We start from the raw sequence: 57,671 nt of genomic DNA on the forward strand, positions 1-57,671 counted from the left end.
ATCGATGACTGGGAGCGGCTCCGCGAGGCGGGCTCGCACATCAAACGCGACGTCATGGCACGCATGCCGGAACTGCTCGAACAGTTCGAACAGGCGGTGACCGCCCGCGGCGGACAGGTGCACTGGGCCCGGGACGCCAACGAGGCCGGCGCCATCGTCACCGAGCTGGTCAAGCGGACCGGCGAAACCAACGTGGTCAAGATCAAGTCGATGGCGACCATGGAGATCGGGCTGAACGACCAGCTCCGCGAGGCCGGGATCTCCGCGCGGGAGACGGACCTCGCCGAGTTGATCGTGCAGCTCGGCCATGACACGCCGAGCCACATCCTCGTTCCGGCGATCCACCGGAACCGTGCCGAGATCCGGGACATCTTCGTCCGGGAGATGCCCACCACCGACGAGACCCTGTCCACGGAACCCGCCGAACTGGCGGAGGCTTCGCGGCTCTTCCTGAGGGAACAGTTCATGCGCGCCAAGGTCGCGATCTCCGGGGCGAACTTCGGTGTCGCGGAGACCGGCACCGTCGCCATCGTCGAGTCCGAGGGCAACGGCCGGATGTGTCTCACCCTCCCCGAGACGCTCATCAGCGTCATGGGCATCGAGAAGCTCCTGCCGACCTTCCGCGACTTCGAGGTGTTCCTGCAGCTGCTCCCCCGGTCGTCCACCGGCGAGCGGATGAACCCCTACACCTCCCTGTGGTCCGGTGTCACCGAAGGCGACGGGCCGCAGGAGTACCACATCGTGCTCATCGACAACGGCCGCACCGCGGCGCTGGCCAACGAGATCGGTCGCGAGGCACTGAAGTGCATCCGCTGCTCGGCCTGCCTCAACGTCTGCCCGGTCTACGAGCGCGCCGGCGGGCACGCCTACGGCTCGACGTACCCGGGGCCGATCGGCGCGATCCTGACCCCGCAGCTCACCGGGATCGACTCCGCGGACGACCCCAACGCCTCCCTGCCCTACGCCTCCTCACTGTGCGGCGCCTGCTACGAGGCCTGCCCGGTGAAGATCGACATTCCGTCCGCGCTGCTGGAACTGCGGCACCAGAAGATCGAGGGGCACAAGCCGAAGATCGAGGGCGTCATCATGGGCGCGATGGGGCTGGCGTTCGGGAACCGACGCATCTGGAACGCCGCCACACACCTGGTGTTCCTCGGCAGGATCCTCGGCGGCTTCGACGGGCGGATCACCCACCTGCCGAGCTTCCTCGCAGGCTGGACCGACGTGCGCGACACCTGCGTACCACCGAAGAAGTCGTTCCGCCAGTGGTTCGACACCGACGAAGCCCGGGAGCTGCTCGCCGAAGCGCGGCGCACCGGTATCCCCGGCTCTGAGAACGCCGCCTCCGGCGACGAGAACGGGAAGGAGAACTGATGGCCACCGACACCCGCGGCGCGCTGGATCACTCGACGAATGCCGCCGCGAAGAAGGAGATCCTGAATCGGATCAGGAACGCCCACAAGCTCGCGAACACCGCACCCGGCCCGGTGGAGGTCCCGCGCGAATACAACTTCGAGCCCGACATGGACTGGCCCGAGCTCAAGGAGATCCTGATCGACCGTCTCCTGGACTACAAGGCGATCGTCGAGGAGACCACGGCGGACAAGATCGGCGACACGGTCACCTCGATACTGAAGGACCGGGAGGCCCGCACGGTCCGGTACGCCGAAGGACTCGACGCGGAACTGTTCTCCGGCTTCGACGGCGACGCCGGACCGGATGACTGGGACACAGATCCGCGCCTGCTCAACGACGTCGACGTCGTCGTCACCGACAGCAGGGTCACCTCGGCGCAGACCGGAACGATCTGCCTCGAGACCGGCCCCGACTGCGGTCGACGCGCCCTGACGCTCGTTCCGGACTGCCACATCTGCATCGTGCGCCGCGACAGTGTCGTCTACGGGATTCCCGCGATGATCGAGCGCCTCGACCGCCGCCAGCCGATCACGATGATCTCCGGCCCGTCGGCGACCTCGGACATCGAGCTCAGCCGTGTCGAGGGCGTTCACGGTCCCCGCACGCTGATCGTCGTGATCGTCGACTGAGCGTTCGACCGGAACTGCGGTGATCGGACACCGGGTGCCCCGTCGGGGCACCCGGTGTCCGTCATTCTCCGCAGGTACCTCCCCGTCACGTCTGAGTCCGGTGAACCGGAACGTACCTCTTCCTTCGGGGGACTCGACCGGGAGACGCCGCACCACCCGGTTCACGGGTACGAACCCCTCTGCCGGAACCCCGGGCACGGGGGATGTTCCCGTGTGGTGCGTGCAGATTCCGGCGGTGGGCACCGGGTCATCTCCTCCGCCCGGGGTCCGGGGCGACCGCTTCCGTGGCAGGGTGTGCCGTGCCCGTCCTCCTCCGCTGCGGCGCCGGTACCGGTGGATGGAGGAGCATTTGGTGACCGACCCCCTCCTGGTGCTAGAGTTATTCTCGTTGCGCAGTCACCGGGACCGGTTCACCGTCCCGACGTGAACGGCGTTGACACGCCTCCGTAGCTCAGGGGATAGAGCATTGGTTTCCGGTACCAAAGGTCGCACGTTCGATTCGTGTCGGGGGCACCACCGAAGTGAGGGAGCTCCACCGCCGACGGCGGTGGAGCTCCCTCACTGTTTGTCCGGCCATAGTCCGGCCGCTCTCCCGGCCACTCCGGGGTCCGGACCGGGAGATCGCCTCTCCGCACCGGAGACACTCCGCGGAGTACCCGGATCCGGTCCACGGGAGGCGACCGATCACCGTCCGTGGACCCGTCATACGGACAACACCCGGATTCAGGCGTCCTGACCGGGCATGATGAACCACATGACGAAGTAGAACAGCATCTGGGGGCCGGGGAGCAGGAACGACGCCACGAACAGGATGCGCAGCAGGGTGCTGTTGATGCCGTAGGTCTCCCCTATTCCACCGAGGACTCCGGCAACCAGTTTGTCGGTCGCACTACGACGCAGTTTCCGCTGGAGGAGTGGAGCATCGGCCTCGTTGTGTCGGTCATTGCCGGGGTTCTCGTATTCCATGGGTCACGCCTTTCTCTCCTGCCGGGGACGGGCTGGTCGGTTATCTCCCCTACACGTCCAATTCTCCGGACTTCGGGCGTGACCGGCATCAGGGATCTCCCCGATCTTCCCCCGATCTTCGCCGGGGACATCTCCGCGGTGGACCCGGGGGATGGCCAGGTACCCGGCGGGCGTCCGGAAGGCTCCGGTCACGCGGGTTCGCCGTCGGCGGCGGGAAAAGCGTGCCGCTCGGGGTCGAATCCCTTCGCCCCCGGAACATCGTCGACCGCGAGCACGGTCTCGAGCAGCCGGGTCAGGTGGGGTATGTCTGCGGGGTCCAGGTCGTCGAAGATGAGTCGCCGGACCGATTCGACGTGCTCGGGTACCGCGGCGACGAGCCGTTCGTTTCCCTCCGGGGTGATCTCCACGACCACTCCCCGCGCGTCGCCCGGGCACCGCGTCTTGGTCACTAGGCCGCGCCGCTGCATCCGGGTGATCTGGTGGGACGCCCGTGACCTGTCCCAGTCGAGGTCGACGCAGAGATCCCGGAGCCGCATCCGGTGCCCGGGGTTCTCGGAGAGACTGACGAGGACCGCGAACTCGGACGTCGACAGACCGTGATCGGTGACCAGTGTCTCCTCTATGCACCTGCTCACCTTGCGCACCGTGGCGAGGAGCAGGCGCCAGAACGCCTGCTCCTCCTGCGAGAGCCAGCGTGGCGCCGAGTGGGGATCCCTATTCATACGATCACTGTATCGGGCGTCACGCCAGGTTCGAAATCCCGGAAAGGCACGGTACGGCGGTGACGGCGCGGCCGCCGGGTGGGGTACGCGCTGGTACACGCTCGGATCCGGATACGGGAGAGGCAACCTGCCCGCCCCCATTCAACCCCGTCGAGGGATTCGCGGTACGCGGCGCAACCCCCGCACGGTACCGCCGGAACTCGCACCACGGTCATCCCCGCAGCTGCGACATGGTCAGGTGTCTGCGCCCGGGGACGTGGTCGTACCGGGCCGGCACGCAGGTGAGGACGAACACCTGCCCCTCCTTTCCGGCGTCCGCGAGAACCGCCGCCATGCGACGGAGGCGCCCGCTGTCCGTGCTCCCCAGCGCATCGTCGATGAAGACGGGAACCCCGTCATCCTGTCCGACGAGTTCGGCGATGGCCAGTCGGACGAGAATCCCGATCTGTTCCCGTGCACCACCCGACAGAGAGTCGACCTCGACGGTCGCCTGTCCGAGGGTGCGGTCCGCGACCGCGAGATCCTCCGTCAACCCGAAGCTCACGTCGGGACCGAACACGGTCGTCGCCATCGTTGTGAGTCGTCGGGCGAACGGCTCCGCGTACCGGCGGCGCGCCTCGGCCCGGTGCCGGAGAAGCACCTCCCGCAGTCTCCCGGCGGCCTCCGCACGGCGGAGGGTCGAGGACAGGGTCTCGCGGGCCCGGCGTTCAGCGGACGTCGCCTTCTCCAGGCGCTCTTCCGCGCCCGTGGCCTGCTCGATCCGCCCCCGGTTCTCCGCGACCGCGTGTTCCGCCCGCCGGATCGTCTCGTCGATCGACTGCACCTGCGCTTCCGCACCCCGGAGCAGTTTCTCGACGAGCCCTGGATTCACCTGCTGCAGCTCCGACTCCGCGGCCGCGAGCTCACCGGCGGCCGCATCCTTCGCCTCCGTCTGCTTCCCGATGAGCTCCTCCAGCTCCTCTTCAGTCGGTTCCGGTGCTCCCGGGGTGACTCCGCCCAGGGCCTCCTCCGCTCGGGTGAGCCCGGCGCGTGAGGACTCGATCCTCGCGTCGTGGACGGCCAGGGCCCCCTTCGCCCGTCGTTCCGATTGAGCGGACAACCGGGTCCGGATCAGTGCGACGCGGTTCTCCACCTCCAGTCTGGAGGCCTTCGCCGCCTCGAGCAGGTCCTCCGCTTCTCTGATATCGGGTTGCTCTGCCCCGGTCCGGTCCCCGGGATCGCCGAGTGCGGCCAACTCGTGTCTCATCTCTTGCTCGTCCCTGCCCGCGAGAGTGGCCTGCCGTTCCCTGCGGAGGGTCTCGAGCTCCCGTTGCCGGGCCTGGTGCGTCGCGAGCCGCTTCCTGGCCGTGTCGACATCCGGGCACTCCAGCCCCCGGAGGATATCCGCGAGTGATTGTTCCGCCGAGCTGACGTCCGCGTTGGCGCCCTCGATTCCGGCACCCGGAGTGATGACCGCCGTCACCCCCGATGCGGTGAACGTCATCGTCTCGGTCACATCGTAGGAGCGCCCGTCACCGTCCAGGGTGACGGTGTCACCGTCAACGGTGACGGGGGTCGGTTGCTCCGCGGTGAGGCAGAGTTCGGCGGACGCCGAGTCCCTCCTGCCGCGGGCGAGCCTGAGCTCGAGTTCCGCGCCCTCCGCGGCGGTGACCTCATCTTCGGTGACCACGTTCTCCGCCAACTGCGCCCGAAGCGCCGACATGCGCCCGTCGAAGACATCCAGTTCCTGGAGGACACCCTCCAGCTCCGTTCGCCGTAGCGCGGCACGCGCCTCCCTGTGCCGGCGCTCACCGGCGCCCACCACCGCCGTGGTTTCCTCGAGTTCCTCCTCGGCTCTCCGGAGTTCCGCCCGCAGCCCGTCGATCCGGTCCTGCTCCCGCTCAGCGGCCTCCGCGAGTTCCGTGCGCGCACCGGTGAGGGCGGCGAGCTCCTCCTTCATGGTGACCACCTGGGACCTGAGTTCCTTCCGGCGACGCAGATTGGCCAGCGACGCCTCGAGGGTCGCCGAAGCCGCGGTGAGGGAGTTCTCCGCCGCCTTCACCCGGGTTCCCGCCCGTTCTGCCCGCTCCGCGGCTTCACGGAGTTCCGCGCGTTCCTTCACGGCGTCGGGACGACGCCCCCTGGCCGCCGCTTCCTCCTCCGAATGGCGCCGGACCTCCTCCACGTAGCGGGCCAGCCTGTCGACGTCCCCGGTGGCGTCCTCGAGCTCCTCGGCGGCGGCGTCCGCGGCGTTACGTGCGGCCCTGAGTTCCCCCGTCTCCGTCCCACGGGCGGTGGTGTAGTAGCGCTCGTACTCCTGCTCCACCCGGCGCAGGAGCTGTTCCCCCTCCCCCGCCGAGTCGACGTCGGATCCCGATTCGCCGGGGCCGCCGAGTGCCCTGGCGAGCGACGGAACACCGGCTGTCGAGACAGCGGCATCCAGTTCGCCCTGCCTGACGAAGAGCACGTCCATGAGGGCGGTGTCGAGGTGCTCATCGAGGATCGCGCTCAATCGGTCCTCGGCCTCCCGTCCGGTCAGATTCTCCGGCCGGGGTTTCCGCACGGTGAGCACGGCGGACTTCTGACGGAGGTAGGTTTTGGTGACCGTGAACGAATAGGGTCCGACCGTCGCGGTGAGTTCGATGCGGGGGGCGACGTCCTCCCCGACGGGCTGCAGGGACCGGATCTCCCGGCGGTTGCTGGAGTGCGGGACGGTGAGTACCGTCCGCACGGACTCGAGAATGGTCGACTTCCCCTGCTCGTTGTCACCGCTGATGACGATGAGTCCGGTCTCGGGGAGATCGCTGAGCTCCAGATGGCCGATCCCGCGGACGTTGTCGATGATGATCGAGTTGATACGCATGTCAGTTCCCCTTCTCTGCGAATCGGTGGAACAGCCGGAGTGCGTCTCTGGCGACCGGGTCGGCGGGCCTGGTGTCGGTTCCGAGAGCGGCGTCGAGCAGTTCGTTCCACGCGCCGGCGGCGTAGCCGGACAGCTGGAGCTCCCGGAGTTCCGCGTCCCCCGGCACCACCGTGAGGTCCATCAGGCGGGGGCGCTCCCGCAGAGAGGCGAACCGGGGCTGCAGGCGCGAGAGCCCGGTTTCGAGCCGCTGCCACGTGGTCAGGTCGACGGAACCGCGCAACGCGTACTTGACCACGGTCCGGGCCTTCTCCGGGTAGGAGTCGAGCCGGGCGAGGAACGCCGTCACATCCTCGTCGGAGTTGATCTCCGCGCCGATCGCCTCGAAGGTCCAGGTACCGGTATCCACCTGCTCGACCGTGACGGCCGCCGGGGATTCCGGTTCGTCGTCATCGACGGTCACGGTGACCACGAGCGCGGTGCCCGAGTTGTCCTCCCCACCCCCACCGGAATCGAGATCGTGGTAGTCGGTGACCTCCGGGGCGCCGGAGAACCAGATTCTCCCCGTCCCTCCGACCGGTTGGGCCGAGTGTGTGTCCCCGAGGGCGACGTAATCGACCACCCGTCGGGACACCGCGTCCTCCAGGGTCCCGAGATCCAGCAGCCCCGGAGTCGGCTCCCCTCCCCGGTGCAGCACCTGCCCGTGTGCGGCCAGGATGCGTATCCCGGGTGTGGGGTCCAGATCGTCGAGTGCCCGTGCGGCGAGATCCTCGCTCGCGTACCGGGCGGTGAGCGGTGCGCCGACCAGTTCGACCCCGGGCGCGACCTCGACCGGTGTGTCGTCGGCCAGAACATTCACACCGGGAATCGTGCACGCCCCGTAGAACGGGTTTGCCGCGGTCAACGGATCATGGTTTCCGGGCAGGAGCCACACCGGTGTCCGCAGCGACGCCAGAGCCTCGAGTGCACGCCCGGTGGTGTGTTCAGCGAGGCTGTTGTGTTCGAAGACGTCCCCGGCGACGAGCATGAACGAGCATCCGTGGCTGACCGCCAGGGTGTCCAGGGCCCTGATGGCGTCGATGCGCGCCTGATCGAAACGCGCCTGCGCTTCGGGGGGAAGGAACCAGCGTTCCATTCCGAGCTGCCAGTCGGAGGTGTGGAGGAAGGTGATCGTCGTCATGTGCTGCTCCGGGTTCCGCGGGTGAGGTGATGGTAGAGCTCGGTGATGTCGGCGACCCCGGCACGGGCCTCGATTCTGGTGTACGAGGCCGTGAACAACGCGTCAGCCAGCTTCTCGGGGTCGGTGTCGTCGATGAGCGGGGCCACCGCCGGATCCGGGAGCGGAGGCAACTGCCCGCCCCGCCAGAACTCCTCCGAACTCACCGCCGCTGTTTCCCCGCGCTCGGCCACCGCTCCGCTCATGCTCCGCTGCACGGACACCGGGTCAACGCCGCGCAGTGCGTAGAGGAGGTGCGGACCGGCGTCGAACTTCTCCGACGCGATCCGGGCGACCGCCACGGAATGCTTGCACACCGGGGTCGGGTCCGGGCAGGTGCAGTGGAGGCGCAGCTCCCCGGCATCCGCGCAGAGCAGCACATCGAGAACCTCATCGGGGATGCTCCCGCGGCGCACGGCATCTATGCCGCGGGGATCCCCGGCCAGCACCCTGATCGCCTCCTGCAGGTCCTCGGCGCTCCTGTACGCGAGTCCAACGGTGACGGTGAACGGCTCGTTCTGGCTTCCGGCGACCGTGCCGGTGATGCGGTCCCGGTCGACCACGACCGAGAGCACGTTCCCGTTGTCGGCGTAGGCGCGGCCGCGCTTCCGTCGCCCCTCCTCGGCCAGCTCGGCGACCCCCTCACCGAGCCTCCGCGTGACGGGACTCACGGGGGTGTTCTTCTTCCGCGAGGTTCCGGGGTGGGGAGTCTCCGTGACCCGGGTGGTGCGTCCGAAGTTGGCGTAGATGACGTTGTCGGCCCCGGTCACGCGTCCCCTGCGGGGCTTGTCCCTTCGGCTCATCGCTCCGTCTCCTCCTTCAGCGTGACCGGGCCGGTCGGCGGATCGGCGGCCCGGGAACCCCTCGCACCGACCCTGTCCCGGTAGCTGAACAGCTCCGACAGTTCCTCGTCCGACAGTTCCGTGATCCATCCCTCTCCCCCGCTGATGACGGTCCCGGCGAGACGACGTTTCCCCTCGAGGACCTCCTGGATCGACTCCTCGATCGTGCCCTCGGTGACCATCATGTAGACGCGGACGTCCTTCAGCTGCCCGATCCGGTAGGCACGGTCGGTCGCCTGGTTCTCCACGGCGGGATTCCACCAGCGGTCCATGTGCACCACGACGTTGGCGGCGGTGAGGTTGAGCCCCGTACCACCGGCCTTGAGCGAGACGATCATCACCGGTGGACCGTCGGGAGCCTGGAAATCGGCGACCATCCGGTCCCGTCTGGTCCGCGACAGTCCTCCGTGGAGGAACGGGATCTCCCGGTCGAGGCGGGACGACAGGTAGGGGGCGAGGATGGTTCCGAAGGCCCGGTACTGGGTGAATACGATGGTTCGCTCCGCCGCCGCGGTCGTCTCGTCGAGCAGATCCATGAGTGCCGCGACCTTGCCGGATCTGTGTCTCCCCCGGAGTGAGACCGGTGAGCCGTCCCCCAGATAGTGCGCGGGGTGGTTGCAGATCTGCTTGGTCCTGGTGATCGCCGCGAGGACGAGACCCCGGCGTGCGGTGGCTTCGGTACCGGCCAGCTTCTCCTTCACGTCGTTGACGTAGCTCTGGTAGAGCGCGGCCTGCTCGGGTGTCATCGGCACGCGGAGGATGGTCTCGTTCTTCTCCGGGAGGTCATCGATGACCGCGGGATCGGTTTTGACCCGGCGGAGGATGAACGGGGCGGTGAACGTACGGAGCCGCTCGGACATCTCCTCGTCGCCGTACTTCTCGATGGCGTTCGCGTAGTGGTTGCGGAAGAAGTTGGCGCTGCCGAGGACGCCGGGATTGCAGTAGTCCATGATCGAGCGCAGTTCGGACAACCGGTTCTCCACCGGTGTTCCGGTCAGTGCGACGCGGTGCCGGGAGGGGATGGAACGGACGGCCCTGGCGACCGCCGTCGCGGAGTTCTTGATGTGCTGGGCCTCATCGAGCACCACCCGCCACCAGTCGCTGCCGCTGAGGGCCGCCCGGTCGCGGACCACGGTGCCGTAGCTGGTGATGACGATGTCGGCTCCCTCCACCGCAGCGCCGAGCGCATCCCCCTTCAGCCGGGATCCACCGTGATGGATGATGACCTTCAGGGACGGGACGAAGCGCCGGGCTTCCGCGGCCCAGTTCGCGAGCACCGCATTCGGGGCGACGATGAGGGTCGGGCCGAATTCCCCGTTCTCCCCGGCCTCCTCCTTCTCCACAGCGGTGAGCGCGAGCAGCTGGAGTGTCTTCCCCAGCCCCATGTCGTCGGCGAGGACCGCCCCGAGCCCGGCCCGTGACATCCAGTGGAGCCAGTCCACCCCACGACGCTGGTACGGGCGGAGTTCCGCGTGCACCGTCCCGGGTACCTGGACCCGGACGGGTGCGGGCTGCTCCGGGACGACGGACCCCCCGTCCCCGGCTGCGGTGTCGGAGGTGTCCCCCATGAAGCGTGCGTGCCATCCGGTCGCGGTGAACTCCACAGGGGTGTCGTCCTCGGCGGAGTTCTCCAGAGCCAGCTTGCGGAGTTCCGCCGCGGAGACGAAACCCGAGGTACCGGTTTCCTCGGCGTACGCCCGCTCTGCGTCGCCCAACGCCTTCTCGAGTTCCTCGATGTCCCCGCTCCCCGTCATCTTCGCCTCGGCCAGCGCCCCACGGCAGCGTTCGACATCCTCCCGCAGGTGTCCCTCGCCGGCCCGGACCAGTTGGCTGACGTATTTCGCCACCCTCGCGACACTCTTCCGGTCGGCCACCACCCAGTTTCCGTGGAGCTTGACCAGTCCGTCGCGGGAGTTGACCAGGTCGGCCATCTCCTGTGGCTCGAGGACCGTGTCGCCGAGACTGAGACGCCAGTCGTACTCGACGATCTGGTCGAGCCCGAACCGTCGGTGGGTGCTTCCCGCCACCCCGGGATCCTGGGGAGAGGAGGTGGAGACCTTCAACCCGACCTCCTGGCGGGACCACGATGCGGGCAGCATGACGAGGAATCCCTCCTTCCGCAACGCCTCAACGTCCTTCTCGATGAAGGTGAGGATCTGGCAACCCGTCAGCGCGACGTCCCAGTCCCCGTCGTCCCCTCCGACGACACCCCGGAGCGCGACCCCGTACCGGGAATCATCGAGGAGTCCGCTGATCCGGACGGCCCGCTGGTGCCGGTCACTCAGTTTCTGCCAGATCTCGACGGGCCATATCCCCCTCCGGAAGGGTTCCGGTGTTCCGCCGTCCCTGCGGATGGAGACCCGGACACGCCAGAGCTCCCCTGCAGGCACGTCCCCGGTGGGCGGCCGGACGGCGGTGTCGGCGAGCCCACGGAGAGCGGTGACGGTGTGCCGGGCCGCCGGGGGCCGAGACAATTCCGTGACCCGGTGTGAACCGGGACCGGGCGGAGGAGATCCCCCGTCGCCCGGCTCCACGGACTCAGGTTCCTCCACGACGAAGACCAGCTCCAGCCGTTCGCTGTCCAGGGAGCCACGCCACTCCGTCAGACCGGCGACCAGGCGCGCGTTGCCCCTGTCGAACGCCTCGCCGGCGAGTAGGGCACGGACGAACGGGTGCGGTTCCCGGTCCGGGGTCTCGGGATGGACATCGGCGAGATACGCGAGAGCGATCCAGTGCGGGAGGACACCGGCCATCTCCTCCGCGATCGCGGCAGAGGAATTGACGGTGAGGACCCTCGGTGCCGCCGCCGCCATGGCGGTCAGCCACATCGCCTCATCCGCCCCCATAACGAGCTGCCACTCGGGCCACCACCGGCCGTCCTGCCAACGGCACCGCAGGGACACCCGCCCCGCGCGGACGAATCGCTCCAGCCCCAGATACAACCGGATCAGCCAGAGCAGATCCGGGGCGACGGTCGCGCGCTGCCGCTGCGGCACCGCCGGACCCGGATGGTCGAGCGGAGCGAGCTGCGCCAACAGTTCCACGGCCTGGGCCGGCGTGAATGCGGCCGTGGGGACGGTGAGACTCACCCGCCGTTGTTTCGGTGTCTGGAGGACCACCGGGATCCGGTGCCGGAACGACCGGCCCGCGAGTGCGACCTCGAGTACCGCGGGCAGCGTACCGCCGGGCACCGATTCCGGGCCGACGACCCGATGCCCCTCCACCTGTTCGATCCACAGGTGGAATCCCGTGTCACGACACCACAGCCCGTGAACGAGGTGGGTGGGCGTCGGAGTCATGCTGTCTTTTCTACCACCGCCGCCGGACGGCTCACCCATCCCGGTTGAACAGATGTTCGCATCCGGCTACAGCAGGTGCTCCCGCCGGTCAGGGAAGCACCGATTCCCGACCACCCCCAAACCGGGCTGTTCCCCGGGATCGGCGGGCGACACATCCAGCGGTCCGGAGGACCCACCCCTGAAAAACAGCCTCACCACCGGTTTTCACCGCGCCTCCGGAACGATCCCCCCGGGTTCACGTCCCCTGCTTTTGCGGGACATACCTGTACAGGTTGCCAGCTCTAAGCTGGTGTGAAACCGTCTTTAAGGCTTGTCTCACGACCGGGGTGACCGACGAGCGGCACTGGTGCGCCCCCGAGAGACCTCACTGCACGAGACGGTAGCCAACGCACACACCGCCATCAAGCAAACTAGGAGGACAAATGGCCGAACAAACCTGGTTCGTCATAGCCATTGTCATATACATGCTCGTCATGCTCGCCATCGGCTTCTGGGGCTTCGGGCAGACCGACGAATACGACGATTACGTCCTGGCCGGCCGTGGCCTCAACCCGTTCGTCGCCGCGCTGTCCGCCGGTGCCTCGGACATGTCGGGGTGGCTGCTCATGGGCCTCCCGGGAGCCCTGTTCGTCACCGGATTCTCGGAGCTGTGGATCGCGATCGGGCTCCTGATAGGTTGCTGGGCCAACTGGTTCTGGGTCGCGCCACGCCTACGCAGTTACACGGAGGTCGCGAACAACTCGATCACGATCCCTTCCTTCGTCGAGAACCGCCTGCGGGACACCTCCCACACGCTGCGCATCATCTGCTCCGTCATCATTCTTGTGTTCTTCACCTTCTACGTCTCCGCGGGCATGGTCGCCGGCGGCAAGTACTTCCAGGCGACCTTCGACGGCGACTACAGCACCGGTCTCCTCGTCGTGGCCATCGTCACCGTCATCTACACCGTCATCGGCGGCTTCCTCGCCGTCTGCTACACCGACGCCGTGCAGGGCATGATCATGTTCGCCGCTCTCCTCATCGTCCCGGTGATGGCACTGTTCGTGATGAACGACCCCGGTTCGATCTTCACCTGGGCCACCACAAAGGAATACGGTCCCTGGACCGACGGAGAGGTCAACACCCACTACTTCTCGATGATCTCCGGTGTCTCCTTCGCCGCCATCGTCGGCAACCTCGCCTGGGGATTCGGCTACTTCGGTCAGCCCCACATCATCGTCCGATTCATGGCACTCAGCTCCCCCAAGGAAGCCAAGGCCGGCCGTCGCATCGGCATCGGCTGGATGCTGCTCTGCGTCATCGGCGCGGCGGCTGTCGCGCTGATCGGTACCTCGTTCTTCGGTCAGGACCCGAACATCGCGATCACCGACCGTGAGTCCTACGAGACGATCTTCCTCGACATGGCGCGCATCCTGTTCCACCCGCTGATCGCCGGACTGGTCCTGACCGCGGTGCTGGCCGCCATCATGTCGACCATCTCCTCTCAGCTCCTGGTCACGTCCTCCGCTCTCATCGAGGACCTGCTGCGCCTGTTCCACAAGCGCCCGATGACCAACCAGAAGCTGGTGTACTACTCCCGGACCGCGGTGGTCGGTGTCGCCACGATCGCCGCCATCCTGGCGTGGAACCCGGACACCTCGATCCTCGGACTGGTCGGCTTCGCCTGGGCCGGCTTCGGCTCCGCATTCGGTCCCGTCGTGCTCGCGTCGCTCTACTGGCGCCGCCTCAACACGCCCGGTGCCATCGCCGGCATGGCCACCGGTGCGCTGGTCTCGTTCTTCTGGGGACAGTCCCCTCTCGGCGATTTCCTCTACGAGATGGTTCCCGGCTTCTTCCTCGCGACCATCGTCATGATCGCCGTCTCCCTGATGACCGCTCCCCCGGCCAGGGACGTCACCGAGGAGTTCGATGAGGCCGCACGCCTCTCGAAGCTCGCGGACGAGAACCCCGAGCTCGCCGTGGAAGAGGTCCAGGCCAAGGCCGCCAAGGGCGAGATCTAGCCGGGCGCCGTCCTCCTCTGAAGCACGCCCGGAAGCCCGTCCCACCCCTGGGTGGGGCGGGTTCACCGCTGTCCGGAGGAACCCGGATCCGCCCGGGACGGTCGGAGTCTGCATGACGCACACCCCGACCGCCCCGCATCCCCCGAAGTGGACCGTCGGACTCCTCACCCTGTCGACCCTGTTGCTCGGGATCTACACCCTCGCGCCGACGACGGGCCGTATTCCGCCGGGACAGGTTCCCCCACCACCGTTGGCTGAGACGCTGTCATCCACCACTCTCGTCGAGCAGCGGCCCGACATCCCCGGATACCACCGCAACCGGTTCGGGGAGGGATGGGGCGGAGCACACATCGGCTCCCTGATCTGCTCGACGCACGAGGTGATGCAGGCGGCCCAGCTCCCGGAGGCGACCATCGACGAGGACTGCACCGTCCACGCGGCACCCGCCCGTGATCCCTACTCCGGGCAGACGATGACCACCGATAACCCGGGGCCCGGCCAGCGCATGGAGGTCGACCACATCTACCCGCTCTCCGCGGCGTGGGACATGGGTGCCTCCGGATGGGACCGGAACACACGGATCCGGTTCGCGAATGATCCGGAGAATCTCGTCGTCGTCACCGCCCGACAGAACCGGGAGAAGTCGGATTCCCTCCCGGCCGACTGGGTCCCCGCCGATCGTTGGGCCCGCTGCTGGTACGTGCGCCGCCTGGCCGCGGTCGCACGCGACTACCAGCTGTCCCTCACCGCCGACGACGCGTCGGCGATGCGGCGGCAGTGTCTGCTCTCGGGGCTGGCTGACGCGTTCCGCTGATTCAGCCCCACTCTTTGTCCCGGGCGCCGGTCGCCGGGTTATGGTGGTCGTTGACCTTCTTTCCCCGATCTTCGAGAGGCCGATCCCCGACGTGGACAATCTCATCAGCATTCTGCATGTGCTGGCAGCAATCGTTTTCCTGGGTCCGGTAACCATCGCCGTCTCCATGTTCCAGGGCCGCGCCCGCGCCGCACATGACGGTGACAGGCACGCGGTCGGTTCCGCGGCGACGCTCCACCGCATCACGAAAACCTACGGTTTCCTGTCACTGCTCGTTCCCCTGCTCGGACTCGGGTTGTTCTTCACCGATACGACGTTCCTGAAGGACGGTCGCTTCCATGCATCGATCCTCCTGTCCGTGATCGCCTGGGGAATCCTGTTCTTCCTGATCATCCCCCGGCAGAAGGCGCTGATGGCCGATCTCGGGGTTGCCACCGACGATGATGATCCCGCCGCAGCACTGAACGTCGGGACAACCGCGGAGACCACCGCAACAGCCGTCGACTGGACCGCAACCACGAAGAAGCTCTCCATGTTCGGCGGTCTCTTCTCCCTCCTGTGGTTCATCGTCGCCATCCTGATGATGATCTGAGTGCCACAGCACCACGCACACTTAAAGGACCCGTCCGACCGGCTTCGACACCGGATCGGGGCGGGTCCTTTAAGTGTGTCTCACGGCTGACTTTCCCCGGGGTACGACCGGTGCGATCAGCCGGGGCGGAGTCGGCCTGCTGGATGACCCGGCCGAACGTCCGCGAACGGGAGGATCAAGGAAGCGGCGGGCCAGGAAGCCCCGACGGTGCCCGTGGGACGGGGCACTGATCTCGATGGTTTCCCCGGCCGTGTGCCCCGGGATACTCCGGGAAATCAACTCGTGGGGCGCTCTGCGACGCTGCATCCTTCGGACGGCGGAGGGGACCTCACGTGAGGGCGGACCAGGGACGCTATCTCCGGTAGGCACGCTTCCTCCGGCGGTCTCGACCGCTGACGCCAAGCTGCATGTCACGGGATCCTCCCCCGATGCAGTCAACGGCGCGGGGAGAACCGCGGAGCCGGACCGGTCGGTGGCGGCCGCGTCACCCGATCAGGTGGCGGTGGAGGGATCGGGAGGAGGGGCCGTTCCAGCGGCGACCGCTGAACCGGAGTTGCCGCCGACACCACCCACACCCCACCTTTCCCCGCATGATCCACCCTGATCCGACCGGCGGAACATGGTGGGTCCGGCTGCCGGAACCCGGGTTTCCGGGAACCGTCAGCCGGACTTCTCTCCGAGAGGCCTGGTGCGACAGATGCCGCACCATCAGCAGCGGATGCATGATGAAGTGGAAGACCACCGCGATCAGTGCCGTCAGAGCACCGGTACCGAAGGAGCTGAACGGGAGCAGGTCCGGCTCTTTCGACGAACTGGGGGTTTCACCCTCGGTCGGCTCCGGGGTCTGCGTCGCAGTAGATGACGTCGTCTCGGTCGGCTCCGGGGTTTCCGTCGGTTCTTCCTGCACAGGAGCCACGTAGTCCATGTGGACCGGATCTATCTCGGGGGTCCAGCTGACTGGTGGATGAGGCCGGTGACAACCGGACGAGACCGACGAAGAAGTTCTTTCCGGATGGGTCCCGCGGGCGGTCGACGATGTAGAGCGATCCGTCGGAGAACTCCCTGATTCCTTAGTTGTACGGGAAACGGGTGTCTTTCACGTGCTGGCTGTAACCGATCTGATCACTGAGGCCGTCAAGTCCGTCTGGGGAGGGATCGACGATCGCGATCTCCCCGGAGCGTCCCCGAGGCGACAACAGCGTTGCCATTCCCGAGGAATCCGACTCCGGCATACTCATCGAATTTGTCTCCGACGACTCCTGCCCCAACACGGGCGAAGGTGTGATCGGCCCCGTTGTACCGGTAGAACGCGATCAGGGGTCGTGTCTGATCGCTCCGCGGCTCCGGGCCTCGGTCCAGGAGAGGTTGTTCCGGATGGCGATCAGGTCGCCGCGCACAGCGACACCCCTGATGCCGTTGGATCCGAGATGAACGCGGTGGATCTCGTTCTGGAGGTCGACCATGTCCAGGATCGGGGTCACGGTGTTGTCGGAGGGATCCAGGTGCACAGGCACTCCACCACTGAGACTTCCGTCGTCGTACAGGAAGTTGCCGTCCCTCACATGGATGAACGTTCCGTCCGGGAGGGCCCTGAGACCGGTACGGTACCCCGAGTTGTACTCGTCACCGTACAGCTACACGGTGTAGTCGTTGTTCAGTTCCTTACCCGGGACGTCGGAGGCCCGGGGAAGAGTCCAGTTCTTCAGTTCTCCCGCACGGTCGACCGAATTGAATCCACCGTACCGGCGGCCGGTCTTGTACAACACCCCGAGGGTGCCGGCATCGCCGGAGAAAGCGACGCCGGTGATCTTGTTCGCGGCTTCCTGTGTCTCTCCCTGCGCCGTGATGGTGGAGGTGGAGGGAACCGTGGCGACGACGGTGTCATCGGACAGTCCTCCGGGAGCCACGGAGACCCTGTGCACCGAGAGACCGCCGGAACCGGCGTAGTAGAGACTGTCCGTCTGCCCGTCCCATGCGGCATCGGTGCTGAGACGACTGTCGATCTCGCCGCTGAAGAGACGCGTCTCGAGATCCGCGGAGTACCCCTCGAGGTGACCGGTACCGTCGTGATTCGCCACGACGACCGCGGCTCCGGACCCGTGTCGAACACGCTCACCACGTTTTCCCAGGGGATATCCGTGATGACACCGCGGTGGCACGATATGCGGGCCCTTCAACTCCCCCGGTGAATGAGCCGGGGTAGCTGAAGTTCAGGGGGCCAGGTTACCTCCCGGGGTGTAGAAGTTCGAGAACGCGGTGCTCCGCTGCTCCGTCAGGGTTACGGTGACATGGTCAGGTCACCGCCCCGTCCTCACTGTTGAAACGTCCGGCACCCACGTTGAGGTCACCGAGCAGCACTTCCTCCGGTCCGGACCAGCCAACGTTGTACTGCTTGGTGTGCCGGTTGATGTGCAGCTCCCCCTCCCCCGAAACCGGTTCGAATACGATGTGGGGGTCCGCGAACGTCAGGTCGAGGTCGCACTGACCCCGCACGTAGCCGGTTCCGTCCTGCCGGCGGTACTTCATGAAATCGACTGTTCCGCCGTACTGCACCTGGATCCGCCCGTCGGCCGGCGTCGACGTCGAGATGCAGGTCCACTGTACCGATCCGTTGTGGAAACGGGCTCCATCGAGAACATGCTGCAGCCGGTGTCCGTCGACATGGGAGCGGATGCCCCACGCGAGTGCGAGATGGTCGTCCGGGTAGGACTGCTCCTTCCCCGGGGTGGGGTCGAGACCGATGGATGAATTGACGTCCGCCACGGCGACACCCGCGCCCATGGCCGACGTCAGTGGGCAGGCGATGGCGGGGGCCGCGAGGCGGCGACCGCAGCTCTGGAGGCTGAGTTCATCGTGTGTGCGTGTCCTGGTTCTGTGACGGTGCAGGGGCGTTGCGGGGCAGGGGAACGGAGTCCACACTTTCCTCATTGTTGTCCCAGCTTCTACACACAATAAAACCAGTATATTTTAGTTCAGGCTCCCCCTTGTTCCATCCCAACCGGCGATACCGCACATACACGAAACCCCCTGAGCGATCCCGGTTGAACCGGACTCTGCTCAGGGGGTTGAGGTTCAGGCCCCCGAAATAGACGGGTGAGCCTGTGGACCGAATCTAGTGGCGGAAACCACCACGGCCACCACGATCCTCACGGTCACCACCGCGGAAACCACCACGGCCACCACGATCCTCACGGTCACCACCGCGGAAACCACCACGGCCACCACGATCCTCACGGTCACCACCGCGGAAACCACCACGGCCACCACGATCCTCACGGTCACCACCGCGGAAACCACCACCGGAATGGCGTCCGATCGGGGCATCAGGGGTGTGCTCGAGGTGGATGAGCTGGCCGGAGATGCGGGTGTCTGAGAGCTTGTCCCAGACCTCGCGGGGCAGGTCCTTGGGCAGCTCGACGAGGGTGTGGTCGACGTTGATGGTGATCCGGCCGACGTCCTGGGACGTGAGTCCCCCTTCATTGGCTAGAGCACCGACGATGGCGCCCGGGCGCACGTGCTGCCGCTTGCCCACCGCGACGCGGTAGACGGAGAGATTCTTGTCGCTCCGGTCGAAGCGGGCGTTTCCACCACGCTCCCCACGGTCCGGGCGGTCACCGCGGTCGAAACGACCACCACGGTCACCCCGGTCGCCCCGATCACGATCGCGGTCGCGGTCGAAGCGCTCACGCTCACGCTTGGGCTGTTCCTTGAGCAGGAAGTCGTTGCCCGCCTGGGCCTGGGTGGCCAGCGCCGCGGCGACGTCCTCGAGCGGCACGTCGTGCTCCTCGGAGTAGGCCTTGACCAGGTGACGGAAGAGATTGACCTGCTTGTCCTCGAGCGCGGTGGTGATCGAGTCCGCGAACTTCGCCTTGCGGGACTCGTTGACCTCCTCGACGCTGGGCAGGTCCATCTCGTTGAGCGGGGCGTTGGTCGCCCGCTCGATGGACTTCAGCATGCGACGCTCACGGGGGGTGACGAACAGGATCGCCTCACCGGAACGGCCCGCGCGGCCGGTACGGCCGATGCGGTGGACGTAGCTCTCGGTGTCGTGGGGGATGTCGAAGTTGAGCACGTGGCTGATGCGGTCGACATCGAGGCCACGGGCGGCGACATCGGTGGCGACGAGGATGTCGAGACGGCCGTCCTTGAGCTGGTCGACGGTGCGCTCGCGCTGGGCCTGGGCGATGTCACCGTTGATGGCGGCGGCGGAGAAACCCCGGGCGCGCAACTTCTCGGCGACTTCCTCGGTCTCGTGCTTGGTGCGCACGAACACGATCATGGCCTCGATCTCGGTGACCTCGAGGATACGGGTCAGCGCATCGATCTTGTTGCGGTGCGCGACGGACAGGTAGCGCTGCGTGATGTTCGTGTTGGTGCGGGTCTTCGACTTGACGGTGATCTCCGCCGGGTCATTGAGGTACTGCTTCGAGATGCGGCGGATACCGTTGGGCATCGTCGCGGAGAACAGGGCCACCTGCTTCTCGGCGGGGGTGTCGGCGAGAATCCGCTCGACATCCTCCTGGAAGCCCATGTTCAGCATCTCGTCGGCCTCATCGAGCACGAGGTAGCGCAGACCGGAGATGTCCAGCGACCCCTTCTGCAGGTGGTCGATGACGCGGCCGGGGGTACCGACGACGATCTGTGCACCACGGCGAAGACCGCTGAGCTGAACACCGTAGGCCTGACCACCGTAGATCGGCAGGATGCTGATGCGGTTGCCGATGTGATCGGCGAACCCCTGGAACGCGTCGGCGACCTGGAGCGCGAGCTCACGGGTCGGTGCGAGCACGAGTGCCTGCGGCGCCTTCACCGACGGATCGATGCGGGAGAGGATCGGCAGTGCGAATGCGGCGGTCTTGCCGGTACCGGTCTGGGCGAGCCCGACGACGTCCCTTCCCTCCATGAGGAGCGGGATCGTCTGGGTCTGGATCGGCGAGGGGGATTCGTAGCCGATCTTACGGACGGCCTCGAGGGTGCGGTCAGGGAGTCCGAGTCCGTCGAACCCGTTCTCCTCCTTCTCCTCGACCTTCGGCTCGGGGGCCTTCTCCGGGGTGGTGTCCTGCTTCCCGGCGGCGGGCTCGGTGGCTTCCGGGGTTTCTTCGGTGGAGGCCTGTTCGGGGGCGGATTCCTCGGCGGGGACCCCGGTAGCGGAGGTGATGTCCTCATCGCTGGCGACCGTCACTGTGGCGGTCCCACTGTCGGGGGTCTCGGTGTTCTGCTCGGGGGTGCCGTTCTCGGCACCTGCGTTGACCACGTCATCCAGGGTGATGATCTCATCCGCATCACCGGTGGTATTCACATTGTTTTCGTTCTGGGCGTTCACTGCGCCATCCTCATTCTTCTGCGCGACTTCATGTTTCGCGCTGCTCATGTCATTCCGCACGCTGTTCGCGCGGCACACATTTTTCTTGTTTTGGTATCGGCACATGCCTTGGGGCCGCACCGACCGGCGGTACCCGGGACTGACGTCCCGGGCTGCCGTGTCCTGCTCGCCACACCTGAGCCTTGCCGGTCCGCATCTAACAGACAGCCCCTGTCGGGGCGTCTGACTCGTCGATGGGAGATGGTGTCTACGCGGGAGAAGCCGCCGCAGTCAGCTCCTGGCGACTGACGACGGATCCCGCGGACACGACACAACCAGCATCCCGATGATCCGGCGATGCCCTACTGGCCTTCGCCCGGATCAGGTGTACCAGCACCGGGGATGCCGGCTGGTGAAAAGCAGTACCCCACCACGGTACGCACTTGGCGCGTCTTTGGCGAATCCTCGGGCAACTCCGCACCCTCGGCTCGCTTCCACCGGTCGGATCAGCAGGGAACGGGTGTGGGGTGCGCGGACAGCCCGGGACGGGACAAGCCCCCGCCAACACGTTCGGCAGGGAGAGAGTCACCGCCCGAGCATCAGGGAAACCGTTCAACGTAGACATTCGCGGACGAAACCCCGGGGTTACCCGACCTCTGCACAATCGGCACGCAGAGTATCCGTAGAGTAGCCGGGGAAGACAAGTTCAGGTTGGTGATCGGGTGCCGGGGTAAACTGACACCCGCTCAGGTCCACACACAGGAGATTCGATGGAAAGCGATCTTGATCAGGGCACACTCGCCGAAATCGAGGAGATGATCAGGGACTGGAAGGCACTGGGGCGGTCTCTGGAGTGGATCGAGAACAAGCTGCGGCAACCTCCTTTCAGTCTGATCGATGGATCCCACAGATCGCAGGCTCTGATCAACTACCGGATCAAGAACTCGTTCTCGGCAGAGCCGTACATCCGGGACACCTCTTTCAGGGACAGACGAATCACTTCCGAGGGCATCTGGTATTCGCCCGAGGCGTGCGGCGACACCTACTGGGCACCCGTCAGGGAACTGATCCGACAGGACATCGGTGACGAGGCACTGGAGGAGGTGGACAGATCCTCGACCGCGATCATCAACTCCATCGACTGCCCGAGGGGCGAGAAGGTGGATTCCAGAGGTCTCGTGGTCGGCTACGTACAGAGCGGAAAGACGACGAACTTCCTCTCCGTCATCGCCAAAGCCGCCGATGCGGGATACCGGTTCATCATCGTCCTGTCCGGTATGACGGATGCGCTCAGGGAACAGACCCAGCAGCGCTTCGAGGAGAAGCTCCTTGCCCCCAACGGCGACAAGTGGCGGCGGATGACCCACCCCAACTGCGACTTCGGTGCATCAAAGGATGACGAGTACCAGAACGCCGCCTTCGATCTCAGCCAACCAGACGGACGGTACATCGCGGTCGTTAAGAAGAACGGGCACGTGCTCAAACGCCTCAACCGCTTCCTACGGAGCGGCGGTGTGCATACGGCACAGTGCCCGATCCTCGTCATCGATGACGAATCGGATCAGGCGAGCATCAATGTGTCGAAGCAGCAGAAGGCCGAGATCTCCACGATCAACGGACAGATCCGGTCCCTGCTCGAGAACAAGAAGGTCGCGTACATCGCCTACACCGCAACCCCGTTCGCGAACATCCTCGTCAATCCGAACGATGTTGAAGACATCTACCCCCGGGACTTCATCACGGTCCTGAATAAGCCGAAGGGTTACTTCGGCGCAGAGGATCTCTTCGGCCGAGAGGCGCTGAGCCACGAGAACTACGAGGAGAACGACGGCAAGGACATGATCCGGATCATTCCGGACGAGGAAGCCAAGTCACTCAAACCCCCGACCCGTCAGAAGGACAGGGATGCGGGGCCGTGGTCGCCCGAAGTCCCGGAATCACTCACCGACGCGATCCGGTGGTTCATCATGGCCAGCGCAGCCCGGCGGTTCAGAGGACAGGCGCACAAGCACTCGTCCATGCTGATACACACCGCGATGCGGACCGAGGAGCACGAGATCACCGCAGCTCTGGTGGAAGACGAGATCCGTGGTCTCCGTGCGGAGCTCGCCGGACACTCTCCGGTAGACGACTGGAGAAGCCAGTGGGAACAGGAATGCGCGAGAGTCCCGTCATCGGATTATCCGGATCTTTCCACCGTGAGTTTCGCGGATATCGCACCGCTGATTCCGGAGGTGCTGGGCGACACGAAGGTCGTGATCGACAACAGCAGGTCGGACAGGAGACTCGAGTACGGCGACGACAGACCGGAAACGGTCATCGCCATCGGCGGAAACACCCTGGCCCGTGGGCTCACTCTCGAAGGTCTTCTCTCCAGTTACTTTCTCCGCAACGCCAGCGCCTATGACACGCTCCTCCAGATGGGGCGCTGGTTCGGGTTCCGCAACGGCTATCAGGATCTCCCCCGGGTGTGGCTCACTTCCGAGCTCGCCGGTTGGTTCCGCGATCTGGCGCTGGTCGAAGCTGATCTGCGTATGGAGATGCAGCGCTACGTAGAGGAAGGCATCACGCCTCTGGAGTTCCAGGCCCGGATCCGTGTCCACCCGTCACTCGAGGTGACGAGTCGTGCGAAAGCCCAGAACATGCGGAAGGCGAAAGTCAGCTACAGCGGAAGTAAACCCCAGTCGATCCTCTTCAAGCATCGTGACCACGAATGGCTGAGCAACAACATTGAAGCGGCCAGGAATCTGGTTTCCTCGATCAGTGACGGCGGACCGGTACTTCTGGGAGACGGCCCGCTGTCCAACGGATCATACGTGTACCGAGGTGTCGACACCGACGACATCATCGCGTTCCTCCGGTCATACCGCTTCCACGAGAAGTCGACCCTGGGCAAGGACGCCAACGGAAAACTCATCGACTACATCCTGGAGGAGACGGCCGAAGGCTCCATCACGAGCTGGAATGTCTCGTTCTTCGGACGCGGGAAGACAGGCGAGACCGGGACCATCGATCTGGGGCTACCTGGTGAACTCCAGATGATCTCACGTGCCCGGATGCGGGACGGGAATCCCGAATACGCGAACATCAAGTCACTCACCTCCCCCTTCGACCGGATCAACGACGCCACCGCCGACAGCGAGGTTCGGGAGACTCTGATCAAGAGCTCCAAGGAAAAAGGTACGAGTCGGGAACGCAGGCTGCTCGAGATCCACGACGACCACGCCGGGATGGGAACAGGTCACCTGGCGATCTACGCGATCGACAGGAACTCGGTTCCACAGAGGTCGTCCGAGAAAGGGAACATGGTCCGCGAGCCACTCCGGGCCGTGGACGATCTGATCGGTGTGTGCGTCTTCTTCCCCGAGTCCTCACGAACCAATTCAGCGGTCGACTACGTCTGCACGGTCGCACCCGAGGATGAGGTGCTCGCCGCCTACCAGACGCAGGAGGAAGAACTCCGGGCGGAGACCGAGAGACAGTCAGAGGACGAACTGTGAATCCGGATTTCCGCGACTTCTCCCGTACCGCCTTCATCTCCCTGAGGACTCCCGCACCCGGGTTCGGGAAGGAGAACCTGTCCGGAGCACTCCTGAGGATCGCGGAGGGAGAAGTCAGACTGTCACACGGACACGGCGGCCAACTGTCCGTCCTGGTACCGGTGACGGAGACCGCCTACCGCAGTTTCCGGCCCGACACCCGCGGACAGGCGATCAAGGTTACTGCAGTGAGGGTCGAAGGAACCCCGCACATTCGTGTGCGACTCGAGCTACCGCGGTTCGAAGATACGTACATGCAGTTCACGGATGCGCTCCTGCGTGATCTGAAGGACGCCGACGGGCCATCGGAGACGATCATCCTCAGAGCAATTCAGGACTGGAGGAACATGCTCCTCCTCTCGATTCCGACGGGGCAGATCCCGGTTGAGGAGGAGATCGGGATCCTCTGTGAGCTCGAGGTCCTACGAAGCCTGATCCACCGGGACGGCCCAGCCGTTCTCCGCCGATGGACGGGACCGGAGAAATCCAGGCACGACTTCGAACTCGACGGTGTCTCCGTCGAATGCAAGGCGACGACGGCGTCCAACGGTCTGCCGGTAGTCATACACGGTGCCGAGCAGTTGACGGAATCCCCGGGCAAACGCCTCGATCTGGCCGTGCGACGATATGTTCCGGACCCTGACGGAACAATGTCCGTTCCGTCACTGCGTGACTCGATCTGCGCCATTCCGGGTGTCGACACGCGCAGGTTCCTTTCCTCACTATCCAGCCTCGGAGTCGCCATGGCGGACCGCGATGAATCCGGCGAAAAGCTGTTCAGGAGGTACTCCCCAGGCGAGGCGGTGGAGTTCGTCGTCTCCGATGGATTCCCACGTTTGACGGGGATCGGAACGACGGGAAGGATACAGCAGGTTTCATACACGGTCGATCTCTCCGACCCCGGTTCGATCACGGGTTACCGCGCCGGTAACCTCTACCTGAACCCGACAGGAGCACGATGAGAACCTTCCACCACAACCAGATCTTCGATCCGTCCGGTGGTTTTCACGCAAGCTCCGCGAAGCGGACCATGACCGGACAGTCGATGAACATCTGGGAGATGTTCACCCGCGAGTCCCTGCAGAACAGCTGGGATGCGAGAGACCGAGTTTCCGCCGAGGACGGTGTCACCTTCGCAGTGGACTACGACGTCATCGAGGGCGCGGAACTCGAGATTCTCCGTTCGGTGATTCTCGGTGACGACTTCATCGGTGTCCCGGCATTGGAATCACAGATCGAACAAGGGACGGTCCCCCTCCTGACTGTCAGCGACACCGGTACCGTAGGGCTACGGGGTCCGAGCAACGCCACCTCCGCGACCACGGGACACACTGAGTTCACCTCTTTCGTCCGCAACATCGGCCGCAGCGAACAGAAGGAGCTGGCCGGTGGAACCTACGGCTTCGGGAAAGCGGTGTTCTTCATCGCCAGCAGGGTCGACACAGTGATGGTCTACACGCGTACGGTCGACGAAAATGATCAAGCGGTGCACCGCTTCATCACCATGGCCCTGACCGACGGGTACCAGGACGGATCGGTGAATCACACAGGCCGTCACTGGTGGGGTGTTGAAGCCGAGGCGACCACCGAGACAGGCTCCGTGACGTACGCCGAACCGTTCACTGGCGAGCTGGCTGACCGGTGCGCGGCAGCCATGGGTATGGACAGGTACTTCTCGGAGGAACGTCCGACGGGGACAGCCATCTCCGTCATCGCACCCGATCTGGCCGACACGGAAACCAGCCTCAGGAACATCGCACGTTCACTGACTCGGTGGGCGTGGCCGCACATGGTCACCACCGAACCTGACCTCGATCCCATCGAATTCCACGTGAATCTGCGGGGTTCGAGAATCGATATTCCCGAACCCCAGGATGATCCGGCACTCAGGTCATTCGTCCAGACCTACGAGCGGGCGCTGTCCATGCAGCCCTCAGAGTCGGAGGAGTGGAGGGAATCGCTGATCTACAGAACGACGAGGGTATTCACCGGCAGACCGAGGAAGAAAGAACTCGGTCGGCTTTCGGTCAAGACTCTCGTCGCCCCTGTCGACGAGAGAGACACCGTGGTCGGTAAGACCATCGAGTCCGAGATCGCGCTGATCCGAAATCCACGGATGATAGTCGAGTACTGGAAGGGGCCTGCGGATATCACCGGCGAGCCATATTGCGGAGTGTTTCTCGCGGACGACTCGGCAGACAGGGTGTTCGCCCGCAGTGAACCTGCTGCACACCACGAATGGAACCACGAGTCAATCCAGAATGAGAAGGGTATTCTCGAGGAGTTCTGGGGTTCCGACAGTAGAAACAACCCCGTGAAGATATTCTTCGAGCACATGCGCTTGCTGTTGAAGCGATCGGTGAGGAAGAACATCGGACGAGGGGACGACCGTCATTTCGCCGCGGCAACCGATATCGCGAGAGGACTCGGCGACTATCTAGCCAATTCCGTGGGCGGTGTGGACACCCGCGTCAGAACACCCAGGCGGGCCTCCGGTGGAGGAGGAAGGCGGAAGTCCCGCGCCGGGCTTCCCGGCACCGATGTGAGACTGGTCGACCTCAGACGGACCGAGGGAGGTCAGATCACCGCGATCTTCGACATCGGAATCGACGCCGATGATGACGTCTATCCGGTCCAGCTGAAAGCGACACCCGTGATACGCACTGACGGGTCCGACGTCAGGTTCGAGGATGTCGAAGACGCCGGAGTCGATTTCCCGGTCTTCGAGAGGTGGGAAGTGATCTCCGGCAATCCACAGTCCAGCGCATCATTCACAGACTCTTCACTCATGCTCACCGAACCCGCCAGCCGAATTCGGGCATCAGTGATTCAGCCAGCTGACTGCGCGATCACCCTGTACGTCGACATCGTCCAAACCGACGGGGAAACGGAGGGCGCACAGCGATGAGAGTCGTCAGCTACGGCTACCTTCGTCCGGATGAGGACTGCGTCCTGATCTCCGGTTGGGACTTCAGTGTCGATGGCAAGCATGTTGCGGATCCTGATTCCCCTCCGGGTTGGGACTATGAAATTCCCGTCTCCTGTCGTGTCAGTCTGAACATCGATATGGCGGAATTGCTCACCGGCTCCCGGCTAGCCGAATCCCTTGCCGATGCCGAGAAAAGGGGGGTCAGGGTCTCCGCTGTTCTCCGGTGGGAATCCAGCCGGACCGGACAGAGAGGAGCCAGCGCCCGCCAGATCGTCAGGAACGGGGAGAACTCTCTCTTCCTCGAGGTTCCCGGAAATCTCCTCGGTGGGCACTTCGCGGTTACCCCTGTCGTCGTGCTCGAGGAGAATCCCCATCCCCTACCGCAGTCGATCTCTCCGGTGCGCCCGGGATCAATCCTCTGGGAGGGAACCAAACGGTTGCTCCCTCTCGAAGGAGTTGGAGCCCAGTTCCCGACTGCCGCGGTCGATTTCAGGAAAGCCGGATTCGAATCAGCCGGCGCCCTGTGGTTCATCGATCTGCATGAGGATCTCGATGTTCCGAGCCAGGCGGGAGCCCGGATATTCCTGAACACAGCGAACAAACGGATCCTCCGTATGCTGGAGGACCCTGAATGCACCGAATCCAAACAGCTCCGGGTGATCATGGAGTGCGAGGTTCTCACACATCTCCTCATCCATGCCGCACAACGGTTGGACTCCGGAACCGCTCACGAGGATCCCGACCCCGAGAGTTTCCGGGAGACACTGCATCAACTCCTCAATTCCTTCTTTCCTTCAGAGAGACCTGAACAACTCCGTGAGGACATCGGACGTATCGCCGCGGTCGCGCAGGACCGCGTACTCCACCAGGGCCGGAAATAATGACGACTAAGAACTATCCACGGTTGGGTTACGCCGCATCAGTCCGTCTCATCGAACGTATGAACCGTGTCGAGTTGGCGACCTTGGCGAGAACCGCATCCACCAGCCACCCCCAGCAGTACGACTATCCGACGGCAATCAACACCTGCAGTGAGTCCGAGCTGGCGGAACTGAGGATCAGGGCCCTCGAGATCGCCAAACGCCACGGTTACCCGGAGAGATCAACGAGGTCCAACAAGAAATCTCTCTTTGACAGGGACATGTCCGCGCTCCTCTACGGAAAACTCGACCTGATCGAGACAGAAGCCGCACAAGAGGAGGTGTGGAATTTCCTGACCCTCGTGGTCCTACCTGACATCGCGAAATGGCGGTACGAGAATTCAGGGAACTCCCTCAGCTACAACCGGTGGCTCGGAGGAAAGCGGAACGTGTTCCGGAAACTCTGGTGGCGCGAGGCCACGCTCGGCAATGCCCTGAACTCGAAGATATACGAGGACGAGGCGGTGAGTGTGATGGAACGGGCACGTCTGAGTGGTCAACCGGCGGTCGCCCGTGCCATGGTCCGAGGTTTCCTCGACTCGGTTGAACGGTACCCGGACACCGCACGCACTGTCCTCATGCGTGCGGGTGCACTGCGCGTCCGGCAGCTCGTTCCGATTCTGTGTCTCGAGTCACTGACCGAGGATGAGCTCGATGTACTCATCCTCGATGTCTTCCGGAAATCGAGTGAAGCCTGTGCCGGAAAGGTCCCTGGCCCGGTACCGGAAGAAGAATAGGGACCGGACACATCACACCTCGAGAGGTTCACACGTTGCAGCACACAGTCTCCGTCGCTCCTTCGGCACGGCGTTTGACAGGTTCTCTACGGGACATCGGCTACAGCTTCGAGTCAGCCGTGGCCGACCTGGTGGACAACAGCATCACAGCGGGAGCGACTCGCGTCGACATCCAGATCACTTTTTCCGGATGGGAGTCGTTCGTCCGCATCGTCGACGACGGTTCAGGGATGGATGACATCGGCATCGACGAGGCGATGCGCTTCGGGTCCGACCGTGTGTACGGATCCGGGGACCTGGGGAGATACGGTCTCGGGCTGAAAACAGCCTCCATCTCCCAGTGCAGGCGCCTCGAGGTCGTGTCCATGACCCGTACATCGGACACCCACGCCGCGAGAACCCTGGACCTCGACTTCATCCAGGACACCGACAGTTGGGTCGTCCTGGACACGAGGGATGAAGAGGAGACACTGGAGGCGAGAAGACTCCTCCGCAAGGGCTACGGAACGGTGGTGACGTGGCGCAGATTGGACCGTATTCTCCCACACAGGAACAAGGAGAACGGCTGGGCGCGGAAACGTGTCGAGAACCTGGTACCGAAGCTGAGTCGACATCTCTCGATGGTGTTCCACCGCTTCCTGTCAGGCGAACGTCCGGAGATCCTCGCCATCACCGTCAACGGTGAGTCCCTCACACCGTGGGATCCTTTTGCCCGGGAAGAGGCGGGGACCCGCTGCATCGGAACGGATTCCTTCGAGGTCGAGCACCGCCACGACAGCGGCTTCGTCACCCTCAACCGTTATCTTCTTCCCCCGAGATCCGATTTCAGTACTCCCGAAGCGTTCGAGAACGCGTCCGGGCCACAGAAGTGGGCGAAGCAACAGGGGATATACATCTACCGCGCCGACCGGCTGGTCCAGTGGGGAGGGTGGGCCGGTATCCGGACCAGCGACGAACACACGAAGCTCGCCAGAGCTTCACTCGATTTCGACACCGATCTCGACGCCGCGTTCAACATCAACGTCGCCAAGATGAAGGTCACCATTCCGCACCAGGTCCGCAAGATGCTCGCACGACCTATCAACGAGCTCTGCATCGAGGCGGACCACACCTACAGAAAGAAGACCCGGGAGGCGCTCACTGCGCAATCCGGTGGTGCAACGAACCGTCGCTCCGGCTTCGGAGGGCAGGGTGAATCCGCTGAGGTTCTGGGTACGGCACTTCGTTCCGCGGCGGTCCGTACCGGCAACGTTGACGCACTCAAGTCCATGATCCGGCTGCTCCGCGAGGAATCCCCCGAACTCGCGGAGCAGCTCGGCCTCTAACCGCGGAGAAAACCCTACCCACTCAACGGTAGGGACCTCTGCCCCTCTTTCCCGGTGTGGCCGCCCACGCACGGTGCTCCCTTCAGGTCAGGGCACAGTCCACACTCCGGTGAATTTGGTGTGCACCTGGAACGGGCGATCTCGAAGAGTGCGAGATGCGCCTCACGCGAGTGGACGTTCATTCCGAGCATCTGGGCGACGCTGAGACGACCGGAGCTGTTCCGGTTCCGTGATTCCGTGTCACGGTCCAGGAAACAGCTGGTGATCCGGAGGATTCCCCGTCCGGCGATCACGGGTTCTCCGCAGAACTCACCTGATTCATCCGCGACCGGGATCGCGAGCTCGAGGAAGTCGATGAGTGCGGGAGTCAGGGACGGCAACGCAGAACGTGAGATGTGGGGGGCCCAGAGTGCCTCCGGTTCACGGTCCATCTCGACGAACAAACGCTCGACACGTTCCAGTCGTTTCCCGTAGTTGGGGCCGACCAGGAATCTGATCGCCTCCCGGGTCGTCTCGGGAACCGTGGATCCCGTTTCCACGTCCGGAAGAGAACTGATTCCCTGCCAGACCGACCGGACCGTGGCCGGTGCCGCACGTTCGGTGAGGATCTCGGCGACGGCGGCACGGAAACGGGACCCCGATCTAGCCCACGGGTACATGAGATCACGGTCATCGAGCCCCCGGTACCACTCGGCGAGATGCCTCGCGGTTGCGCGCGCCCCGATGGGTTTCTCCTCTCCCCTGCGGAGGGAATCCATCACAGCCCGACCGACGGCTTCTCCGAGCCGGACCGGAACGGCATTGCCGATCTGCCGGAACGCCGCACTCGGTGGTCCGCTGAACCTGAAGTCGTCCGGGAAGGTCTGGATTCGGGCGGCTTCCCTCACTGTGAGTGTCCGGGACTGGCGGGGATGGATGAAGCTGTAGCCGTCCTTGGCGATGTGGGCGGTGATGGTCCGCGACAGATCGTCCTCATCCAGTCTCTTGTACTTGTCGTCGAAGATGTCGCTGCGGTACCTGCGGAGATGGTCGGGGAGATCCGAGTACTTGGTGTCCGACGTCATCATCTCGAAGGCGATCCGGTCGTCGTCCCGCACAGGGCGTGTGATGTGATCGTAGAGTTTGTGCCGGTCCTCCTCCCGGACACGGCGCCTCAGGTAACGCTGGGTTTCGGTCACGGGTCCCGGGTACCGGATCCATCCCTCCGCCCCCGCTTCCGGACGCCATCCGCCTTCGACCTCCGGCATGTCACCGATGGTGTTCCACACTGTGACCTTGGTCTTCCGTTCCTCCGGCCACTTGAACTTGACCCCGTCCCTCAGTGCGACGAGGATTAGGCGCTGCCGGAACTGCGGTACGCCGTATCTCCATGCATCGACGACCCGCTCCTCCACGGCGTATCCGAGCATCTCGAGTTCCTCGATCATGCTCCTGAGAATGAACATCTCCTTGTCCAGGGCCATGTCCGGGACGTTCTCCATGATGACAGCCCTCGGCCGTGCCAGTTGAACGACCTCCAGATAGGCCCTCCAGAGGTCACGCCTGGTGTCCCGCGGATCCCGGAGTCCCTTCTCGACCAGGCTTCGGATCCCGGACCTTCCCGCCTTCGAGAAGGGTTGACACGGAGGTCCACCGGCGAGGACCTCGATGCCGCATTCCGTCATGAGATCGGCGACCCGTTCCACCGACTGCGGGGTCGACAGGTCCCATTCCACCGACATTCCGGGAAAGTGGGCCGAGTGTGTCTCGACCGCATAGGAGTAGTGGTCGACGCCGAACACCACCTCGATTCCGGCTTCCGTGAGACCGAGGCTGAGTCCTCCCGCACCTGAAAAAAGATCGGCGCCGAGCACAGCTCCCTCCGAACGACGGCGACGACAGTAGTCCCGGAGTTCCTCTTCCGTCGTGCAGTGGTCGGCGTGCTCGGGCAGCTTCAGAAGCGGGCCACGAATCTGCTTGACGGCGTACGGATCTGTTGAGGACACCCCTAGAAATCTAGTCTCACCCATGGCACAGCCCCCAATTGCCCCACCCACGATCGGAACGACGGTGTCCACCGTGAGTTCCGGGCCGGGGATCTATCTCAGTTGTCTCCACAGCCATTCGATCTCGTCTGCGATCTCCTCGGTGTCGTCGTGTTCCCAGTAGTGGAGGGACGTCCACCCGAGCCGTTCCAGCTCGAGGTCCTTCCTCCTGTCACGTTCCCGGTTCGCGGCGATCTTCTCCTCCCACCACCGGCGGTTGTTCTTCGGCGAGGTCGCGTGAATCGGACATCCGTGCCAGAAGCAACCGTCCACGAACACCGCTATCCGGGCGGCGGTGAACACTATGTCAGGGCTTCCCGGAAGTCCACCGACATTGACACGGAACCGCAGACCCCGCCGGAAGAGTTCCCTCCGGAGCCTCAGCTCCGGTCCGCTCCCCCGACGTGGCATCTTCTTCATCTGCCGTGTCACGGTCTCGTTGAGTGGAAGAGGACGTCCGTGGTTCGGGCGCCGTTTCCCCGGGCTCTCCATGTCGATCTCCCGATGCTCCGATATTCTTCCGGTCACAATGGGATGACGCACCAGGACCGGTCGCCCCGATCCACTCCGGGGCCCCGTTGAAACAGCCTGCCACAGCTCCCACAGCGCTGCGGGGGTTGGGCCCGACGGCCACTCCACCGGCGACTCCGGGTGTGCCCATGAAAGAGTGGAGTCGGTCAGTACCGGCTGATCACCATCGCCTGGCCCTGGCCACCGGCACCGCATAGGCTCACCGCGGCGGTTCCGCTCCCGCGCCTGATGAGTTCGTACACCGCGGTCACCAGGACGCGGGCGCCGGAGGCACCGAGCGGATGTCCCAGAGCGATCGCGCCTCCGTTGGGATTGCACCTACCCATGTCCAGGTCCAGGTCTCGCAGGGATTGCACGACCACGGCGGCGAAGGCCTCGTTGATCTCGATGAAGTCGACGTCCCCGAGCCGTACCCTGCTGTCCGCCAGGGCCTTCTTCAGGGCGTCGGAGGGCTTGGAATGGAGGTGGTGGTCCGGCCCCCCGGTGCTTCCCGAGCCCTCGATCGTGGCGAGCACGTGCAGTCCGTGCTGTTCCGCGTAACCGCGGCTGACCACGACGAGTGCCGCTGCTCCGTCCGAGATCTGGGAGGAGTTGCCCGCGGTGATCGTTCCGTCGCGGGCGAATGCCGGGCGGAGTTTCCCGAGGCTCTCCAGGGTTGTGTCCGGCCGGATCCCCTCATCGGTGTCCACGACCAGGGGTTCACCCTTCCGTTGCGGAACGGTGACCGGGGCGATCTCGTCGCGGAACCGTCCCTCCTTCTGTGCCTCGTGGGCACGGCGGTTGCTGAGCTCCGCGATGGCGTCCTGCTGTTCACGGGTGATGCCGCGGTCCCCGTTGCCTTTCTCCGTCAGAGCACCCATGGTCTCCCCGGTGTACGGGTCCCGGAGCCCGTCGAACAGCATCGCGTCCTGCGCGGTGGTCGGCCCCAGTGCGGTTCCGGAACGTGCCGCGGTGAGCAGATGTGGTGCACGCGTCATGGATTCCTGTCCGCCGGCGACCACGACCTCCGCCTCACCGCACCGGATGATTCGCGCGGCCTGCGTGACCGCCTCAATGCCGGACAGGCAGGCCTTGTTCAGGGTGTCCGCGAACGCGCTGAGGGGAATCCCGGCGTTGATCGCGGCCTGACGTGCCGGAACCTGGCCGGAGCCGGCCTGGATCGTCTGTCCCATGATGACCTGGTCGATGTGTCCCGGTTTCACCCCTGCCCGTTCAACGGCGGCTCTGATGGCGGTTCCCCCGAGCTCAACCGCGGAGACGTCCTTCAGCGTCCCGAGCAGTTTTCCCTGCGGTGTGCGGGCGGCGCCCACGATGACGGCCTCGCGTTTCATGGTGTCTCTCCTTCGATTCGGGTCGCTCCACCGTCGTCGATGACGGTGAATGCTGCTTCGGTGGCTTCCTCGATCTCCGCGAGGCTGACGCCCGGCGCGAGTTCCCGGAGGACCATTCCCTCACGTTCGGTGATGTCGAACACCGCGAGGTCCGTGATGACTCTGTCGACGACCTGTGTCCCGGTGAGCGGCAGGGAGCATTCCCGCTTCAACTTGGGGCGTCCCTTCTTGTCGACGTGATCGGTGAGGACGATGACCCTGGGGGCGCCGGCCACGAGGTCCATGGCTCCACCCATCCCCTTGACCATGACCCCGGGGATGATCCAGTTCGCGAGGTCCCCTTTCTCGGAGACCTCCATGGCACCGAGCACCGCGAGTTTGAGGTTCCCGCCCCGGATCATGGCGAAGCTCTCCGCCGAGTCGAACACCACCGCTCCCCTGTTCAGGGTGACGGTCTGCTTTCCGGCGTTGATGAGATCCGGGTCCTCGTCCCCCTCGTACGGGAAGGGCCCCATGCCGAGGATCCCGTTCTCCGACTGGAGGATGATATTCACGCCGTCAGGTAGCTGGTTGGCGATCATCGTGGGGATCCCGATCCCCAGGTTGACGTAGTCACCGTCGTTGATCTCGGCTGCGGCGATGGCCGCCATTTCTTCTCGTGTCCAGGCCATGTCGGCTCAGTTTCCTTTCCCCGCGTCGGCCCGGTCGGGCCGTGGTCGGGTGGTCACCCGTTCGATGGGTTTGGTCCGGGGCGCGGCGGAGACTAAATGCTGGACGTAGACCCCCGGTGTGTGGATGAAGTCGGGGTCGAGTTCACCGAGGTCGACGATCTCCTCCGCCTCGGCGATCGTTGTACGTCCGGCCATGGCGCACACCGGGTTGAAGTTCCGCGCGGTGCGGTTGTAGACGAGGTTGCCGTTGAGGTCCGCCTTGGCGGCGTGGACGAGGGCGAGATCCGTCTTGATCGCATGTTCGAGTATGTAGTGGCGGCCCTCGATCTCGCGCACTTCCTTTCCCTCGGCGATGATCGTCCCGTAGCCGGTGGGGGTGAAGAACGCGGGTATTCCCGCCCCGGCGGCACGTAGCCTCTCGGCGAGAGACCCCTGGGGGACGAACTCCAGCTCCAGTTCGCCGGAGAGGTACTGGTCGGAGAACACCTTGTTCTCGCCGACGTAGGAGGCCAGAACCCGTTTCACCTGCCGGGACTCCAGGAGCAGGCCGAGGCCGAGGCCGTCGATGCTCATGTTGTTGGAGACGATCGTGAGGTCCCTGGCCCCCGAGGCGTGGACCGCCTCAATGAGGTCGTAGGGGCTACCGGACAGTCCGAAGCCACCTACGGCGATGGACATACCGTCCCTGATCAGTCCCGACACCAGTTCCATGGTGTCGGTGTGTAGCTTGCTCACGTGCTGCTCCTCAGATTTGTGGGTTCCCGGCCGGGACCGGAGGCACACTCGGATCGTGGATGTCTGGAATCTGCGCTCAGAGGGCTTCGAGACGTTCGAGGACGGTCTCCGGCTCCGCTTCGGCCGGAATCTGTGTGACGAGGAAATCAGCCTCCGGCACGGTCCCCGACCCCAGCCAGTACCCCGGTTCGATGGTGGCTCCGCGGACGTCCTTTCCCGCGACCTCGACACCGTTCTCCGTCTGCAGCATCACGGACCATCCGATGTGTTCCGCGGCGTTGATCACAGGCTGGTAGGCGGCGATGTCCTCGGGAGGGAGTTCCGTGTAGGCCCCGGAGCGACGCCCGTCGAGGAGGAGCCCGGTGACGGGCGCGTCCACGAAGCGGCGCAGCCAGTCGGCGACGTACATCGCGGCGGATTCGGCATGGTCCCCGGTGATCGAGCTGAAGTCGGCGTTTCCGGTGGTCTCGGCCGCCCATGCGAGCCAGATGAGTGGAGACGGCATGCGGAGCAGGAAGGGTACCCGGCTGGTGTGGCTCGTCGCCGTGAGGATTCGGCCGGCCGCGGTGGCGGGAGTGTCGTCGGCGAGCATCGTCCGCAGGGCGTATCCGGTCCGCGAGCGCGCGCCCATCGCCGCGACGAGATCGGGGTTCGACGCCAGTGCCGCGCCGTAGAGTGCCCCGAAGTCGACGACCGTGGCATCCGATTTCAGCATCCCCTGTGCCTGACCGTAGTAGCTGGCGGTGGCGGGGGCGTCGAGGTAGGGAAGCTCGCCATGCACGATGACCCGTTCGCCGAAGGGGACGTGATCGAGGAACACCGCGGTACCACGATCCGAGGGTGGGTTGGTGATGAGATCGGTGAGGGATGTCGGGGTCATGGGATGCTCCTTGCCACTGGGGCTGTGTCGGGTGTGGAGATGGTGATTCCCTGGGGCGGCGGGGCCACCCCAGGGTTGCGTGGAAACGGGTCAGCTCTTCTTGGAGACCATCTCGCCGTGCTTCTCCTCGAGTTCGGCGATCCGGGCCTGGAGAGCATCGATCTTCAGTTCACGACGGTCCGGGATCATGACGATCGGCAGTTCACCGGGCCTGCCGGTGACGCGCTGCCTGCCGTTGACGGTGAATACCGTCGCGGTGAGCTCCTCGGTGTCGTCGCCCCAGTTGCCGTAGTAGAGCAGATCCTCCGGCGGCTCATCGGTGACGAATTCCTCGATGAACTCGGCGTAGGGCTTGCCCTGGGAGAGTCGTTCCCTGCGGCGTGCCTCCCTCAGGCGCTTCGTCTCCTCGGCGTCGAGGCGGAAGTGCTCCTCGTCGTACGCGACACAGAAGATGTCGCGGGCGACCTTCGGGGATATGCGTCCGAGTTCCGCGTCATGGACGACGGACTCGGGGTCGCGTTCGATCGGGTCACCGTAGCCGCCGCCGGCACCCTGGGCGATCATGTACAGCTCGCCGTCCTTGGCCACGTCGAACTGCAGGCCCATGTGGGAGGTCATGTACTTGGCGCCCTCGAAGGGGCGCTCGTTCATGACCTTCTCGATGGAGAGATCGAAGGTGCGCGAGTCCCTGCGGAAACTGTCGTAGGTGTTGACTCCCTTGACCATCGAGAGCGGGTAGGCGCCGCAGCCGTAGCCACCGAACATTCCGTAGATGGAGCTGAACTTCGACCCGGAGGTCACCGTCATGAAGCCCCAGTGCGGGGTTCCCTCGGAGGCCACGATCATCTCGTAGCCCATTCCTCCGGTGAACTTGCCGAAGCCCATGTTGTCCTTGATCAGACGCTTCGACACGAGCTGCATGAAGGGGACCTCCTCCTCCATGATCTCCTGCTCGGCGGTGTCCGCCATGGCGCAGAAGAGCGGGGAGACGGAATCCTCACCGTCACGGAAGGGCTTGGCTCCACCCGGCATACCGTTGAGGTCCGCGCAGAGGTTGCCGACCTGGTCGCCGTGCTGGGTTTCCCCACCCCAGAGGAACGTGTTGATCTGGTTGTACCAGTTCGCCACGACGTTCGAGTACTTGCGTGGCGTGGAGAACTGCATCTTTCCGTAGAGCGCCTGCATGCAGGAGAAGCCACGGAAGGATGCCTGGAGGGACTGTCCCATCGGCGCGTCGTAGGATGCGTCCGACCAGGTTCCCTCGTCGGAGATGATCTCGATGCAGCTCATCGCCGAGGTGCACCGGGGCAGGTCCGGCCACCAGAACGCCAGGATCGCCTGCATCATCATCGACTTCACGGAACACAGTGGCGAGTTCATCGCCCGGTTGAGGATCTCCGGTCCGGATCCCCTCAGGTCCACCGTCATCTGATCACCCTTGACGGTGATCTTGCACGCCATCTTGATCAGGATGTTCTCCTTGAGGGTGGAGTCCATGAACTGGTTGAAGGAGTAGGTCCCGTCCGGCAGCTCGCCGATGCGGCGGTGCACCTCGGCGTCGACGTCCTCGATGGTGATCCGGATCGCAGCCACGAAGGTCTCGACCCCGACCTCGTCGATGAGGGTGTTGATGCGGTCCATGATCCGGTTGACCGCGGCGATCTTGACCTTGAGGTCGGCGAGCTGGAGCTTCGGGTCCCGGACGGAGTGCTGGAGGAAGGTCAGCAGGTCTCTGCGGAGATGCCCCTTCTCGACGATCTTGAACGGGCTCATCCGCAGACCGTCGTCGAAGGGGGTCTCGGATCCGGAGGGCATTCCTCCGGGTTCGCAGGCGCCGTTCTCACCCTCGTGGATCGTGGCGGCGACCCAGGCGATGATCTCCCCGTCGCGGATGATCGGCATGATCATCGACTGATCGGTGTTGTGCACGTTGCCGTAGCGGGCGTCATTGTGGATGAAGCCGTCACCGGGATGGATGCCCACCGTGGGCTCGTCCTTCCAGTACTTCATGATGTACCGGATCGGGTGGTGGAGGATCGCAGAGAAGGCGATGACCCCGTGGCAGGAGAGGTAGGACACGTCCCCTTCCGCGGTGTAGATCGCGGTGGTCAGGTCACCCCACTTCGCCCCCGGGGCCGCGCCCTGGGCCTCGCACATCTCGTAACCCTCGTCGAGGGCGCCGGAGATGCGCTTGCGGATGCGCTCGACCTGGATGCGGTCGATGCCCTTGGCGATGCACTCGTCCTCGTACTCGGTACGTTCGGCGATGCTGTGGCTCCGCATGATCTCCGGGTCGGGCCCGAGGAACAGGGTGGTCTCGTCCATGAAGGCGTCGACCCACTCCTGTTCCTGTGCGGTGAGTTCCTTGGCCGGGGTGGACGTTGTCGTGTCTTTGTCGACTGTGGTCATTGCAATCTCCTCGTGGTGTCGTTCATCAGTCCTGCAGGAGCCATACGGCGCCCTGTTCAGTGGGTTCCAGGTGCCATCCGGGTTCGACCAGGAATGTGGTGTTCTCCGTGGTGACGATCGCCGGACCCGGGATGACCGCATCGGCGGTCAGGGCGTCCTGGTTGTACACCGGAGTGTCAATGGCCCCGTCGACCTCGACGAAGTGGACGCGACGCTGACCCACGGCTTCGGGAACGGTCCTCTCGGCGCTCTCCGTGAGCGAGTCGAAGTTGACGGTGTCGCCTTCGACGTAGGAGGCGACGCGAACGGTATTCACGCGGATACCCGCCTCCGGGGCGGCGCAGTTGGAACCGAAGCGGTGACTGTAGACGTCGCCGAAGGTCTTGATCATCTGCAGGACGTCGCCGACCCCGTTCATCCTGTTGATGTCCAGCGTCACCGCCTGCGTGAGGAGCTGGTTCCCGTAGCGCATGTCGAGTTCGAGGCGGTACCTGACGTCCTCGGCGTCGAATCCCTGACGGCGCAGGTCCTCGCGTCCGCGGGCCTCGAGATCCTCGACGATCTCGTTGAAAGCGTCGTAGTCGTCGTAGAGCTCCCGGGTGGTTGCGTTGTACATCGTGATGTGGGTGCCCCGCTCGTGGAAGTGGAGCTGCTGCATGTTTCCCGCGCCACAGGCGGAGAACACGGAGCTGAACGGAGGAACGAGCACGCGGGTGATGCCGACGTGGCGCGCGATGCCGCAGGCGTGGAGCGGTCCGTTGCCGCCGTAGGCGAGCATCGTGAAGTCCTCGGGCAGGTAGCCGCGCACGCGCAGTTCCTTGCCGATGCCGATCGCCATCTGCTCATCGACGGAGTTCTTGATGAGCTTCGCGATGTCCAGGACATCCATGTCCATCTCATCGCAGAGGGTCTCCTCGATGGCGAACGTCGAACGCTTGGGATTCAGCTTGATGTAACCGTTGGCGTAGTTGTCCGGGTCGAGATAGCCGAGAAGCAGGTCGGCGTCGGTGACCGTCGGTTTGAGGCCGCCACGGTCGTAGCAGGCCGGTCCCGGATTGGAGCCCGCGGACTCGGGGCCGATCTTCACGGACTGGTGGATGCGGTCGTAGCTGGCGATGGATCCGCCACCGGCACCGAGGGTGTCGAGGTGGACCATGGGGACACTGACCAGCCACCGGTCGATGGTGGGCATGAAGTCGTAGTGCTTCACACCGCCCTCCGGTACCAGACCGATGTCGAAGGACGTTCCGCCCATGTCGGTGCTGATGACACTGCCGATGTCGGTGGAGTTCGCGAGGTGCTCCGCGGCGCCGACGCCGGCGATCGGCCCGGAGTGGATGGTCTGCAGGGCGTCCGTCGAGTTCATCTGGGCCATTCCACCCGAGTTGTGGTTGACCAGCATCGGCTTGGTGTAGCCGGATTCACGGAGGTTGTTTGACAGCTGGCTCAGCGCGTGGAACATGATCTCGTGGAGGAAGGCGTCGACGATGGTGGACGTCGCGCGGACGTACTCACCCTTTCGTCCGGATACCTGGTGTCCGAGGAGTACCGGGACGGCCCCGAGTTCGTGGGAGGGGTATTCCTCCAGGAGGATCTCCTGGATCTTGAGCTCGTGGACGGGGTTCTCGGTGGCGTTGGTCAGGGAGACGACGATGGCCTCCGCACCTGCGTCCATCAGTTCCCGGACGACGTTCCGGACGTCCTCCTCCCGCAGTGAGGCGACGACCTCACCCGCGGAGTTGATGCGTTCCTTGACCGAGCGGATCAGGGCACGCGGTACGAGGGGTTCGGGCCGCTCGGCGGCGGGCATGTTCTGCTGCATGGAGTAGTCGAGGCCCTCGCCGTAGCCCCGGCCACGGGACAACGGGATCGTGTCCTCGAAGCCGTGGGTGACGATCGCTCCGACCCTCGGGCCCTTGCGCTCGATGAGCGCGTTGGTACCCAGCGTGGTCGCGTACCGTACCGAGTCCACTCCGGACAGGGCCGTCCCGCGATCCAACCCGGCGCGCTCACAGGCCAGGTCGAGTGCCTCGTTGAAGCCCAGAGCCAGGTTGTGGTGTGTAGTCAGTGCCTTCGCTTCGATGTAGGTGTCGTCCCACACGAAGAAGCAGTCGGTGAATGTGCCGCCAATGTCGACGGAGATGCGTTTCATGGATGTCTCCTGTTTTCGTTTTCGCAACTCATCGCTGTGAGTCGGCGGCTTTCTTCTTGAGTTCTGCTGTGTACTTCTGGGCGTCTTCGCCGGGGCCGTAGTTGAACACTTCCTCCGCGTCGACGCCTCTCTCCTCCCACTGCTTGCGCAGGGCGGCGACGTCGATGACGATGTCGCGGGTCGGAGGGTGTCCCGGCGGGACGTACTCGGTCTCGAGCTGGGTCGCGCAACCGGGGCAGTAGAACTCGAGGATCCGGCAGTATTCGGGGTCCGGGGAGAAGGTGTACTCGTATCGTTCGGGATCGATGATCGGCTGGTGGATCTCGCTCGGATCACGGTCGTACACCAGGCAGCCCGGCTTGTAGTTGTCGTTCGCGTCACCGATGTCGTGGCCGCAGCTGCGGCACATCCATCGTTCGGTGTCGAGATCGATGAGCAGGTACTCGGTCATGGGGACTCGCACAGTGGTTCCTTTAGGTCTCGGGTGAAGGTGGATCAGCGTTCGTCGGTGATGATGAGATCGCCGTTGCTGGTGACGGTGAATTCCCAGCCCGGGGTGACCCGTGCGGTGAAGAACGGGCCTTCGAGGATCGCCGGTCCGGCCGCCGTGGCTCCGGGGACCTGGTCCTCCAGGACGTAGACCGGGAGATCCCGGGTCTCATCGGCACTGACGCGGATGGTCCGGGTGCCGGTCGAGGTCGCCGCAGACGTGTCCACGCTGTCGTCGACCTCGAGGCTGGCGTGCGGGAGCACCTTCTTCACGTCGAGACAGAGCATGAGCTCGTGGCCGGAATCGGCGACTTCCTCACCGTGCTCGTAGGGACGGCTCGAGACGACCTCGCCGTTCTCGTCGTGCTCCTCGATGGTCCACTTCGTCTGGCACTCATCGAGGGTGTAGCCCTCCTGGAACATGTCCCGCTCGGCCCGGTGCAGCAGATCGTCGTGGTTCCGCTGCAGCCCCTCGGGGCCGTTCTCGGAGACGCTGATCTCGTAGGTCTTCCCGATGTCGGAGAACGAGATGCCGAAGGCGGAGAAAACGGCGGCCATCCGCGGTATCAGCACGCGTTTGACGCCGGCCTTCTCGGCGGCACCGCAGGCGCTCATCGGTCCCGCTCCACCGAATGCGGCGAGTGTCGTGTCGGGTCTCACCAGGTCACGGAAGGTCTCCGCCATGGTCTCGAGGTACGCGTCCTCCATCCGGAGCAGGGCCTCTTCGAGACTGATGCCCAGGGGTTCCGCGATCGTCTGGGTGATGACCGCGCGGCTCCGGGCGGCGTCGAGGTGCATCTGTCCGTTGAGGTAGGTCCCGGGATCGAGGATTCCGAGCAGTACCTTGACGTCGGTGATCGTGGCATCCTTGCCCCCCAGGCCGAAACAGGCCGGTCCCGGGGCGGCGCCGACGGAACGCGGGCCGACGACGATCTTCCCGTCACGGACGCTGATGATCGAGCTTCCTCCGACTCCGGAGCTGTGCACGCTCGACATCGGGAATGAGATCGTGGCTTCGCCGACCTGGCCGCGGCGTTGCGTGTCGATGGTGCATCCGTCGACGACACCGACATCCGTGGTGGTGCCACCGACGTCCATCATCAGGACGTGGTCGAGTTTGTAACTCCGGGCGAGGGCTGCCGTACCCTCGAGTCCTCCGCGCGGCCCGGATGAGTAGGTTCGTAGTGCGACCGACTTCGAGACGCGCGAGGACGCTCCATCGTTCCGGTAGACGAGGAGAGGGTTGGTCACCTTGTTCTCCCGGAGCCGCGACTGCGCCTGGTACAGGAATCGTTCCATGACGGGGTGGAGGAAGGTGTTGACCACGGATGACCACGCGCGCCGCGCGTCATTGGCGTCGTCGACGAACTCCCAGCTGCACAGAACCGGTACGGAACCGAGCAGCTGACGGGGGAAGTTGCGGAGGAGCAGATTCCTGACGGTTCGCTCCGACTCCGCGTCGCTTCCTACGACGACGAGCCGTGCGGCACCGTCGGTGGTGAGTTTGTTGACGGTCTGGACGAGGCTGAATTCGAGCTCGTCATCAGACAGGTTGAACGTCTCGACCCGGGTGCCGATCAGATCGGCGAAGAGTGTGGAGTGGTCGTCGTCCGACTGCATGGCGTCGATCACTGAGGGGTCCTCGACGAGCAACCCGATGGAAGGGCCCTTGCGTTCGACGAGGGCATTGGTCCCCTGTGTCGTGGAGTAGCGGATGTGGTCGGCCTCGTGGAGCAGGCGGACGAGATCCCGCTCGTCGTACAGGTTCGCGGACGCTTTGGCGATCCCCTCGAACAGGCACTCTGACAGGTCGAATGGCGTGGTCAGTGTCTTCGTGAATGAAAACTGATCCCCGTCCCATACGCAGACATCGGTCAGGGTTCCACCGTTATCGATGTTAATGAGGTGTTTCATGTGTCCTCCTCACGCGCCCTTTAACGAAGGCCGCGGCATTCCAGGAACTCAGGTGTTACTGGTACCAAAACTGTAACACCCTTTAAACCGTTTGGTGAGACAGGTCACATAAATTGATAATTTACCCATTGGGACGCAGGTCACACGAATTCACGGGGGTGACAGGGGGCAATTTCAACGGCCACCACCCCGTCGCCGAAACGGCGCCCATCGGACCCCGCGAGAAAAACCACTCCCCACGCACTCGCCGGAACACGCACCGAGCTGGCACTTCGCCGGAGAGATCACCGCAGGAGAGATGCGGGAGCGTCTGACCGACGTCGACCGGACCGCCGAACCGGACCCCCGGAGCGGCCCCGGTATCCGATTGGACGAAACTAGATTTGATCCACAAATATCGAAAAGAACTGACCGAAATGAATAATGCCCCCAATAGTGCACTTGGCTTGAAACCGTCCCGGAAAAAGAGGGACATATCAACGCCAATGAATTCACGAGGGAAAAAGACCCCTTTTACCGGAATTACGGAGTCCCGGTGAACAGATGAAATTCGACCGGCACACTCGAACGTTCCTCCGGAAAAACCGGACGGAATCAGGAACCGGATTCAGACGGGACAGGCACCGGTACCCGACGGTCGACCGTCAGGTCCGGACGGGCCTGACGGCCCGCCGATCCTCCAGGGTTTCCCTGCCCCGGAACCACGCCGTCGCCGCCAGCAGGCTCACCGCTCCACACGCGGCGAACGCCGCACGGTACCCGAACGCATCCGCCAGTGCCCCGACGATGACGGGTCCCGTGATCGCCCCGAGGTCCTGGGCCATCTGGAAGTTCGCGAGGACCTTCCCACCCGATCGGTGGTTGCCGATGATGTCCGCCAGCGTCGCCTGCTGCGACGGGAGGAACAACCCCGCACCGGCGCCCGCGCCGACGGACACCGCCAGCAGGGTCCACGGCACCGATGTCAGACCGATCGCCGCCGTGAACAGTCCGTTGACGACGAGTCCCGTGATGATCAGCGGCTTCCTGCCGATCCGGTCGGCGAGACGCCCCGAGACCTGGAGGGCGGAGGCGTTGCCGACGGCGAAGGCCGCCAGGGCGATCCCCGCCACCGCTCCCCCGGTGTGGAATGCGGCTGCGGCGAAAAGCGGGAGCAGCGCCACCCGGACACCGAGGTTCGCCCATCCGTTGGCGAACCCGCCGATCAGGGCGCTGCGGTAGGCCGAGTCCCGGATCGCCTCGGCGAACCGCATGGGAGGAGCGGACGAGTCATGGTCATACCCGTAGATCTTCGCGGCGCTGAGCTTCCACCACACGATGAAGGACGCGAGAAACAGCGCGGCGCCGTAGATGAGGAACGGGATCCGCATCCCCAGGACCGACAGGGCCGCCCCGATCACGGGTCCGATGATCGAGCCGGTGAGAAAGGCGGTGGCGTACACCGAGGAAGAGCGTCCGCGGATCTCCGGCGGGGAGATCCTGACGATCAGCCCCATGGCGGAGACGGTGAACATCGTCGAACCGATGCCTCCGATGGCCCTGAGCGCGACGATGTGCCAGTACTCCTGCGCGAAGGCGATCAGGCCGGTGGTCACCGCGACGGTGATGAGGCCGGTGAGGTAGACCCGGCGTGATCCGATGAGGTCGACGAGCCTTCCCGACACCGGGGCGAAGAAGAGCCTGGACCCGGCGAAGACGGAGACGACCAGGCCCGCGGCGGCCATGGACACCCCGAAGCTCCGGGCGAACTGCGGGAGGATCGGGGCGATGAGCCCGAATCCCACCGCGATCACGAATGCCGCCGAGACCAGTACCCAGATCTCCTGCGGGATGGGTGTCCTCACCGGCTGCCGGTCCTTCTTGTCTCGAGCCACGAGTTCAGGCTAACCCCGCACGCCGGTGGCGACACAGTCGGGCCCTCCCGACGACGGGACGGATCACCGTACGGATGCGTCGAACACATGTTCTATCGCCCCGGGGACGGTGTCCCCCTCAGGCCGTACATTCGGATCATGTTCACCACGAAGAAGACGAGCGCCATCTCCCACCGCCCCTCCGCCGTCCCCGGTGCGCACCTCACGGACTTCCGGAATGAAGGCCGGACCGGACCGTCCCCGGTGCCGGCGACCGGGTCACCGGGCTGGGCGGTACGCACCCGATTCGCCTCAGAACTGGCCGCGGTGCACTCGATGATGCGCCATCCCCGTTCCCTCGCACGTCCGTCCGCCACATGGCGCCCGCCGTCCGCCCTGATACCCGGATTCGCGGATCATCCCCGTATGAAGGTCACGCTGCAGCGGTATCTCGTGGGGCACGCGGTCCGCGCACGGCTGCTCGCGGAGGGGGTGCACCAGTCCCCTGCGTATCTGGTCACGCTGCGCCTGACCACCCCGACCGGGGTACGGATCGAACCGGCGCTGGCCGAGGCCTGGGCGGCCGCCATCGCGGGTCCGGGGAGCGGGGACTGTGTGTTCGAGTTGACGGACGAGCCGGCCCCCACCTTCTGCTGGCTCGTCGAGCGGTCGTTCCTGCCGATTCCCGCTCCGGATCAGTTCTTCAGCGGACACCCCTATGCGGCGTGAGCCCCCGGTTACGCCCCGGGAGCGTGGCTAGCGGTTCTGACCGTCGTCTTCGTCGCCGTCCAGGTCGAAGTCCTCGAGGTCATCCCCGTCCTCCTCGACGGACCAGTTCTCACCGAGGTCACCGAAGAGGGCGTCGTAGCCGTCAGCGGTGTTGGTGAGGTCCTCCTCCCACTCGGCGACGTGCTCGGCGATGAACGGCATCACCGTCAGCAGTCGGCTGAAGTCTGTGTAGGTCCCCAGCCCCATGGTCTGCTCCGGGAGAATCAGTCCCTCCGCGAGGAAACACGCGATGAGTTCCTCGATCACCTCGTCGTCCACCGGCGAGTCCACGCCATTGAGCTGATCGTCCAGGAGTGATTCGAGATCCGGATCGAATGTGGTGAGGGTGACGGTGGCCGTCGGCTCCCCGTCCACGATGTCTATCACGATGTCGAGCTCGGAATTGTCGGCCGCCGGGGAACGGACCGTGATCGGTTCCCCCTCGACGGCCGTGAACTGGAGGTCCCCGAACCGGCCGTCCGGATCCGTGACCAACTCATCGACCAGATCCACGATCGCGTCGGTCGCCATGTGATCGAGAACCGCGTCCACGGCCGCATCGACGGAGAAGACCGCTGAAACCAGCACCGCCTCGAACTCCTCCTCGTCAGCGTCCGGGATCACCTCACCGTCGCCGGTGTCGGGAGCCGCGGCGATGTAGATGTTCGCCGCCGGGAGCAGCTCATTGGTCACGTCGAACTGGATCTCGACCCCCGACGAGATGGGCACGAACAGGGTGTCGTCGTTGACGCGTGATTCGATGCCCTCGGCATCCAGGGCGGCGGCAAGATCCTCATAGAAACTCATGTCGTGGTGCACCCTTCCGGTGACTGGCGGTCGTGTCGGTGAGTTGGCGGGAACTCGGCTTATCCGGCACCCTCATCCAGGTGCAGGCACCGGGACACCTGACAGCCTAGTGCCGCGGCGCCCGGCGCGGTGGCGACCCCCGCCCGGCCCCCCACGGTGCCGGTCCGCACCACACTAGGAATCGAGTGCGGCGATCAGCTTTCGCTCACGGTCGGCCGGGTCCTGCCTGGGGCAGGACAGGCACTTTCCCGAGGTCGGTGAGCGGTAGATCATGCAGCATGAGGCTCTCCTGACGACGGTGTGCACGTCGTCGGGTTCCTCTTCAGCCACCACGGCGTCCATGTCCGTCGGGGTGACCGCACCGCCCGCGATGTCGAGGAAACGTGGGGCGGGGACCGTGACCCCCTCCGGTACAGCGGTCGCCAACCCGGAGACGAGACGCAGCGCGACCCGTACGCCGAGGTACGGATCGAAGGCCCCGTTGCCGGCCTCGACCGCGGCCTGTGCCAGGCCGTCCGCGGCCACCGCCCAGAGCGGGGCCGACCTGATGCCCGCGACGCGGGACAGCTCGGCGACCACCGGTCGGACGGACCTCGCGAACCCCTCACCGGCGGCATGGTGCGTCTCACCGGACCCCCCGGAGAATTCACCGGGGGTGAACCCCACCCAGTAACCCGCACCCGGTTCATCGCACCGGTCGGCCGGGTCGCGGAGGAAGAGCCTCCCCGTCGTGACGTCGAGATCAGGTACCCGGTCGTACTCGACCATCATCGTCACCGCGGGCCCCACGAGAGAGTTCACGGCGGAGAACCACCACAGTTGTCCGGCGTGCCTCGCATCGGTGACCCCGAAGATCTCCCCCGCGGCCGCCACCGCCCGCTCGATGACCACCGGCTCCGCGAGCTCGTCGACGCTGAGGTTGCGGCTGTGCTCCGCGGGTTCCAGCGCGGTCAGGAAACGGGGATACTCCGCGAGCAGTTGTCCGAACACGGGATCCATTCGTCATCTCCTCGGTCAGGGTCCTGTGCACACGAGTCTATCCGCCGGGTTCCCCGGAATCCTCAGACGAGGGGTCCTCATCCGGCGCGCTACCACGGATCTCGAGGATGTCCGGCCGCCCGGCGCCCCATTCCCTCATGTCGTAGTCGCGCCAGGCACGCCGGAGGTGGGCTCGGGGATCATAGACGACGGCGGACTCGGAGTCGAAGATCCGGGTGGCACGTCCGGGGCGTGTGTCTCCCGCGAGCCGGTACCGGGGCCAGCCCGATCCCGGAATCGAGTGGTGGATGAAATTTCCCCAGTACGCCTGCATCTCGGAGGTGACCACCCCGAGATCGTCGATCCCGCCGAACCGGGTCAGCGTGTGGGTGCGGGACTCCCGGTGGGCGGCGAACACCGCCGTCAACTCGAAAGAGTGCATGGCCCCCAGACCGATCCACCGGAGAGCGGCCGGCGCGTAGTCGAACCGGTACATCCAGGTGTTCGCGTACCGGGAGTGGTCCTCGGCGATGCGGAGCGACGGTGCCCAGAAGACGGCGTCGGTGAGCATACGAGCGAAGTCCGCCCGTTCGATGGCACCGTTGTACGCGTCCAGCAGCACCGCGGAGTTCGAGTGGTCGTAGGCGTCGAGCATGCGGGCGGCCGCCCGACTGCGTGCCGTCTGCCGGAGATAGAGGAGCTTGGTCACCGAGGCCTCGTCGTTGTTGGTGCCGATGAGCAACGGGACCCTGATCTGCCGTCCGGCGGCGAAGGCGTCGAGCGGGTGCTCCGGGAGCAGTTCGCCGTCCACCGTCGGGCCGTAACAGGAGTTGAGCTGCAGCACCTCCCGGGACCGCCACAGCATCGACTGCCCGGCGCGGACGAGATCCGCCGCTGATTCGAGCCTGAGGTCGCCGCAGGTGGTCCCCAGTGGGAGTGCCATCGCATCGACGAGCTGCTGCGCCCAGTACTCGGACTGCACCGGTGCGTGCAGTGTCGCCGCCGGAGCGGACTGGGCGATCGCCTTGTGGAAGAGACCCTCGGCGGAGGGTACGCACATCAGGGTGGTGACCGCGGCACCGCCCGCGGACTCCCCCATGAGCGTGACGTTGTCCGGGTCACCTCCGAATGCGCGGATGTTGCCGCGGACCCAGTGGAGGGCGAGCAGCTGGTCGCGGACCGCGGGATTGGCCACACAGTCGTCACCGCCGAGGCTCCGCAGATCAAGGTATCCCAGTACACCGAGACGGAAGTTGACGGACACGTACACGACATTGAGATTGCGGACGAAGTTGTAGCCCCGGAGCATCGTCTCGTGCGATGAGCCGACGATGAATGATCCACCGTGGAGGTAGACGACCACGGGCAGATCGTCGTCATCGCTGTCCGGTCGGACGATGTCGAGATTGAGGCAGTCCTCGCCTCCGCGAACCGAATCCTTGTAGGAGTACACGGGCTGGGGCGCGACGGTGCCGAATTCACCGCAGTCCCGCACACCTGTCCACGGTTCGGGTGCCGAGGGTGCGCGCCAGCGGTTCGGACCGGAGGTGTCGGCGCCGTAGGGTACGCCACGCCAGGTCCGGATCCCGGAGACGAGTGTGCCACGGATGAGGCCGGCTGTGGTGACTGTGATATCGTCCATTGCCCTACACCGTAGTGACCTCCGCAGGGCACCGGAGAATCCGAGCCCCGGCAGTTGGTTCCATCGCGGCGTGAAACCGCGGGGACCCGCCGGGGAACGACTTTCTCTCCCGACCGGGAGACGGTCACCGGTCCGGTGGGGGACACCGGTGCTGCACCGCACCACCGGTGTCAGCCGCGCACCGGTCCCCGGGCGCATCTACGATGTAGCGCAGTACCGTCGCCGGGAATCTGGCGCACCCCGGCGAGCTCTCTCCCGGGGCCACCCACGAGAACGAGAAATGAGTGAGTGCACCCATGGGTCTCTTTGACGGACTCTTCGGAGATGACAGGAACGACCGGCGCGACGGGCGCCCGATCACCGATGCCGTCGGTTCCGATCCGAAGGCACTCGAGGGCCGCACGGGGGCGACCGGCCGGATGCTGATCTCCGGTCTGGACAAGGCCGTGCACATCCAGGCGGGGACGATCGCGAAATACGTGGACTGGATGCGGGCCAAGAACCCGGAACTCAGCCCCCGGGAACTGCAGAAGGCCATCGACAAGCACTTCTCCGTGCTGGCGACGGGCTCCGGAGGCGCGGCGGGCATCGCCGCGGCTGTCCCCGGAATCGGTCTGGTCACCGGAGCCGCGGCCATCGGTGTCGAATCCCTGGTTTTCCTGGATCTCGCGGCGTTCTACACCATGGCCTCCGCGAAACTGCGCGGTGTGGACATCCACGACCCGGAGCGGCGCCGTGCGCTGATCCTGGTCGCTCTCACCGGGTCTTCCGGAACGGCCATCGTCGATGCGGCGGTGGGCGATCTCTCCGCGGGTGTCGGCAGCCGCTCGGTCGCCACGACCCTGTCCAGTTTCTCCGGAGCGAAACTGACGACGGTGAACAACCGCATGGTCAATGTCGCGGTGAAGACGATGGGCAAGAAGTTCCGGCGCGCCTGGTTCGGGAAGATCCTTCCGCTGGGCATCGGAGCGATCGCCGGTTCCTACGCCAACCACCGCCTCGCGGACAAGGTCGTGTCGAACGTGGGCGAGTCACTCGGTGGGCTGCCCGCGGAGTTCTCCACACCGCTGCCGAAGGATGTCCCGGAGGACATCGACGTCCCGGCGGAGATCGCCCGCGACATCGCGGAGGCGAACACCGATTCGGACGGAGACCGGTAGATCCTCCCCTCCCCCGTTGACGGGTCGCCCGGGGCGCCGCCCCCGCTGTACACGCCCCCGATCGGCTAACCCTGTCAGTCCTTCTGGAATGATCTGGAGCAGACGTCTCTAATCGGGGAAAGAGGTGGGGATGACGGTCGCCGATCGGACAGGAGACACCGGGCCCGGTATCCGGAGCTCCCTCATCCGACTGCTCCGGGCCGCGGCCCGGCGGAGGGTGCCCGCGCTGTCCGCACTGTCGGCGACGGTGCTGGTGACGCTGTTCGAGACCGCGGCACCGCTGCTCACCCGCGACGCCGTCGACATCGCGCTCGGTCTGCACGCCGGGAACACGGTGACCCGGTTGTTCCCGGGCTTCTCCCCGCTGACCGCGGTCGTCGCCGCCCTCTGCGCGGTCGCGGTCCTCCGCTTCCTCTTCCAGTTCATCCGCCGGTTCACCGCCGGTGTCGTCTCACTGGACACCCAGCAGCGTCTCCGGGTCCAACTGCTCGACTCCCTGCAGCGCCTGGACGGACCGGGGCAGGATGCACTCCGGACGGGTCAGGTGGTCAGCCGTTCCATCTCGGACATCAACACGGTGCAGGGCATCCTGGCGATCTTCCCCCTGACCGTCGGGAACATGCTGAAGCTCACCCTGACCACGGTGGTGATGCTCTGGTTGTCGCCGTTGCTCGCGACCGTCGCGCTGGCGACGCTGCCGATCATCGTGTTCCTCGGCGCCAGAGGGAGGAAGAGCCTCTTCGCCTCCACGTGGTCGGCCCAGCAGAAGGCCGCGGACCTGGCCACCCGGGTCGAGGAGACCGTCACCGGGGTGCGGGTGGTCAAGGCGTTCGCCCAGGAGGAGAACGAGATCACCCGGATGGAGTCCGCCGGACGCGAGCTCTACTCCCACCGCATGCGCGCCGCCCGAATCAACGCCAGGTTCCAGCCCGCGCTCGACCAGTTGCCGATGCTCGCCCTGGTCGTCAACATCGCCGTCGGCGGGTGGCTGGCGCTGCACGGCAGCATCACCGTGGGCACGTTCGTGGCCTTCTCCACCTATCTGACCACGCTCACCACGGTCGCCCGGGTTCTCGCCGCGACGATGGTCCGGCTGCAGATGGGGGCCAGCTCGATCCAGCGCGTCTTCGAGGTGATCGATCTCCGTCCCTCGACGGACACTCCCCGCGAAGGCACAGGTTCCGGTGTCCCACCGGGGCCGGTGGGGATCCGACTCGACGGGGTGAGCTTCGCCGAGGGCGACCGTCAGATCCTGTCCGGGATGTCCCTGGAGGTCCCCGCGGGATCCACGGTGGCGCTCGTGGGACCACCGGGTTCCGGCAAGACGATGCTCGTCCAGTTGCTCGGACGTTTCTACGCCCCCGACTCGGGGCGGATCCTGCTCACCGGTGCCGACGGCGACGAGACGGATTTCGCCGAGGTGTCGACGGCCGCTCTCCGCGGCGTGGTCATCTGCGCCTTCGACGAGACGTTCCTCTACTCCGCGACGGTCCGGGAGAACATCGCGGTGGGCGCCCGTGGCCGGGACGTCGACGACGATGCGGTCCACGCCGCGGCACGGGTGGCACAGGCCCACGACTTCATCATGGATCTCGAGCACGGTTACGACACCCCCGTGGGAGAGAAGGGCCTGACGCTCTCCGGTGGTCAGCGCCAACGGATCGCGCTCGCCCGTGCACTCCTGGCCGATCCTCGCGTCCTCGTGCTCGACGACGCCGCCTCTGCGGTCGATGCGGTCACCGAAGCCGCCATCTACCGCGCACTGAAACAGCACCACCCGGACATCACGGTGCTGACCATCGCACACCGGCAGTCCACCCTGGAGCTCGCCGACCGCGCCGCCCTCATCGTCGACGGCCGGGTGGTGGATGAGGGAACTCTGGGTGAGATGCGCCGCAGCCCCCGATTCGCCCGACTCATGGATCTCTCCCTCCGGGACCGTGGCGTCCGCGCCGGTGACCGGGTCGACCCAGTGCACGGCCGCTACGGGGACGTTGAACCGACGGACGCGGAGCTCTGGCCGGAGGTCGCACCGGAACCAGGGCTGCGGTGGAACCCGAGCCCCGGAATCAGCCGGGCGGTGCCGGTCGCCGGCGGACGCGGCCGCGGGGTAGGGGCTGTACCCCCCAGCCCCGGACTTCTGGCTCAGGTCGACGCCCTACCCCCGGCGACCGAGGACCCCGGAATCGATGCCGGGGCGGCTCGGGCCGATTCGGGTGACTTCTCGCTCCGGACACTGTTCCGGCAGGTCCGCGGCCTCACCGCGGCGGTGATCGTGCTCCTGCTCGTCGGTGTCGCCACCGACCTGGCGTTCCCGAGCCTGGTCCGGGTGGCGATCGACAACGGAGTCACCGGGACAGACAGTCGGGTGCTGTGGTGGGCGGCTGCCGCCGGCGCGGCGGTCGTCCTGATCGCCTGGTCCGCCGCGGTTCTCCGCACCGTCCTCACGGCACGGACCGGGGAAAGGCTGCTGTTCGGCCTGCGACTCCGTTCCTACGCCCACCTGCAACGGCTCAGCCTCTCCTACTTCGAGTCGACCATGTCCGGGCGCATCATGACGCGGATGACGACCGACATCGACGCCCTGAGTTCCTTCCTGCAGACCGGCCTGGCGCAGTCCGTCGTCGCGGTCGGGACACTGTTCGGCATCGCCGGAGTCCTGCTGGCCACCGACGTGACCCTCGCACTGTGGGCGTTCTGGGCGGTGCCCGTGATCCTCGTCGCCACCATCGTGTTCCGGAGAATCTCCAGGAGTCTGTACACCCGGGCACGCGAACAGGTCAGCGCGGTCAATGCGGACTTCCAGGAGTCCGTCTCGGGCCTGCGCACGGTCCAGATGCACCGGACCGAGGCCCTGCGTCTGGAGAGATTCAGCGAAAAGGTCGAGGCCTACCGACGCACCCGGATCCGCGCCCAGACCGCTGTGGCCCTCTACTTTCCGGGGATCGCGTTCATCTCCGAGCTGTCGCAGGCACTCGTGCTGGGGGTCGGGGCCGGAATGGTCATGGAGGGCCGGATCACCGCAGGTGTCCTCGTGGCCTTCACCATGTACCTCGGCCAGTTGTTCAGTCCGATCCAGCAGCTGAGCCAGATCTTCGACGGCTACCAGCAGGCGTCGGTGGGGTTGTCCCGGATCACCGATCTCCTGGCGACGGAGACGCAGGTACCGGACCGGGGGACGCGGGAGGGTGCGGACCGCGCGGCGCGGGGACCGGTGTCGGTCGACGAGGTCGATTTCTCCTACTCCGGGACGAACGGGCGGGTCGTCACCGAAGGCCTGGATCTCCGCCTGGAACCGGGAACCAGGGTCGCCGTCGTCGGACCGACCGGCGCCGGGAAATCGACGCTGATCAAACTGCTCGCCCGGTTCTACGATCCGGTCAGCGGTTCCGTGCGGGCCTCCGGAACGGACATCCGCGAGTTCCCGCTGGACGACTGGCGCCACCAGATCGGGCTCGTCCCCCAGGAGCCCCACCTGTTCACCGGGACGGTCGCCGACAACATCTCCTACGGGAGGCCCGGGGCGGGCCGTTCCGCCATCACCGCCGCCGCCCGGCGGGTGGGCGCACTGGCCGCGATCTCCCGTATCCCCGGGGGATTCAACCATCTCGTCGGGGAACGGGGGCGGGGGCTGAGCTCGGGGCAACGACAGCTGATAGCCCTGGCACGGGCAGAGCTCGTCGAACCCACGCTCCTGCTCCTGGACGAGGCGACCGCGACACTCGATCCCGCGACGGAGACAGCGGTGCTCACCGCCGCAGAACGCGTGACCGGCGGCCGGACCTCGGTCGTCGTCGCGCACCGGTTGGCCACGGCCGCACGGGCCGACCGGATCCTCGTGCTCGACCGGGGGCGGGTCGTCGAAGACGGCACGCACGCGGGATTGATCGAGGCCGACACCCGCTACCGGGCGATGTGGAACGCCCACACGCGGGTCGACACGGGTGACGGCGGGCGCGTTCCCCCGCCACCCGCCGTCGGAAACCGGTAACGTGAGCGCGGTGTGGTGTCCGTATTGATGTGTCCCCGATCCCACCACGGCACGAGACTGCACGATCCCACGCCGCCACGATGCGACAGAACGGGGTCTCGGCAACTAGCCTGTAGTTGACGACTACAGTGAATAAACTGACGTAGGTTAACCAAGGAAATGAGGCGAGCACCTGCCGTGAGCAGCGCTAGTACTTTCGGCCAGAACCAGTGGCTGGTAGACGAGATGTTCCAGCAGTTCCAGGAGGACCCCGGGTCCGTCGACAAGGAATGGCGGGACTATTTCGAGACACAAGGTGCACCTTCAGGCACCCCCGAAAAGACCCCCGCTGCCGCTGTGCGGAAGCCCGCCGAACCCGTTTCCGGGAAAGACGCCAAGGCTGACGTGAAGAGCGCGGCTTCCTCCCGTCCCACCGCCCCTGAAAAGGGGATCGGCATAAAGGCGAAGAAGGAGAACCCCGAAACGCCCGCAGCCAAGGCCCGCGACCACGCGCCGAAGCGCGAGGGCGACTCCGCACGCCGGCAGGACGCCGCGACCGAGCGATTCGCGAAGTCTCCCCTGAGCCGCATCGGGGAACTCCCCGATGCGGGCAAGAGCCAGTTGACGGGTATCGCGAAGGCGATCGCGAAGAACATGGACCTCTCCCTCGAGGTCCCGACCGCCACCTCCGTGCGGGACATGCCCGCCCGCCTGATGTTCGAGAACCGCGCGATGGTCAACGACCAGCTGCGCCGAACCCGCGGCGGGAAGATCTCCTTCACCCACATCATCGGCTACGCCATGGTCAAGGCGACCATGGCGCACCCGGCGATGAACAACTCCTACGATGTCATCGACGGCAAACCGACCATGGTGGTCCACGACCACATCAACCTCGGTCTCGCGATCGACCTCCCGCAGAAGGACGGTTCCCGGGCACTCGTCGTCGCGGCCATCCGCGAGTGCGAGAACCTCTCGTTCTCCGAGTTCGTCGACGCGTACGAGGACATCGTCTCGCGCGGCCGCAAGGGGAAGCTGACCGGCAAGGACTACTCCGGGGTCACGATCACCCTGACGAACCCGGGCGGCATCGGCACCCGGCATTCGGTGCCCCGTCTGACCAAGGGCCAGGGCGCGATCATCGGCGTCGGCTCGATGGACTACCCGGCTGAGTTCGCCGGTGCCTCCGAGGACCGCCTCGCCGAGCTCGGCGTCGGCAAGCTGGTCACCATCACCTCCACCTACGACCACCGCATCATCCAGGGTGCGGAGTCCGGCGAGTTCCTGCGCACGATGAGCCAGCTGCTCACCGACGACGCCTTCTGGGACCACATCTTCGACTGCATGCAGGTCCCCTACACGCCGATGCGCTGGCGCCAGGACATCCCGAACACCGGGGTGGACAAGAACACCCGCGTCATGCAGCTCATCGAGGCCTACCGCTCACGCGGCCACCTCATCGCGGACACCAACCCGCTGCACTGGACCCAGCCCGGAGTTCCGATCCCGGATCACCGCGATCTCGACATCGCGACCCACGGCCTGACGCTGTGGGACCTGGACCGCAAGTTCTCCGTCGGTGGTTTCGCCGGCCGCGAGCAGATGACCCTCCGCGAGGTCCTGACGACCCTGCGCCGGGCGTACACGCTGAAGGTCGGTTCCGAGTACACCCACATCCTCGACCGCGACGAGCGGACCTGGCTGCAGGACCGGCTCGAGGCGGGCATCGACAAGCCCACCGGAGCTGAGCAGAAGTACATCCTGCAGAAGCTCAACGCCGCCGAGGCCTTCGAGAACTTCCTGCAGACCAAGTACGTCGGCCAGAAGCGCTTCTCCCTCGAGGGCGCCGAGAGCCTCATCCCCCTCATGGACGCGTGCATCGACACCGCCGCGGGCCAGGGCCTCGACGAGGTCGTCATCGGCATGCCGCACCGCGGTCGCCTCAACGTCCTGGCCAACATCGTCGGCAAGCCCCTGCACAACCTGTTCAACGAGTTCGAGGGCAACTTCGACCCGGCACAGGCCGGCGGCTCCGGTGACGTGAAGTACCACCTCGGCGCCGAGGGGCAGCACCTGCAGATGTTCGGTGACGGCGAGATCAAGGTCTCCCTGACCGCGAACCCCTCCCATCTCGAAGCCGTCAACCCGGTCATGGAGGGCATCGCCCGCGCCAAGCAGGACATCCTGGACAAGGGCGAGGACGGCTACTCCGTCGTCCCGCTGCTGCTGCACGGCGACGCCGCCTTCGCCGGCCTCGGCATCGTCCCCGAGACGATCAACCTCGCCCAGCTGCGCGGATACACCGTCGGCGGCACCATCCACATCGTGGTGAACAACCAGATCGGCTTCACCACCACCCCGGATTCCGCCCGCTCGATGCACTACGCCACCGACATCGCCAAGGGCTTCGGCTGCCCCGTGTTCCACGTCAACGGCGATGATCCCGAGGCCGTCGTGTGGGTCGGACGGCTCGCGACCGAGTACCGCCGCCGCTTCGGCAAGGACGTCTTCATCGACCTCGTCTGCTACCGCCGCCGCGGCCACAACGAGGCCGACGACCCGTCGATGACCCAGCCGCAGATGTACGAGATCATCGACAACCGGGACACCGTCCGCACCCGCTACACCAACGACCTCCTCGGTCGTGGCGACCTGTCCTCCGAGGACGCCGAGGCCGTCATCCGCGACTTCCACGACCAGATGGAGTCCGTGTTCAACGAGGTCAAACAGGCGGGGAAGAAGCAGGCCTCCGCACAGGAGGGGATCACGAGCTCGCAGAAGCTCCCCCACGGCCTGGACACATCCATCTCCAAGGCCGATCTCGTGGAGATCGGTGAGGCCTACGCCAGAACCCCCGAGGGCTTCACCATCCACCCGCGCGTCCAGCCGGTGGCGAAGAAGCGTGTCGAGAGCGTCCACGAGGGTGGCATCGACTGGGGTTGGGGCGAGCTCATCGCCTTCTCATCCCTGGCGAACTCGGGCAAGGTCGTCCGCCTCGCCGGTGAGGATTCCCGCCGCGGTACCTTCACCCAGCGGCACGCCGTCCTGGTCGATCCGAAGACCTCCGACGACTTCAACCCGCTCAATGAGCTGGCCCAGTCGAAGGGCGACGGCAAGTTCCTCGTCTACAACTCCGCGCTGACCGAGTACGCCGGCATGGGCTTCGAGTACGGCTACTCCGTGGGCAACCCGGACGCGGTCGTCGCCTGGGAGGCGCAGTTCGGTGACTTCGCCAACGGTGCCCAGACCATCATCGACGAGTACGTCTCC

39 protein-coding genes and 1 tRNA gene (2 of these 40 only partly in view) are annotated in these 57,671 nt (G+C 65.4%); 16 read left to right on the forward strand and 24 right to left on the reverse strand.

What is annotated here, in order from left to right; genetic code table 11:
- From KRX55_RS04925 to KRX55_RS04935, 3 genes are all read left to right on the forward strand, one after another.
- Positions 1–1,374, forward strand: the 3' portion of a protein-coding gene (locus KRX55_RS04925; protein WP_218406674.1) for a lactate utilization protein B. 183 nt of this gene lie to the left of the window's left edge; only the last 1,374 of its 1,557 coding nucleotides appear in the window; its start codon lies off the left edge, out of view; its stop codon occupies positions 1,372–1,374.
- Complete coding sequence (locus tag KRX55_RS04930; RefSeq protein WP_218406675.1) at positions 1,374–2,045, forward strand: LutC/YkgG family protein; 672 nt, start codon at positions 1,374–1,376, stop codon at positions 2,043–2,045. The genes KRX55_RS04925 and KRX55_RS04930 overlap by 1 nt, the downstream gene beginning before the upstream one ends.
- A gap of 440 nt (positions 2,046–2,485) precedes the next feature.
- Positions 2,486–2,561: transfer RNA gene (locus KRX55_RS04935), tRNA-Arg, on the forward strand.
- A 207-nt stretch (positions 2,562–2,768) separates the two neighbouring features.
- On the opposite strand, the gene KRX55_RS04940 is transcribed toward KRX55_RS04935, so the two are convergent.
- From KRX55_RS04940 to KRX55_RS04965, 6 genes are all read right to left on the reverse strand, one after another.
- Positions 2,769–3,011, reverse strand: a complete 243-nt coding sequence (locus KRX55_RS04940) for a PspC domain-containing protein (protein WP_218406676.1) — start codon at positions 3,009–3,011, stop codon at positions 2,769–2,771.
- Between the two features lie 188 nt (positions 3,012–3,199).
- Positions 3,200–3,733, reverse strand: a complete 534-nt coding sequence (locus KRX55_RS04945) for a MarR family winged helix-turn-helix transcriptional regulator (protein ID WP_218406677.1) — start codon at positions 3,731–3,733, stop codon at positions 3,200–3,202.
- Positions 3,734–3,944: 211 nt separating this feature from the next.
- Entirely contained in the window at positions 3,945–6,575 is a 2,631-nt protein-coding gene (locus tag KRX55_RS04950; protein ID WP_218406678.1) for an AAA family ATPase, read from the reverse strand.
- A gap of 1 nt (position 6,576) precedes the next feature.
- Entirely contained in the window at positions 6,577–7,752 is a 1,176-nt protein-coding gene (locus tag KRX55_RS04955) for a metallophosphoesterase family protein (RefSeq protein WP_218406679.1), read from the reverse strand.
- Positions 7,749–8,591, reverse strand: coding sequence for an SWIM zinc finger family protein (locus tag KRX55_RS04960; RefSeq protein ID WP_218406680.1), 843 nt, complete (start codon positions 8,589–8,591; stop codon positions 7,749–7,751). Before KRX55_RS04960 ends, KRX55_RS04955 begins: the two co-directional genes overlap by 4 nt.
- Positions 8,588–11,929, reverse strand: coding sequence for a DEAD/DEAH box helicase (locus KRX55_RS04965; protein ID WP_255567562.1), 3,342 nt, complete (start codon positions 11,927–11,929; stop codon positions 8,588–8,590). The genes KRX55_RS04960 and KRX55_RS04965 overlap by 4 nt, the downstream gene beginning before the upstream one ends.
- Before the next feature lie 422 nt (positions 11,930–12,351).
- Here KRX55_RS04965 and putP point away from each other — a divergent pair, with 422 nt between their 5' ends.
- From putP to KRX55_RS04980, 3 genes are all read left to right on the forward strand, one after another.
- Positions 12,352–13,929 carry a sodium/proline symporter PutP gene (gene putP / locus KRX55_RS04970; protein ID WP_218406681.1) on the forward strand — a complete coding sequence of 526 codons (1,578 nt, stop codon included), beginning with the start codon at positions 12,352–12,354 and terminating at the stop codon, positions 13,927–13,929.
- A 112-nt stretch (positions 13,930–14,041) separates the two neighbouring features.
- Positions 14,042–14,743 (forward strand): HNH endonuclease family protein, encoded by a 702-nt coding sequence (locus tag KRX55_RS04975; protein WP_218406682.1) that lies wholly within the window; start codon positions 14,042–14,044, stop codon positions 14,741–14,743.
- A gap of 91 nt (positions 14,744–14,834) precedes the next feature.
- The gene (locus KRX55_RS04980) at positions 14,835–15,335 is read left to right on the forward strand and encodes a DUF2269 domain-containing protein (RefSeq protein ID WP_200258754.1); all 501 of its coding nucleotides are present in this window, start codon (positions 14,835–14,837) and stop codon (positions 15,333–15,335) included.
- 1,313 nt (positions 15,336–16,648) lie between these two features.
- On the opposite strand, the gene KRX55_RS04985 is transcribed toward KRX55_RS04980, so the two are convergent.
- The 4 genes from KRX55_RS04985 to KRX55_RS05000 form a co-directional block, all read right to left on the reverse strand.
- The gene (locus KRX55_RS04985; RefSeq protein ID WP_218406683.1) at positions 16,649–16,897 is read right to left on the reverse strand and encodes a hypothetical protein; all 249 of its coding nucleotides are present in this window, start codon (positions 16,895–16,897) and stop codon (positions 16,649–16,651) included.
- A gap of 72 nt (positions 16,898–16,969) precedes the next feature.
- Complete coding sequence (locus KRX55_RS04990) at positions 16,970–17,413, reverse strand: hypothetical protein (protein ID WP_218406684.1); 444 nt, start codon at positions 17,411–17,413, stop codon at positions 16,970–16,972.
- Between the two features lie 214 nt (positions 17,414–17,627).
- The gene (locus KRX55_RS04995) at positions 17,628–18,254 is read right to left on the reverse strand and encodes an HtaA domain-containing protein (protein WP_218406685.1); all 627 of its coding nucleotides are present in this window, start codon (positions 18,252–18,254) and stop codon (positions 17,628–17,630) included.
- 193 nt (positions 18,255–18,447) lie between these two features.
- Positions 18,448–20,706 carry a DEAD/DEAH box helicase gene (locus KRX55_RS05000; protein ID WP_218406686.1) on the reverse strand — a complete coding sequence of 753 codons (2,259 nt, stop codon included), beginning with the start codon at positions 20,704–20,706 and terminating at the stop codon, positions 18,448–18,450.
- Positions 20,707–21,407: 701 nt separating this feature from the next.
- Between KRX55_RS05000 and KRX55_RS05005 the strand changes: the two genes are divergently transcribed.
- The 6 genes from KRX55_RS05005 (at position 21,408) to KRX55_RS05030 (ending at position 30,087) form a co-directional block, all read left to right on the forward strand.
- Positions 21,408–24,137 (forward strand): Z1 domain-containing protein, encoded by a 2,730-nt coding sequence (locus tag KRX55_RS05005; RefSeq protein ID WP_218406687.1) that lies wholly within the window; start codon positions 21,408–21,410, stop codon positions 24,135–24,137.
- Positions 24,134–25,138 (forward strand): PD-(D/E)XK motif protein, encoded by a 1,005-nt coding sequence (locus tag KRX55_RS05010; RefSeq protein WP_218406688.1) that lies wholly within the window; start codon positions 24,134–24,136, stop codon positions 25,136–25,138. The genes KRX55_RS05005 and KRX55_RS05010 overlap by 4 nt, the downstream gene beginning before the upstream one ends.
- Positions 25,135–27,084 (forward strand): hypothetical protein, encoded by a 1,950-nt coding sequence (locus tag KRX55_RS05015; protein ID WP_218406689.1) that lies wholly within the window; start codon positions 25,135–25,137, stop codon positions 27,082–27,084. Before KRX55_RS05010 ends, KRX55_RS05015 begins: the two co-directional genes overlap by 4 nt.
- The gene (locus KRX55_RS05020; protein ID WP_218406690.1) at positions 27,081–27,986 is read left to right on the forward strand and encodes a hypothetical protein; all 906 of its coding nucleotides are present in this window, start codon (positions 27,081–27,083) and stop codon (positions 27,984–27,986) included. The genes KRX55_RS05015 and KRX55_RS05020 overlap by 4 nt, the downstream gene beginning before the upstream one ends.
- Complete coding sequence (locus KRX55_RS05025; protein WP_218406691.1) at positions 27,986–28,762, forward strand: hypothetical protein; 777 nt, start codon at positions 27,986–27,988, stop codon at positions 28,760–28,762. Before KRX55_RS05020 ends, KRX55_RS05025 begins: the two co-directional genes overlap by 1 nt.
- Before the next feature lie 74 nt (positions 28,763–28,836).
- Complete coding sequence (locus tag KRX55_RS05030) at positions 28,837–30,087, forward strand: ATP-binding protein (protein WP_255567563.1); 1,251 nt, start codon at positions 28,837–28,839, stop codon at positions 30,085–30,087.
- Between the two features lie 14 nt (positions 30,088–30,101).
- On the opposite strand, the gene KRX55_RS05035 is transcribed toward KRX55_RS05030, so the two are convergent.
- The 11 genes from KRX55_RS05035 to KRX55_RS05080 all read right to left on the reverse strand — a co-directional run bounded on the left by KRX55_RS05035 (position 30,102) and on the right by KRX55_RS05080 (position 45,097).
- Complete coding sequence (locus KRX55_RS05035; RefSeq protein WP_218406693.1) at positions 30,102–32,072, reverse strand: DNA cytosine methyltransferase; 1,971 nt, start codon at positions 32,070–32,072, stop codon at positions 30,102–30,104.
- A 93-nt stretch (positions 32,073–32,165) separates the two neighbouring features.
- Complete coding sequence (gene vsr / locus KRX55_RS05040) at positions 32,166–32,543, reverse strand: DNA mismatch endonuclease Vsr (RefSeq protein ID WP_370625751.1); 378 nt, start codon at positions 32,541–32,543, stop codon at positions 32,166–32,168.
- Between the two features lie 245 nt (positions 32,544–32,788).
- Positions 32,789–33,973, reverse strand: coding sequence for an acetyl-CoA C-acetyltransferase (locus KRX55_RS05045; protein WP_218406694.1), 1,185 nt, complete (start codon positions 33,971–33,973; stop codon positions 32,789–32,791).
- Positions 33,970–34,644, reverse strand: coding sequence for a 3-oxoacid CoA-transferase subunit B (locus KRX55_RS11825; protein WP_255567564.1), 675 nt, complete (start codon positions 34,642–34,644; stop codon positions 33,970–33,972). Before KRX55_RS11825 ends, KRX55_RS05045 begins: the two co-directional genes overlap by 4 nt.
- A gap of 6 nt (positions 34,645–34,650) precedes the next feature.
- On the reverse strand, positions 34,651–35,379 hold the full coding sequence (locus KRX55_RS11830; RefSeq protein WP_370625752.1) for a CoA transferase subunit A: 729 nt from the start codon (positions 35,377–35,379) through the stop codon (positions 34,651–34,653).
- A 76-nt stretch (positions 35,380–35,455) separates the two neighbouring features.
- Positions 35,456–36,259, reverse strand: coding sequence for a hypothetical protein (locus tag KRX55_RS05055; RefSeq protein ID WP_218406695.1), 804 nt, complete (start codon positions 36,257–36,259; stop codon positions 35,456–35,458).
- A 90-nt stretch (positions 36,260–36,349) separates the two neighbouring features.
- On the reverse strand, positions 36,350–38,668 hold the full coding sequence (locus tag KRX55_RS05060) for a hydantoinase B/oxoprolinase family protein (RefSeq protein WP_218406696.1): 2,319 nt from the start codon (positions 38,666–38,668) through the stop codon (positions 36,350–36,352).
- Between the two features lie 25 nt (positions 38,669–38,693).
- Entirely contained in the window at positions 38,694–40,820 is a 2,127-nt protein-coding gene (locus tag KRX55_RS05065) for a hydantoinase/oxoprolinase family protein (protein WP_218406697.1), read from the reverse strand.
- Positions 40,821–40,848: 28 nt separating this feature from the next.
- On the reverse strand, positions 40,849–41,283 hold the full coding sequence (locus tag KRX55_RS05070) for an acetone carboxylase subunit gamma (RefSeq protein WP_218406698.1): 435 nt from the start codon (positions 41,281–41,283) through the stop codon (positions 40,849–40,851).
- Positions 41,284–41,315: 32 nt separating this feature from the next.
- Positions 41,316–43,223, reverse strand: coding sequence for a hydantoinase/oxoprolinase family protein (locus KRX55_RS05075; RefSeq protein WP_218406699.1), 1,908 nt, complete (start codon positions 43,221–43,223; stop codon positions 41,316–41,318).
- Positions 43,224–43,867: 644 nt separating this feature from the next.
- Positions 43,868–45,097: an MFS transporter gene (locus KRX55_RS05080; protein WP_218406700.1), complete on the reverse strand. Its 1,230-nt coding sequence runs from the start codon at positions 45,095–45,097 to the stop codon at positions 43,868–43,870.
- A 138-nt stretch (positions 45,098–45,235) separates the two neighbouring features.
- Between KRX55_RS05080 and KRX55_RS05085 the strand changes: the two genes are divergently transcribed.
- The gene (locus KRX55_RS05085; protein ID WP_218406701.1) at positions 45,236–45,805 is read left to right on the forward strand and encodes a hypothetical protein; all 570 of its coding nucleotides are present in this window, start codon (positions 45,236–45,238) and stop codon (positions 45,803–45,805) included.
- Positions 45,806–45,832: 27 nt separating this feature from the next.
- On the opposite strand, the gene KRX55_RS05090 is transcribed toward KRX55_RS05085, so the two are convergent.
- The 3 genes from KRX55_RS05090 to KRX55_RS05100 all read right to left on the reverse strand — a co-directional run bounded on the left by KRX55_RS05090 (position 45,833) and on the right by KRX55_RS05100 (position 49,271).
- A complete protein-coding gene (locus KRX55_RS05090) occupies positions 45,833–46,651 on the reverse strand; it encodes a hypothetical protein (protein ID WP_218406702.1) in 819 nt (272 codons plus the stop codon).
- A 174-nt stretch (positions 46,652–46,825) separates the two neighbouring features.
- Positions 46,826–47,650 (reverse strand): (2Fe-2S)-binding protein, encoded by an 825-nt coding sequence (locus tag KRX55_RS05095; protein WP_218406703.1) that lies wholly within the window; start codon positions 47,648–47,650, stop codon positions 46,826–46,828.
- Between the two features lie 37 nt (positions 47,651–47,687).
- The gene (locus KRX55_RS05100) at positions 47,688–49,271 is read right to left on the reverse strand and encodes a carboxylesterase/lipase family protein (protein ID WP_218406704.1); all 1,584 of its coding nucleotides are present in this window, start codon (positions 49,269–49,271) and stop codon (positions 47,688–47,690) included.
- Between the two features lie 296 nt (positions 49,272–49,567).
- Here KRX55_RS05100 and KRX55_RS05105 point away from each other — a divergent pair, with 296 nt between their 5' ends.
- The 3 genes from KRX55_RS05105 to KRX55_RS05115 all read left to right on the forward strand — a co-directional run.
- The gene (locus KRX55_RS05105; RefSeq protein WP_218406705.1) at positions 49,568–50,431 is read left to right on the forward strand and encodes a hypothetical protein; all 864 of its coding nucleotides are present in this window, start codon (positions 49,568–49,570) and stop codon (positions 50,429–50,431) included.
- Positions 50,432–50,561: 130 nt separating this feature from the next.
- Entirely contained in the window at positions 50,562–54,422 is a 3,861-nt protein-coding gene (locus KRX55_RS05110; protein WP_218406706.1) for an ABC transporter ATP-binding protein, read from the forward strand.
- A gap of 177 nt (positions 54,423–54,599) precedes the next feature.
- Positions 54,600–57,671, forward strand: partial view of a multifunctional oxoglutarate decarboxylase/oxoglutarate dehydrogenase thiamine pyrophosphate-binding subunit/dihydrolipoyllysine-residue succinyltransferase subunit gene (locus tag KRX55_RS05115; RefSeq protein ID WP_218406707.1) — the 5' portion only. Its footprint extends 726 nt past the window's final position; 3,072 of the gene's 3,798 nt are visible here — the first part of the coding sequence; it begins with the start codon at positions 54,600–54,602; its stop codon lies off the right edge, out of view.

It is taken from the genome of Corynebacterium sp. TAE3-ERU16, from assembly GCF_019209935.1.
GTDB lineage: Bacteria > Actinomycetota > Actinomycetes > Mycobacteriales > Mycobacteriaceae > Corynebacterium > Corynebacterium antarcticum.

Excerpts from the sequence above, each read along its gene's own strand:
- KRX55_RS04930 (WP_218406675.1), top strand. The coding sequence starts at position 1,374 with ATGGCCACCGACACCCGCGGCGCGCTGGATCACTCGACGAATGCCGCC.
- KRX55_RS04940 (WP_218406676.1), bottom strand. The coding sequence starts at position 3,011 with ATGGAATACGAGAACCCCGGCAATGACCGACACAACGAGGCCGATGCT.
- KRX55_RS04945 (WP_218406677.1), bottom strand. The coding sequence starts at position 3,733 with ATGAATAGGGATCCCCACTCGGCGCCACGCTGGCTCTCGCAGGAGGAG.
- KRX55_RS04950 (WP_218406678.1), bottom strand. The coding sequence starts at position 6,575 with ATGCGTATCAACTCGATCATCATCGACAACGTCCGCGGGATCGGCCAT.
- KRX55_RS04955 (WP_218406679.1), bottom strand. The coding sequence starts at position 7,752 with ATGACGACGATCACCTTCCTCCACACCTCCGACTGGCAGCTCGGAATG.
- KRX55_RS04960 (WP_218406680.1), bottom strand. The coding sequence starts at position 8,591 with ATGAGCCGAAGGGACAAGCCCCGCAGGGGACGCGTGACCGGGGCCGAC.
- KRX55_RS04965 (WP_255567562.1), bottom strand. The coding sequence starts at position 11,929 with ATGACTCCGACGCCCACCCACCTCGTTCACGGGCTGTGGTGTCGTGAC.
- putP (WP_218406681.1), top strand. The coding sequence starts at position 12,352 with ATGGCCGAACAAACCTGGTTCGTCATAGCCATTGTCATATACATGCTC.
- KRX55_RS04975 (WP_218406682.1), top strand. The coding sequence starts at position 14,042 with ATGACGCACACCCCGACCGCCCCGCATCCCCCGAAGTGGACCGTCGGA.
- KRX55_RS05000 (WP_218406686.1), bottom strand. The coding sequence starts at position 20,706 with ATGAGCAGCGCGAAACATGAAGTCGCGCAGAAGAATGAGGATGGCGCA.
- KRX55_RS05005 (WP_218406687.1), top strand. The coding sequence starts at position 21,408 with ATGGAAAGCGATCTTGATCAGGGCACACTCGCCGAAATCGAGGAGATG.
- KRX55_RS05015 (WP_218406689.1), top strand. The coding sequence starts at position 25,135 with ATGAGAACCTTCCACCACAACCAGATCTTCGATCCGTCCGGTGGTTTT.
- KRX55_RS05020 (WP_218406690.1), top strand. The coding sequence starts at position 27,081 with ATGAGAGTCGTCAGCTACGGCTACCTTCGTCCGGATGAGGACTGCGTC.
- KRX55_RS05025 (WP_218406691.1), top strand. The coding sequence starts at position 27,986 with ATGACGACTAAGAACTATCCACGGTTGGGTTACGCCGCATCAGTCCGT.
- KRX55_RS05045 (WP_218406694.1), bottom strand. The coding sequence starts at position 33,973 with ATGAAACGCGAGGCCGTCATCGTGGGCGCCGCCCGCACACCGCAGGGA.
- KRX55_RS11825 (WP_255567564.1), bottom strand. The coding sequence starts at position 34,644 with ATGGCCTGGACACGAGAAGAAATGGCGGCCATCGCCGCAGCCGAGATC.
- KRX55_RS05055 (WP_218406695.1), bottom strand. The coding sequence starts at position 36,259 with ATGACCCCGACATCCCTCACCGATCTCATCACCAACCCACCCTCGGAT.
- KRX55_RS05060 (WP_218406696.1), bottom strand. The coding sequence starts at position 38,668 with ATGACCACAGTCGACAAAGACACGACAACGTCCACCCCGGCCAAGGAA.
- KRX55_RS05065 (WP_218406697.1), bottom strand. The coding sequence starts at position 40,820 with ATGAAACGCATCTCCGTCGACATTGGCGGCACATTCACCGACTGCTTC.
- KRX55_RS05075 (WP_218406699.1), bottom strand. The coding sequence starts at position 43,223 with ATGAAACACCTCATTAACATCGATAACGGTGGAACCCTGACCGATGTC.
- KRX55_RS05085 (WP_218406701.1), top strand. The coding sequence starts at position 45,236 with ATGTTCACCACGAAGAAGACGAGCGCCATCTCCCACCGCCCCTCCGCC.
- KRX55_RS05090 (WP_218406702.1), bottom strand. The coding sequence starts at position 46,651 with ATGAGTTTCTATGAGGATCTTGCCGCCGCCCTGGATGCCGAGGGCATC.
- KRX55_RS05095 (WP_218406703.1), bottom strand. The coding sequence starts at position 47,650 with ATGGATCCCGTGTTCGGACAACTGCTCGCGGAGTATCCCCGTTTCCTG.
- KRX55_RS05100 (WP_218406704.1), bottom strand. The coding sequence starts at position 49,271 with ATGGACGATATCACAGTCACCACAGCCGGCCTCATCCGTGGCACACTC.
- KRX55_RS05105 (WP_218406705.1), top strand. The coding sequence starts at position 49,568 with ATGGGTCTCTTTGACGGACTCTTCGGAGATGACAGGAACGACCGGCGC.
- KRX55_RS05110 (WP_218406706.1), top strand. The coding sequence starts at position 50,562 with ATGACGGTCGCCGATCGGACAGGAGACACCGGGCCCGGTATCCGGAGC.